This is a genomic window from Achromobacter sp. 46006 (assembly GCF_059761975.1).
Map to the genome: position 1 here is coordinate 1 of NZ_JCBANN010000023.1, position 56,699 is coordinate 56,699.

Here is a 56,699-nt window from a genome sequence, read left to right on the forward strand (position 1 = left end):
GCGCGTGCCCCGCTTGTTTCGATGCACGATACCGGACCGCGCCGGGCTGAAGCCGCGGCGTCAGGTTGAATCCTCCGATCATGAACATCCCACAAGAAGTAGCGCGGCGCCGTACCTTCGCCATCATTTCCCACCCTGACGCGGGCAAGACCACGCTGACCGAAAAGCTGCTGCTGTTCGCAGGCGCGATCCAGATCGCCGGCAGCGTCAAGGCGCGCAAGGCCTCGCGCCACGCCTCGTCCGACTGGATGGAAATCGAAAAGCAGCGCGGCATTTCGGTGGCCTCGTCGGTGATGCAGATGGAATACCGCGACTGCGTCATCAACCTGCTCGACACCCCGGGCCACCAGGACTTCTCCGAAGACACCTACCGCGTGCTGACGGCGGTCGACGCCGCGCTCATGGTGATCGACGCCGCCAACGGCGTCGAGCCGCAGACCATCCGCCTGCTGCAGGTCTGCCGCGCGCGCAACACGCCCATCATCACGTTCATCAACAAGATGGACCGCGAAGTGCGCGAGCCGCTCGAACTACTGTCGGAAATCGAAGGCCACCTGGGCATGGATGCCGTGCCGTTCTCGTGGCCGGTGGGCATGGGCAAGGCCTTCGGCGGCGTGTTCGACATCCGCCGCGACCGCATGCGCGTGTTCCGCCCCGGCCAGGAGCGCCGTTCCGACAACGACGATTTCATCGAAGGTCTGACCAACCCCGAGATCGGCCGCCGCTTCGGCGCGGCCTTCGAACAGGCCAGCGGCGAGATCGAGCTGATCAACGAAGCCGCGCCCGCTTTCGACCGCGACCAGTTCCTGGCCGGCAAGCAGACCCCGGTGTTCTTCGGCTCGGCCATCAACAACTTCGGCGTGCAGGAAGTGCTGGACGCGCTGGTCGAGCAGGCCCCGCCCCCCGGCCCGCGCGTCGCGCTGCAGCGCGAAGTGCAGCCCGAGGAACCCAAGTTCACCGGCGTCGTGTTCAAGGTGCAGGCCAACATGGACCCGGCCCACCGCGACCGCGTCGCCTTCGTGCGCGTGAGCTCCGGCCGCTTCGAACGCGGCATGCGCCTGAAGGTCGCGCGCACCAACAAGGAAATGCGCCCCAACAACGTGGTGTCGTTCCTGTCGCAACGCCGCGAGCTGCTGGACGAGGCCTATGCCGGCGACGTGATCGGCATTCCCAACCACGGCGTGCTGCAACTGGGCGACGTGCTGACCGAAGGCGAAACGCTGCAGTTCACCGGCCTGCCGTTCTTCGCGCCGGAACTGTTCCAGGCCGTCGAAGTGAAGGACCCGCTGCGCACCAAGCAGTTGCGTACCGGCCTGACGCAGCTCGGCGAAGAGGGCGCCATCCAGGTGTTCCGCCCCGAGGCCGCCGGCGGCTCGCTGCTGCTCGGCGCGGTCGGCCAACTGCAGTTCGAAGTGGTGGCGCACCGCCTCAAAACCGAGTACGGCGTGGATGCGCGCATGATGCCGTCGCGCTACACAATGGCACGTTGGATTACTTCCGATAACCCCAAGGCGCTGCGCAAGTTCATGGATGCCAATGCCGCCCATATCGCCTATGATGTGGTCGATGCGGCGGCGTTTTTGATCGGTTCGCCCGCGCAGTTGCGCGTGGCCGAGGAACTGTATCCGGATGTGAAATTCCACGCCATGCGCGAGCATGGCGGCAAGGTCTTCGGAGACAAGGCGTAGACCCGTTCGGGTACCGCACGGCAGATTGAGGTTAGCAATGTCTTGGCGTTTATTATTAGCAACGCTCCTGCTGGCGCTTGGCGCGTCGGCGTGGGGCGGTATTCAACTGGGTGACTGGCTGGTGGCGCATGCGCCGCAGGCCGCGCCTGCGCCCGGTCAGGATGCGGCCGCGTCGCAGCAACCCGTGCTCGATGCCAACGGGCGTCCCTATGTGGCGCAGCCGCCGCAACCGCGCATCGACGGCACGCTCGGCGTGCCCGACAAGCCGGCCGACCACGAATGGACCATCAACACCGTCTCGCTGTTCGACACCGTCAGCGATCCGGCCGTGAAGATCTCGCGCGAACGCATCAGCCAGGAGCAGGCGCGCGAGATCGCCGCCGCCTCGCAAGTGCCGCTGCCGCAAGGCTCCTCCGACGTCAGCACGCTCGACCTGCAGGCACCGGGCACCGGCACCGCCATCAACGGCGGCCAGGCCACGACGCAACAGGCCGCCGGTTACGGCAACACGCCCATGGTGCAGGCGCCGCCTCCGCCGAACTCCTCGCCCGCGCCGGGCGCGCCCGGCTGGCAGGACGCGCTCAAGCGCGAACTGGCACACTGTGCCACGCAGGGCTTCTTCGAACGTCCCTCGTGCTCGTGGGCGGCCCGCAACAAGTACTGCGGTCCCAACCGGGCCTGGGGCACTATGGCCGAATGCCCGGCCCGCCCGCAATAGGCCACATCCTCCAAACCGCGCCGCGCGCGATCCGCCAAAAGAAATGGCGCCCCGAGGGGCGCCATTTTCATGCCAGGCAACCGGCTCAGTCGGGCACCGACATCTGGCTTTGCAGGTAGTTCTGCAGGCCGACCTTGTCGATCAGGTCGATCTGGGTTTCCAGATAGTCGATGTGCTCTTCGGTGTCGTCCAGGATGTCCTGGAACAGGTCGCGCGAAACGTAGTCGCGCACCGATTCGCAGTGGGCCATCGCTTCCTTCACCGTAGCCTGGGCACCCTGCTCGAGCTTGAGGTCACAGGCCAGCAATTCCGGCACGTCTTCACCGATCAGCAGCTTGTGCAGGTCCTGCAGGTTGGGCAGGCCGTCGAGCATGAAGATGCGCGCGATCAGGCGGTCGGCATGCTTCATTTCGCCGATGGATTCTTCGTACTCGTGCTTGCCGAGCTTGTCGAAACCCCAGTGGTTCAGCATGCGCGCATGCAGGAAATACTGGTTGATCGCCGTCAGCTCGTTGGTCAGCTGCTTGTTCAAAAACTGGATGACGGTTTTATCGCCTTTCATGATGGACTCCTTGCAGTCATGCGCGACGCGCACTGCATCGCGACAAGAAGCGCACGATGCCGCGAGTACGCAACCCCGGCAGACTAACATCGGCCGCGGGCCCGCGCCTAGCCTTGGTGCGCATCTGGTAAACCGCTTTACGAGCGCAACCGGAAAGCGACACATAAATGAGAATGAGTATGCGTGCTTGATGATTTGCATCGGAAAGCGAGGCATATTGCGGGCTGCGCGGGCACGCATCAGGTCAATCAGCGGACATTCCGAGGCTCGCGCGGGGACGCAACGAGCGCATCGGGACGCCGAATTTCTCGGACCACTGCCCAAGCGCGCCACGTTGTGCACGAACAACCCGCCGCCCCAGGGCATATCCACGCGATAACAAGCCTTACAGGCCCTAGGATGCGCGCCGCGTCGCCAGCCAGATGCCGAGCGCGATCGGCACAATGCCCAGCAGGTCGAGCCACGATACCGGCTCGCGCAGCACCACCCAACCGAACAACAGGCCCAGCGGCGGCATCAGGAAGTGCAGCGCGCTGGCGGCCGTGGCGCTGGCCCGCCCCAGGATCATGAACCACAGGTAATAGCCGCCGATCGACACCGCGACGATCATGTACGCCATGCTCCAGAACAGGCTGGCCGTCAGACGCGCATCGCCAATACTTTCGTGCAGCAGCGCCACCGGCAACAGCGCCGCCGCGCCGGCCAGCGACTGGATGCCCGTCGCCATCCACAGGCCCGCAGCCGGCTTGAGGCGCTTGTAGAGCAGCGTGCCGGCAACCAGCGCCACCAGCCCGCCGGTCACAAGCAGCGTGCCGTGCGCATCTTCCTGCATGCCGTGCAGGCGCGAACGCAGCACCAGCGCCACGCCCGCCAATCCCAGGCACAACCCGAACATCTTGCGCCAACCCAAGCGCTCGCCCAAAACCGGCCCGGCCAGCACGCCGATCAGCAGGGGGTTGGTGCTGATCAGCACCGCCGTGAACGCCGATGACACCGTGGTCATGCCGCTCCAGCTCAGGCCCAGGTACGCGGCGTTGTTCAACACGCCCAGCAGGATCAAGGCGGCCAGGTCGCGGGCGCCCGGCCGCGACCAACGCCCGCTAGCCGCGGCCACGCCCAGCATCAGGGCGCCGGCGATGAGGAAGCGAATGGTCAGCAGGGTCAGGGGCGGGCAATCGCGCACCGCGATCTTGGCCGCCGCGAAGGCCGAACTCCACAGAAAGCAGAAGGCCGCGATAGGCGCCCAGGTCACGCCCATCGGCGCGTCGGTGGGCAGGGCGGCTACGGGCAGGGTTGATGACACCTTCATGGCACATCCGATCCAGGCAGGACAAAGAGGAGCCCATTCTGGGCGCCGCCCTATCCATTGACAAACGCTTTATTTGGATCAAGAGTATTTGAAAAACCAATGCAAAGGCCGTTCGCATGCTCGATCTCGATCTATTGCACAGCTTCGTGTCCGTCGTCGATGCGGGCGGTTTCACCCGCGCCGGCGAGCGGGTGCACCGCAGCCAGTCCACCGTCAGCCAGCAGATCCGCAAGCTGGAGGACACCCTCGAATGCACGCTGTTCGTGCGCGAAGGCCGCCAGGTCCACTTGACCGAGGATGGCGAGCGCCTGCTCGGCTATGCGCGTCGCATGCTGGCGCTGTCGACCGAGGTGCGCGAAGCGGTCAGCGGCCGCAAGCGCGTGGAGATGATCCGGCTTGGCGTGCCGGACGATTTTGCCGCCGACACGCTGACGGCAATCGTGGCGCGGTTCGCACGCGCCCGGCCGGCAGTGCGGCTGTCGGTGCGGTGCGACCTGACCGTTGCCCTGACACGCGGGCTGGAACGGGGCGACCTGGATCTGGCGTTGCTCAAGCGCGAGCCGGGCGCCGGGCCGGCCCTGGCCGCCTGGTCCGAACGGCTGCACTGGATTGCAGGCCGCCACGAACTGCCGGCCAGCAGCGAGCCAGTGCCACTGGTGGCCTTCCCACAGGGGTGTATCTATCGGAACCGTGCCATTCACGCACTGGAGCGGGCCGGCCGTCGTTGGCGCATCGCCTACGAGAGTCCCAACCTGATGGGGCTGCAGGCGGCCTTGGCAGGGGGATTGGGGGTCGCATTGCTGGAGCGTCGCTGCATCGCCCCGGGCCACCGCCTGGTGGACGAGGCACTGCCGGCGGTGCCACCGACCGAATTGGCGCTATGCCTGTCGGAACCCGCGCGCGAGCCGACGCGCCAATTGGCGTCGATGCTCAGGGATTTCTGTGAAACGGAAATGGAACGGCCTGCAGGGCTGGGCCTGCAAGCCGTGGCAGGTGGCGGCGCCGCTCAGGCGACGGCGACCTGGATGACCGGATAGCTGCTGTTCGCCGCGGCCGCACCGGCTTCAGCCACAGCGGCCGGCGGATTGACCGGAACGGCGATCGAGCGCACATCGCACACGCTGGAGCAACGTCCGCCCGGCAGGTATTCGGCGGCGGTGGCCGCGCAGCAGCCGCAGCACGTGGCCACGCCCAGCTCGAACTGCAGGTCGGAAAGCGACGTCGCGCCCGCGTCCACGCTGGCGCGGACTTGGCGTTCGGTGATGGCATTACATACGCAAATGTACATGAGAATAATTATCGGGATTTATTCCTGCAATGGCAAGTACTCAGCGTAAATAATTTGCAACCACGCCGCCGCCTAACCTATTGAAATAAGGGACGTTTTATTGCGGCAACGCCATACGAGCGCCCCGACCGCGGGCCCGGCGCGGCACCCGCGGCCACGCCGTTCCAGGCGGGTTCAGCGCGCTGCGGCCTGCGCCTTGCGCAGCGCGGCGGGCGCGATCCGCAGCGCCTCGCGATACTTGGCGACCGTACGGCGAGCGATGACGATGCCCTGGTCCGCCAGCTTTTCCATGATCTGGCTGTCCGACAGCGGCTTGGCGCGGTTCTCTTCGGCCACCATCTGGCGGATGAAGGTCTGCACGGCGGTGGCCGAGGTGGCATCGCCGCCATCGGTCGACACCCCCGCCCCGAAGAAACGCTTGAGCTCCAGCGTGCCAAATGGAGTGAGCATGTACTTCTGTGTGGTAGCGCGTGAAATGGTCGACTCATGCAAGCCGAGTTCCCCGGCAATGTCCTTCAGGATGAGCGGCCGCATGGCCGCCGGCCCCTGGCTGAAAAAGGCGGTCTGGCGATCGACGATGGCCTGTGCCACGCGCAGGATGGTGTCGAAGCGCTGCTCGACATTGCGGATCATCCATTTGGCCTGTTGCAACTGCGACTGCAGGCCGGCGTGGGCGGATTCCTTCTGGTTAGCCAGCATCTGCGCATACAGGCCGTTGATCTGCAGGCGCGGCACGGCGGCGCTGTTGAGCGTCACCTGCCAGCCGCGGCGCGTCTTGCGCACGATGACGTCGGGCACCGCGTAGTCCGCCGCCGGCACCGTCCAGGCCCGGCCCGGGCGCGGCTCCAGCCGCAGGATCAGCGCGTGGGCGGCGCGCAGCGTGGCATCGTCGCAGCCGATCGCCGCGCACAGCTTGGCGCTGTTGCCGGTGGCCAACAGCGCCAGGTGCTGGGCGCAGATCTGGCGGGCGCAGGCCAGCGCCTTGGGGTCGGCGGCCTCGGGCAGGCGCGTCAGGTCCGGCTGGCGCAGTTGCAACAGCAGGCACTCGGACATGTCGTGCGCGCCGATGCCTGCCGGATCGAACGATTGCAGCAACGACAGCGCGGCGCGTAGCTCGTCCAGGTCCGGTTCCATCTCGGCCGGCAGCCAGCCCAGGATTTCCTCCAGCGGCGAGCCCAGGTAGCCGTTCTCGTCCAGCTCGTCGATCAGCAACGCCACCAACGCGGCATCGCGCGGCGCGGCGCGCGTCAGCACCAATTGCCCCAGCAGATGCTCGCGCAGGGTATCCGGACGCGCCGCCTCGGGCAGGCTGGAATCGTCGTCGGGATAGACACCGCCGGAGCCGGGCATTTCCTCCACGGGTGCGTCGCGTTCGGGCGCGGGCTCGTCGTCCTGTACCGATGATTCGCGCTCGGATTCCGCCTGAGTCTCGACCGAAGCGGGTTCATCGTCGCGTTCCAGCAACGGATTGTCGGCGAGCACTTGCGAGATCTCCGCCTCGAGCTCGAGCGTGGACAGTTGCAGCAACCGGATCGATTGCTGCAATTGAGGGGTCAGCGTCAGGTGCTGGCCGGGCCGCAGTTCTAAAATAGGACGGGTCATAGGTACAATATTTTGCATGATGAATCAGACTTCGCCCGCACGCGTTCGCCAGGATTGCCGACTTATCGGCCAGACCCTGCTCAAACTGGCGCTTCCCAGGCTTCTCGTGCGCGCGATCGTGATCGCCGTGGCCGTGATCGTCTGGTATCTCGCCGCTTCCTGGATCCTGGCTTTCGGCAAGCGCGTCAACTATGACTTCCTGCATTCGCTGGGCCAACCCACCATGGACATGGTGCAGAAGGTCAACCCCTACCTCTGGTGGGTCGTGGCCGGCATCTGGACCCTGATCGCGTTCTTCATCGTGCGCGCCTGGCTATCGGCCAGCCTCGCTTCCGGCCGCGCCACGCCGGTTCGCACCGAGGTGCTGGCCGACCTGGCGCCGCAGTTGTCCGAGGAATCGGTTGGCGTGCTGCGCTGGGCCTGGGGCAGCCGCGAAGAACCGTTCACCGTCGGCGACCTGTACCGCTCGCTGTCGGAAATCCGCCACAACCGCATCGGCAAGATCGCCATGGTGGCCGAGCAAGCCGAAATCCTCGACGGCACGGCCGCCCGGCCATCGGGCGACGGGCGCGACGACCGCCGCCGCGATGCCCGCGAACAGCGCTACATCGAACCGCGCATCGGCGACCCGGCGCGCTGAGCCGCGGTTGCTTCACCCGTTACCAGGCCGCCGCAAGGCGGCCTGGGCATTTCAGTCCCGTGCCAGCCGGGCTCCCCTATACTGGCCCTCCAGGCTCGCGTAACCGCGGCCGCGCACCCGACACTGAAACATAAACCGGCAGCCGAGACCTGCCGGACGCGTGGCCAGCCCCTGGAGTTTGCTTTACATGTTCCGCACCCCTGTCCGGTATGCCGCCGGCCTCCTGCTGGCCTGCTCGGCCGCCTTCGCCGCCACCCCGGCCAGCGCCGCCTGGCCCGACAGACCCATCACCTTCGTCGCGCCCTTCAGCGCGGGCGGCGCCAACGACCTGGTCGCGCGCATCATCGCCAAGGCGGTGGGCAAGACCCTGGACCAGCCCGTGATCGTCGAAAACCGCCCCGGCGCCGGTGGCGTGGTCGGCGCCGCGCACGTGGCCCGCAGCGCCGCCGATGGCTATACCTACCTGGTGGGCAGCAATGGCACCGTCACCAATAGCCTGATCCGCTCGGACCAACCTTACAAAGACGAAGAACTGACCCCGGTGGCATTGCTATCGATCACCCCGTCGGTGATCGTCGCCAACCCGTCCAACCCGGCCAAGGACCTTAAGGACTTCGTCGCCCGCGCCAAAGAGGCCAAGACCGACCGTATCACGTTCTCGACGGCGGGCAACGGCAGCACGCCGCATTTCGTCGCCGAGATGGTCAAGGAAGCCACCGGTCTGCCGATCGAACCCATCGCCTACAAGAGCGGTTCGGAAGGCGTGACCGCGGTGATCGGCAACCAGGTCGTCGCCACCTCGGAAGCCAGCATCGTCACGCTGCCGCTGATCCGCAGCGGCAAGCTCAAGGCGCTGGCCACGACCTGGGACAAGCGCATGGCCAGCGCGCCGGATATTCCCACCACCGCCGAAGCGGGCTTCCCGAGCGTGCGTATCGGCCACTGGGCCGGCCTGTTCGCTCCCGCCGGCACGCCCGCGGATGTGCTCGACAAGATGAACGCGGCAATCGAGAAGTGCCTGCAGACCAAGGAAGTGCAGGACGCGCTGCGCCAAAGCAGCATCGAGCCGGGCGGCGGCTCGCGCGCCAGTTTCGTCGCCTTCACCAAGAGTGAGCGCGAGCGCTTGGGCAAGGTGGTCCAGAGCGGCCACATGCAGGCGCAATAAGGTCGGCCACACAGCCGGCCGAGGCCGGGGACGGATCCGTCCCCGGCTTTTTTACTGCCTTTCCGATTGCGCTTGCCGCAAAAGTATGTTTGACTAGCAACCTATGGCCGCTTACCGCACCTCCCTCGCGATCGCCACCGGACGCTCCGCCGCTCCGGTTGCCGGCCTGCGCGCTCGTACCGCTTTCGTCGCGCTATCGCTATACCTACCGATCGGTTGCCGGGCCTAGTGTCCCCGTGGTAGCTCGGCAGCCACGCTTGCCACACGCGATTTTCCCTTTTCAAAACTGAATCTTGCGCCGCGCGAACGCGGCCAAACCTGGCACCAGGCCGCCATCCGGCCGCATGCCGGCCGAGGAAACCGATCCCGGGATTCACAAGAAACCGATCGAGGTGTAGTGATGATGCTTGCCAACCCCGCCACCAAATACGTCCCCTTCGCGCCCTTCGCCCGCGACTTTTCCGAGCGCACCTGGCCCAGCCGCCGCATCACGCAGCCGCCGATCTGGATGAGCACCGACCTGCGCGACGGCAACCAGGCCCTGATCGAGCCGATGAGCGTCGAGCGCAAGCTCCGCTTCTTCGAGCAGTTGGTCAAGATCGGCTTCAAGGAAATTGAAGTGGGCTTCCCGTCCGCGTCGCAGACCGACTTCGATTTCGTGCGCAAGCTGATCGACGAAAAGCGCATCCCCGACGACGTCACCATCATCGTCCTGACCCAGTCGCGCGAAGACCTGATCAGCCGCACGGTGGAATCGGCCGCCGGCGCCAAGCAGGCCATCGTCCACCTGTACAACGCCTGCGCCCCGGCGTTCCGCAAGGTCGTGTTCAACATGACCAAGGACGAAATCAAGAACATCGCCACGACCGGCACGCGCCTGGTCAAGCAGTACATGGCCAAGCACCCGGAAACCAAGTGGCGCTACCAGTATTCGCCCGAAGTCTTCAGCACCACCGAACCCGAATTCGCGCTGGAAGTCTCGAACGCCGTGGCCGACGTATGGGAGCCCACGCCGGACTGCAAGATGGTGCTGAACCTGCCCGCCACTATCGAAGCCACCACGCCCAACCTGTACGCCGACCAGATCGAGTGGATGCACAAGAACCTGGCGCGACGCGACAGCATCGTGCTGAGCGTGCACCCGCACAATGACCGCGGCACCGCCGTGGCCGCCGCCGAATTCGCCGTGATGGCCGGCGCCGACCGCATCGAAGGCTGCCTGTTCGGCAGCGGCGAGCGCACAGGCAACGTCGACCTCGTCACGCTGGCCCTGAACCTCTACACGCAGGGCGTGCATCCGGGGCTGGACTTCTCCGACATCGACGAAGTGCGCCGCTGCGCCGAGTACTGCAACCAATTGCCCGTGCACCCGCGCCATCCGTACGCCGGCGACCTGGTCTTCACGGCCTTCTCCGGTTCGCACCAGGACGCCATCAAGAAGGGCTTCGCACAACAGCAGCCCGACGCCGTCTGGGAAGTGCCGTACCTGCCGATCGACCCGGCCGACCTCGGCCGCAGCTACGACGCCGTGATCCGCGTCAACAGCCAGTCGGGCAAGGGCGGCGTGTCGTACCTGCTCGAACAGGAACACGGCCTGGTATTGCCGCGCCGCCTGCAGATCGAATTCAGCCGCGCCATCCAGCGCGTCACCGACGAGACCGGCCGCGAAGTCACCGCCGACGACGTGCACACCATCTTCAACCGCGAGTACCTGGAACAGAAGGCGCCGTGGAAGCTGGTGCGTCATCGCATCGACGGCAACCCGGCGGCCGGCGAAGGCCAGCACTTCAGCATCGAGGCCGAGCTCGAATTCAACGGCGAACGCCGCGTCGTGACCGGCAAGGGCGACGGCGCCATCTCGGCCTTCGTGGCCGCGCTGGACGTGCCCGTGCGCATCATGGACTACCACGAGCACGCCATCGGCACCGGCACCGACACCCGCGCCGCATCCTATGTGGAACTGCGCGTCGGCGATTCGGGCACGGGCTTTGGGGTGGGCATCGACCGCGACATCGTGACCGCGTCGTTCCAGGCCGTATTGAGCGCCGTGAACCGCCACATCAATGCCGGTGCCATCGCAACCGAACAGGAAGCCGCCGAGGCCGCGTGATCCGCGCCCAGGCCGCAGGCGCGGGGGTTACCGCCTCCGCCGCCGATGCCCGCTTCTTACGGTGAAGCAGCCCTGCACGAAAAATGCCCGCCTATCCGGCGGGCTTTGTTTTGCGGCAACGGTTTCGCTCCGGGCGCGCCGCGCCGGCTCAGCCTCTCGGCCATATGTCGGAGGCGCCGATGTCGGGCGCGCGCGCGGCCAGCAGCCGCTCGTGCACCCAGGCGGCGATCGCCAGCGTGCGATGGTCGTCGTGGCGCTTGCCGATCAGTTGCAGGCCGACCGGGAGGCCCTGCGGGCCGGTGGCGAAGGGCAGGCTCAGGCAGGGCAGGCCGAACAGGGTCCAGGCGCGCGAGAACTGCGGGTCGCCCGTGCCCAGGTCGGCGAAGGGCGCCTCGCCGCTGGCGGCAGGCGCCAGCAGCACGTCGTATTTGTCGAACCAGCCATCCACCCGCGCCCGCGATTCCGCGGCGCGCGCCAGGTTGGCGATGTGTTCCTCGGCGCAGATCCGCGCGCCGGCCTCCAGGATCGCCTGGATCTTGGGGCTGAGCTGCGCGGCGTGTTCCAGCCGTTCGTAGGCCAGCGCCTGCGAAGACTCGAACGCCATGATGTCCGCATGCAGTTGCACCAGCACGCAATGCTCGGGCGGCAGCGGCACTTCCTCGACATGGGCGCCAGCCCGCGACAGCGTGGCCGCGGCCTGGGCGAAAGCTTCCTTGGTCTCGGACTGGGCATGGCGCCATTGCAGGCTGCGATACATGCCGATGCGCGGCTTGGCGTCATAGGCGAGGTTCAGCAGGCGCGGATCGCGCATCAGCACCGAGGCGAACAAGGCCACGTCCGGCACCGAGCGGGCGAAGCCGCCGACCGTGTCGAGCGATTCGGCCAGGCTCTTCACGCCGGCGCGCGAGATGGCGCCGAAGGTCGGCTTGTAGCCGACGATGCCGCAGTACGAAGCGGGCCGGATGATGGAGCCCGCGGTTTGAGAGCCCAGCGCGAACGGCACCATGTCGTCGGCGACCGCCGCGGCCGAGCCGCTGGAAGAGCCGCCCGGCGTGTAGGCCTCGTTGCGCGGGTTGCGCGTGGGGCCCGCCTGGTAAGTGGCGAACTCGGTGGTGACGGTCTTGCCGATCACGATGGCGCCGGCATGGCGGCACAGCGCCACGGCGGCAGCATCGAGCCCGGGGCGGTGGCGTTCGTAGATGGGTGAACCGTAACGCGTGGGCAGGTCGATGGTATCGAAGAGGTCCTTGACGCCGATCGGCAGGCCATGCAGCGGGCCGCGCAAGGCGCCTTGGTCGAGGGTTTGCGCGTGGTCCAGGGCGGCCTGCTTTTGCAGCGCCGTCCAGGCATGGATGGTGTTTTCGCGTTGCTCGATGCGGGCAAAGCAGGCCCGCACCAATTGCACTGCGGTCAATTCGCGCCGTTGCAGCTTGCGCGCCGCGTCAAGCGCGCCAAGTCTGTTCAAGGCAGTAGACATGATCCTTTCCTCTATCCCGGTGCCGCGCGAGATGCACGGTACTGACTTCCGCACCCGGTCCCCTTGACCTGGGGTTTATCCTGATCCGGCGCGATCCATGATGCACGCCGGCCATGACAGACCCAGCCTTCGTGCGCGCCGCGTCAATTAGGAAAACCACTGAAAAAACGCGTTTTCGCAGGGGGTTTCGTGTCGCGTCGCGCCATGGCCTTGTGTTGTTGCGTTGTTGTCAGCATAGCGCAAACGGGTGCAACACAAAGGTCATAATTGTCTTGTAAGATGAAAACGTTTTCAGCAAATCCACAGCAATCCAGCCATGGCGTCGCGCGCATCGCCCCGATTCTCCATCATCGAAGTGGCCCGCAAGGCGGGAGTCTCTCCCGCCACGGTGTCGCGCGCGTTCAACCAGCCCGAAATCGTCCATCCGGAAACGCTGGCGCATATTCGCGCCATCGCCAAACGCGCGGGCTTCCGGCCCAATCGCGTCGGCCGCAGCCTGCGCTCCGGCAGCACCCGCACCATCGGGCTGATCCTGCCGACGCTGTCCAATCCGGTGTTCGCCGAGTGCTTCGAGGGAGCCGAACGGCGTGCCCGCGAGTCCGGCTACAGCGTGATGCTGACCGCCACCGGTTATGACCCGGCAGTGGAATCGGCCGCGGTCCAGGGCCTGATCGACCACCAGGTCGACGGCCTGATCCTGACCGTGGCGGACGCGGCCCGCAGCACCACGCTGGACGACCTGGACAGCGCCGGCATGCCATACGTGCTGGTCTACAACGAGTCTTCCGACCACCCCTACGCCTCGGTCGACAACCGCGCCGCCGCCGTCGACATGGTCGCGCACCTGGCCGCGCTGGGACACCGGCGCATCGCCATCGTGACCGGCCCGCTGACCGCTTCGGACCGTGCCCGCCGCCGCCTGTCCGGCGCGCGCGCCTGCGCCAAGAAGCTGGGCCTGGCGCCGCTCCAGCATATTTCCATGAGCTCGCATACCGGCAGCGACGCCGACGCCCTCAAGGCCGCGCTGCGCGGCAAGCAGGCGCCCACCGCGCTGTTCTGCTCGAACGACCTGCTGGCCACGGCGGTCATCGCCGATCTGGTGGCGCTGGGGCTGTCGGTACCCGCCGATATCTCGGTATGCGGATTCGACGGCATGCGCTTCGGCGCCCTGCTGACACCGCCGCTGACCACCGTGGCGCAACCCAGCGACGGCATCGGCCAGGCCGCCTGTTCCAACCTGCTGGCGCAGATCCACGGCCAACCGCCGCAATCGAGCCGCCTGCCGCATTGCATCGTGGTTGGCGGCACCGCTGCCCCCGTGCGCCGCTGAAATTTCCAGAATAGATAAAGATCGAGACACGCTTCATGCTCATCGCACAGATTACCGACCTGCACATGCGCAATCCGGGCGACAAGGCCTACGGCATCATCGACCCGGCTGCCTTCCTCGGGCCGGCGGTGCGCGCGCTCAACGCGCTGGCGCCGCGCCCCGACTGCGTGCTGATCACGGGCGACCTGACCGACCTGGGCCGGCCGCACGAGTACCAGGCGCTGCGCGAGCAATTGCAGGCGCTTGAAATTCCGTATTTCCTGCTGCCCGGCAATCACGACGACAGGGCGCAGTTGCGCGCCGCCTTTCCGGAACATGGCTATCTGCAGGGGCAAGGGTCGTTCATCCAGTACGCGGTCGAAACCTGGCCGCTGCGCCTGCTGGCGCTGGACACCGTGGTGCCGATGAAGAGCCACGGCGAATTGTGCGACGAACGCCTGGGCTGGCTGGCCGCGCGCCTGGCCGAGCAGGCGGACCGGCCAACGCTGGTGCTGATGCATCACCCGCCGTTCCTGACCGGCATCGAGCACATGGACGACATCGGCCTGCTGGCTGGCGCGCCCGAACTGGAGCGCATCGTGGCGCGCTATCCCAACGTCGAACGGGTGCTGTGCGGACACCTGCATCGCACCATCTTCCGCCGCTTCGGCGGCACCATCGCCTCGACCTGCCCCGGCACCGCGCACCAGTTGGCGCTGGAACTGGGGCCGCGTCCGGCCCTGCAATACATCATGGAGCCGCCGGGCTACCAGTTGCACTGGTGGCACGACGGCGCCCTGGTCACCCACCACGCCGTGATTGGGGAATACCCCGGGCCATATCCCTTCGCCTGAGCGCCAATCTCGATTACAAACACTATGCCCTGCCATATCTCCGTCATGTTTGCGCTGCACAATGAAAAGGTTTTCATCGCACGCGCCACAGACGGATCAGAAAACTAGATCCAAGAGACAGCATGTCATCCATCGTTCTGGATAACCTCACCAAGCAATACGGCGGCGCGGCCGCGATCCACGGCGTCAGCTTCACCGTGCCAGCGGGTAGTTTCACCGTGTTGCTGGGCCCCTCGGGCTGCGGCAAGTCGACCACCCTGCGCATGATCGCCGGGCTCGACACGCCCACGTCCGGCACCATCCGCATCGGCGACCGCGACGTCACCCAATTGCCACCGGCCAAGCGCCGCATTTCCATGGTGTTCCAGTCGTACGCGCTGTTCCCGCACCTGTCGGTGCGCGAGAACATCCTGTTCGGCCTGAAGGTGCGCAAGGAGCCGGCGCGCGACTACGACCGCCGCCTGCAACGCGTGGCTTCGCTGCTGGGCCTGGGCCATCTGCTGGACCGCAAGCCGTCGCAACTGTCGGGCGGCCAGCAGCAGCGCGTGGCGCTGGGCCGCGCGGTGATATCGGAAGCGCCGGTGTGCCTGATGGACGAGCCGCTGTCCAACCTGGACGCCCAGCTACGCCATGAAATGCGCCGCGAGATCCGCGCCCTGCAGCAGGACCTGGGCATCACCATGGTGTACGTCACGCATGACCAGACCGAGGCCATGAGCATGGCCGACCAGGTGGTGCTGCTGCGCGGCGGCCAGATCGAACAGCACGACACGCCCGACGGCCTGTATGCCCGTCCGGCCAGCGAATTCGCGGCGCGCTTCATCGGCACGCCGCCCATGAACCTGATCAAGCTGATGCCGCTGCAGGGCGCCACCGTGATCGCCGGCACCCACGGTCCGGCCATCGCCGGCGCGCCGGAAGGCGCGGCCAAGCTGGGCGTGCGCCCCGAGCACATCCGCATCGACGGCGACGGCATCGCCGCCACGGTGGAAAGCGTGGAGTACTTCGGCGCCGATTCCATCGTGGTCTGCCGTATCGGCGACAGCGGCGGCGTGGCGGTGCGCGTGGGCGGCCATCTGCGCGCCAGCGCCGGCGAATCGCTGCGCCTGTCGTGGCTGGCCGAGCAACAGCATTTCTTTGCCGCCGATTCGGCGGTCATCAACACCGTCGGGCGCTGAAGACGCCCAATCCACAGGAAAGGAAACGCAACCATGCGACGCATCGTACTCAAGACCCTGGCCGCCAGCCTCGCCGCCGCCTGCCTGTCGCTGCCCGCGCAGGCGCAGCAAAAGCCCGTCGAAGTGGAGTTCTACTACCCGGTCGCCGTGGGCGGCCCGATCACCAAGATCGTCGATGACATGGTGACGGACTTCGAGAAGGAAAATCCCAACATCAAGATCAAGCCGATCTATGCCGGTTCCTACCAGGACTCGATCGCCAAGGCGCTGACCGCGCTCAAGGGCGGCACGCCGCCGCAACTGGCCGTGCTGCTGTCCACCGACATGTTCACGCTGATCGACGAAGACGCCATCGTGCCGATCGACACGCTGGCCAAGAGCGACGCCGACAAGAAGTGGCTCGGCGGCTTCTACGACGCCTTCATGCAGAACAGCCGCACCGGCGGCCACACCTGGGGCGTGCCGTTCCAGCGTTCGACCATCGTGATGTACTACAACAAGGATCTGTTCAAGGCCGCCGGCCTGGATCCGGAACGCGCGCCGGCCACCTGGGCCGAGCTGGTCGAGTACGGCAAGAAGCTGACCAAGCAGGACGCCAACGGCAACACCACCCAGTGGGGCATCGAGATCCCGTCGGGCGGCGCCTTCGCCTACTGGCTGTTCCAGGCCCTGACCACGCCCAACGGCGCCATCCTGATGAATGAGGCCGGTAACGAGGTCTACCTGGACAAGCCCGCCGTGGTCGAGGCCGCGCAGTTCTGGCGCGACCTGTCGGCCAAGCACAAGATCATGCCCACCGGCACGATCGACTGGGGCACCACGCCCAAGGACTTCCTGGAAAAGAAGGCCGCCATGGTCTGGACCACCACCGGCAACCTGACCAACATCCGCAAGAACGCCGACTTCCCGTTCGGCGTGGCGATGATGCCGCAGCAAAAGCGCGGCGGCAGCCCGACCGGCGGCGGCAACTTCTACATCTTCAAGAGCGGCACGCCGGAACAGCAACAGGCCGCGCTCAAGTTCGCGCAATGGGCCACCACGCCCGAGCGCGCCGCCGACTGGAGCATCGCCACCGGCTACGTGGCCGTGACCCCGGCCGCCTGGCAGACCGAGAAGATGAAGAAGTACGCGCAGGAAGTGCCGGCCGCGACCGTGGCGCGCGACCAGTTGCAGGTGAGCGTGGCGGAATTCTCGACCCACGAAAACCAGCGCGTCACCAAGACGCTGAACGATGCCCTGCAGGCAGCGCTGACGGGCTCCAAGACCCCGCAGCAGGCGCTGACCGACGCCCAGCGCGAAGCCGACCGCATACTGCGTTCCTACAAGTGATCCCGCAAGCACGATGAGCCGCTCTTTGAATGCGCTTTATGGCTGGCTGCTGTTGCTGCCAGCCATCGTGCTGCTCGCCGCGTTCACGCATTACCCGGCGCTGGCGACGCTTTGGCACAGTTTCTTTTCCACGCCCAAGGGCGCGCGCCCGGCCCGCTTCGTCGGGCTGGAAAACTACGCCGTCATGCGTGACGACCCGGTGTTCTGGCAATCGCTCTGGAACAACCTGTGGTTCGCCCTGGGCACCATCCCGACCTCGATCGGCATCGCGCTGGTCATGGCGCTGTGGGTCAACCGCAACCTGCGCGGGCGCGGCTTCCTGCGCATGGCGTACTTCACGCCAACGGTGCTGCCGATGGTGGCGGTGGCCAACATCTGGCTGTTCTTCTACACCCCGCAGTACGGCCTGATCGCGCAGGTGATGCAGCTTTTCGGTTCGCCCGGCCCCAACTGGCTCGGCAACCGCGAGACGGCGCTGCCGGCGCTGATGCTGGTGACGGTGTGGAAGGAATCCGGCTTCTTCATGATCTTCTACCTGGCCGCGTTGCAGACGGTGTCGCCGTCGCTGCGCGAGGCGGCGATGCTGGAAGGAGCCTCGCGCTGGCAATATTTCCGGCGCGTGCTGTGGCCGCTGTTGATGCCGACCACGCTGTTCGTGCTGATCAATGCGCTGATCAACGCCTTCCGGCTGGTGGATCACGTGGTGGTCATGACTCGCGGCGGGCCCGACAACGCCAGCACGCTGCTGCTCTACTACATCTACCAGGTGGGCTTCAGCTTCTGGGACACCGCCTACGCCGCGACGCTGACCGTCGTGCTGCTGGTGGTGCTGGCGCTGACTGCGCTGATCAAGTTCCGCTGGCTGGACCGCAGGACGCACTACCAATGAAAGACAAGCTCGATACCCTGGGCGCGTGGACGCTGGGCCTGTTGTGGATCCTGCCGCTGGCGTATGCCGTGTGGGCCGCGTTCCATCCGCCGGCCTATGCCACCCGCTTCGACCTGTTCGCGCCGCTCACGCTCGACAACTTCGCGCGGGCCTGGCAGGCCGCGCCGTTCCCACGCTATTTCGCCAACACGTTCTTGCTGGTGACGATGGTGCTGGCGGCGCAACTGGTGCTGTCGACCCTGGCCGGCTACGCCTTCGCGCGCTTCGAGTTCCGCGGCCGCGACTTCGTCTTCATGCTGGTGCTGTTGCAACTCATGATCATGCCGGATGTGCTGCTGGTGGAAAACTACCGCTCAATGAGCCTGCTCGGTGTCCGCGACACCGTGTTCGCCATCGGCCTGCCGTATTTCGCCTCGGCCTTCGGCATCTTCCTGCTGCGCCAGACCTTCAAGACCGTGCCGCGCGAGCTGGAAGAGGCGGCGCGCATGGAAGGCGCCAACGCGCTGCAGGTGCTGTGGAAGGTGTACGTGCCGCTGGCCAAGCCGATCTACGTGGCCTATGGACTGGTGTCGGTCAGCCACCACTGGAACAACTTCCTGTGGCCGCTGATCATCACCAACTCGGTGGAATCGCGGCCGCTGACCGTGGGCCTGCAGGTGTTCTCGTCGACCGACCAGGGCATCGACTGGTCGGTCATCACCGCCGCCACGCTGATGTCGGCGGCGCCGCTGCTGATCGCCTTCCTGCTGTTCCAGCGCCAGTTCGTGCAGTCGTTCATGCGGGCCGGCATCCGCTGACCCGCCGCGCGCCCGGGCCGTTGCGCCCGGGCCAGGATCTCAGGCGCGCCCGGCCAGGAAAGCCGGATTCTGCCAGTCCCGCAGGTCGTGGATCTGCTGCTGGTCACCCGCGAGCAACGTGTTCTCGCGTTGCAGCGCGGCCAGCAGAGAAGACTGGTGCGCCTGCAACTGCTCGCGTGACCAGCCGGAGAAATCCGCCTGCCGTTCGCCGGCCTGTGCCGGGCTGTGCAGGGCCTGGTACATGGTCAGCAGCACACCATGCTCATTGGCCAGCGGTGTGAACACCGGCCGCGCGCGGTCGGCAACGAAGCGGATGCGCAACTCGGCGGCGCCGTGCGCGTCGAGCGCGGTTTCGAACTGCATGCCGCGCGCGCCGTCGGGAAAGCCGCGCCGGTAGTCATCCAGCGTGAGCCGGCCCGGCTCGCCCGATGACTCTCCCGCCATGGAGCCGGTGTAGACCGAGGGCGCGTGCATCAGGAAGCTGTACAGCTTGCGGTCCGGATCGGCCACCGACAGGCTGCCATCGGTATTGCGGGTGACGGCCGGTTCCTGGCCGTTGCCGCGCTCGGCCGCGTCGGCCGCGCCCGCGAAGTACCAGGCCATGGCGCGCGCCGTGGTCAGGTTGGCGGTGGCCGCGACCTGCTGCAGGCCGGTGCCCACCGCAATCGCGCCAAAGGCGGGCGAGGCGTTGTCGCGCAGGGCGTGCGTGAGGTTCTCGCCGATGTACATCTGGCGGCGTACCTCGTCCAGCCCCTGCGATATGCCGCCGGCGTCGGCGGCGCGCCGCAAGGTCCGCACATCGACGCCATCGCGCACGATGCCGCCTTCGCGCGGCGACGACAGGAGATTGAGCGCGGCGCGTCCCGCCCCCCGGGCATAGGCCAGTTCGCTCTTGCCCGCGGCGCGCTGCTCGAGCAGCCGGCCCGGCACATTGGGCAGGTCGGCCAGGAAGCGGCCGACGCTGGTCAGGCCGCGCGCGATCGAGCCGAAGAACGATTGGAATGCCGACTTGGCGCGTTGTGCCAGGCCCAGCGTCTGCGCGCGCTCCTGGCCATCGCCCAGGGCCACCGGATGGCGCGTGGCGGCGCCCTGCACCGGCGCCGACGGCGCGGTCTTGAGCGCTTCGCCGACCTGCGCCAATTCGCGTTGCAGCGCTTCCATGCGCGGGCCGCGCTCCAGCGACACCAGCATGGTGCGTTCGCTGGCGGTCTGGCGTGATTGCTCCTGCGCGATCAGGTTGTCCAGCTCGCTGAACTGCGGCTGCAGCGCCTGCAGGGTACTCTCGACCAGGCTGAGCGCGGCGCGGTTGCTCGCCAGCTCGGGAAAGTCGCGCAGCGCGGTCAGGCCCAGATAGGCGCCGCCGAGCGTGGCCGTGGCGTTGATGCCGATGCCGGTCGGGGTCCAGCCCAAGGGCGAGGTAATGACGCTGGTGGCCGTCGGGATGGCGACCGCGGCGGTGGTCCAGCCCAGCGTGGTCAGCCCGGCCGACATGGCGCCGCGCGCCTGGTGGTTCCAGCGCGACAGGGTATCCCAGGCAGACAACGTGGGGGTGTTCAGGCGTTCGCCATCGGGCACGCGCAACGCATCGCCGCCCATGCGCCGCAATTGCTCATTGAGCTTGGCCATTTCCGCGTCGATCTTGACCGCGACCTCGCCAGCGCGCGCCAGATTGCGCTCGGAGACAGTCTGGCCGGCGCTGACGCCCTCGCTCCCGGACACCGGCGCGCCGCGGCCCGGCAGATAGCTCGCAACCGTGTTAACCACATTCGACGCGGCACTGGTCACCGCTCCCAAGGCATTGCCGCCCATGGCCATCAGCCGGCCGACGATGCCGTCCTGCTGCTGTTGGGTCTGCTGCGCCACCACTTCGCGGACGGGGGTGGGGTCGGTCTCCACCCCCAGGACCTCCAGTTCGCCGATATCATCCAGCAAGGACGACAACGGCAGGACCGGCCCATCAACCAGGGACGCCGGGCCGGACGCGCCGCCCGGCATCGCCTGCCGCTCCAGTTGGCGGGCGTTGTAGGCGGCGACGCCATCGTCATCGCAGTCGAAGAATTCTTCTTCGTCGTCGTCCTCCACCTCGGTCAGCGTGGCGTCCTCGTCCGTGCGCAGGTCGTCACCGGCGTCGCCTTCGGCGCGCACCTCGGTGTCGTCGTCCATAGGGCCGCCATGCATGGCGAAGGTGAACGCCTCGGCCGCCTGCCAGAACGCCGACAGCGCGCCGCTGAACCACCCCTGGGCCTGCGCCGCGTCCTCGCGCAACGCGGCGGTGCCGCCTTCACCGACGGCCACCAGCGTGCCCTGCAACCCGCCGGTGCCAGGCTGGGGCGCCGTCGTGCCGACGGTTGTGGCGGCCGTGTGCTCCTGCGGGGGCAACTGCTCGCCGCCGACCACGCGGCCGGCATTGGGATTGATGAACATGGCGGCGCTCCCCGGTCAGGCCGCGCGTTGCGGCAATTCAGGGCTGACGCGGCCCTGCACCACCTCGCGCCACAACAATCCGACGTCGGCGAAGGCATCCAGCGCGGCGGCCAGCGCCGGCGCATCGCACAGGGCCAGTGGCGCCCGGGCGCACAGCAGTACCGCGCCGCTGCCGGCCTGCAGGCCCAGCGTGCAGCCACCGGTACCGACCCACAGCGCATTGGCCTCCAGCATCAGTTGCAGCAACTGCTCGCGCGCCACCTGCGGGGCCGGCCGGCCGAGCGAGGCAAAAAAGGCGATATCGCCGCGGTCGGCGTCGCCTTCGAGCGCCAGGCCGACCACGAGATCGGCGATCACCAGCTCCTGGCTGGCCAGGAAATCCTCGACCGGCGCCAGGCCGGCCAGGCGCGCGTAATCTTCGAGCAGCGTTTGATAGCGGGACATGGGAAGCTCCTGTCGCGTAGCGGATTCAGCGGGGGCCGGCGGGATCGCCCAGCCCTTGATCGATGGCGGCCGCCCAACCGGCCGCGACCTCGGCCAGATCGCGCCAGGCTTGCGCCAGGCGCTCGGACGGCAGGTCCAGCGGTTGGCGGCTGGCCAGCACCAGATGGCCCGACCGTTGCAGGCCGAGGGTGGCGCCGCGGGTGGCGGGGCCCAGCGTATTGGCTTGCAGCAACAGGGGCAGCAGACCGGCCGGCGGCTCGGCCGGCAAGGGCTGCGCGCCGACCCGGCAGGCGCCCTGCATGGCGCCGCCCAGGCCGTCGTCCACGTAGGCCAGGGCGATGGCGGCGCCGTCGATGACGAGTTCCTGGCGGGCGGCCAGCGCGGCCGCGTCTACGCCGATATGGACGGCGAGATCGGCCAGGGCGGTTTGATAGCGTGCTTCGGACATGGGGCAAGGCTCCGGCAGGGGCAGGCGCAGTCAGGCGCGCAGGTGCAGCATGCCGGCCTCGGCGCCGGCGGCGGATGGGGTGGCGCGGCGCGTCAATTGCGCGGCCCAGGTGCGGGCGTCGACGTGCAATTCGACCAACAGGGCATCGAGCGTGGCGGCGGTCAGTGAACCGACGCGGCGCGCGGCGCTCAGCATCACGGTGTCGTGGCCGCGCAGGCCCAGCGTGGCGCCGTGGGTGCCCGCCCACAGGTTGTTGGCCTGCAGCAGCAACCGGCAGACCGAATTGGGCAGGCCCGCCGGAAAGCGCGCCACATCGGCGCGGCACACCAGCAGGGCATCGTCGGCGGAGTCGGCCGGCGCGCACCACAGGCTGATGGCGTGCCCGTCGATGACGATCTGCTGCGTCCGCGCCACGTCGGCATGGGCCGGGCGGCGGCGCGCATAGGCGTTCAACAGGGCGAGATAACGATCCTGGCTCATGTCACGGGTTCCGCGCAAAGGGGATGATCGGCGGATGGCACCCCGGCCATCCTTGCCCATGAGTAACGCACGGGCCCGATTGGTTCCGTGGCGGCGGGCGGCACGACGCCGCCCCCGCCTGGCGGGGCAGGCGATGGCGGCGTAGCGGGGGGAGAGGACCGGTTCCGGCGGCGGATCCGGGTCAGGGACGGCGCGGCGGACGCCGCCCGGTCAATAGCCGACCGTCAGGCCGGGCAGATCCACGGTGATGCGCGGGCGCTCCAGCGCCAGCGCCAGGTTCTCGGCGAACTCGCGCGCTTCCTTTTCGTCGGTCGACAGGGTGTCGTAGCCGAGCGCGTCGGCCACGCCCAGCACCTTGTCCAGCAACAGCACCTTGCCGCTGGGGCGCAGGGGCTCGCAGCCCAGGGTCTCCCAGGCGCCATCGAACCAGTCGCGGGCCTGGCTCTGGCGCTGCGGGCTGGGCTCGACGTTGGCCGAGAGGTCCAGCGAGCGCCGGGGATCGAAAACGATGGTGATGTCGCTGCGCATGGGGCGGATTCCTTGAAGTGGCGTAGCCGCAAGGGTAGGCAAAAAACGCCGGGCAGATTGTCCGTCCGGCGACATTGACCTACCAGCCGCGCGACACCTCCCAGGTGACTTCGGCGCCGGCCGCCTGCGATTGGCGCATCATGTCCAGCAGCGGAAAGGCGCGTTCCTTCAGGCCTACCGTGCGCGCCATCGGCGCCACCGGCGCCTTGTCCTCGTCTTCGTCGTCCTCGTCGGGATGCCCCTGGGCCTCTTCGATGGCCCGTTCGATGCCCTGGATGGCCGGGCCGAGCTGGTCGACGGTGAACACGCCGCGCTCGGGGATCTTGTCGCCGAAGGATTTGCCCGCCGCTTGCAGCAGGGCGCCGGCATGGTCCGTGAGCATCAGGACCTCGGCCACGACCTTGGAGTGAAATGTAATCAGCATATTCCGGTCTCCTACGGATTGAATACCTTACATACACTACCGCAACGCCCTGGGGATGCCAACCGGCCCCCGGCGCGCAGCGCCTGGCGCCGGGCGGGCGGCCGGTGGCGGCCGCCAAATCAAGCTATGATTCAGGAGATTCCCGTGACGGCAGGATCCGCGGCGGCCCAGATTGCCGGCGTCCGCGCGGTGGCCGCGCTTCCCGAAGCGCGCCAGCCGGCCGATCCCGCCCGCCGGCACCACCGGTGGGCCGCCCGCGCGGGCCCGCGGCCCGGCCGCGCCCGCAGCCGCCCCCGTCACCCACCCAGACTTTCTCCAGACGCCCATGCTCCCCGAGCAACAGAAACAGCTTATCTCCCTGATCCAGGCCGCCATCGCGCAGAGCCTGCCCGACGCCCAGGCCGATACGGCCCGAGCCAACGTGCTGCTGGAGCGCCCCAAGGTCGCCGCCCACGGCGACGTCGCCACCAACGTGGCCATGCAACTGGCCAAGCCGGCCAAGCGCAACCCGCGTGAACTGGCCCAGGCCATCGTCGACGCGCTGCTGGCGCAGCCCGGCGCCCGCGACCTGGTGGAAAGCGCCGAAGTCGCCGGCCCCGGCTTCATCAACCTGCGCGTCACCGCCGCCGTCCGCCAGGCCGTCATCGCCGCCGTGGCCGAGCAGGGCGAGGCCTTCGGCCGGGCCGCCCGCAGCGGCGAGAAGATCCTGGTGGAATTCGTGTCCGCCAACCCCACCGGCCCGCTGCACGTCGGCCACGCCCGCCAGGCGGCCCTGGGCGATGCCCTGTGCCGCCTGTACGACGCCATCGGCTGGGACGTGACCCGCGAGTTCTATTACAACGACGCCGGCAACCAGATCGAGAACCTGGCCATCAGCGTGCAGGCGCGCGCCCGCGGCCTGACGACCGACTCGCCCGAGTGGCCCGCCGACGGCTACAAGGGCGACTACATCCTGGACATCGCCCGCGACTTCCAGGCCGGCAAGACCATCCAGGCCTCGGACGGCGAGCCCGTCACCGCCACCGGCAACATCGACAGCCTGGAAGACATCCGCGCCTTCGCCGTGGCCTACCTGCGCCGCGAGCAGGACCTGGACCTGCAGGCGTTCGGACTGAAGTTCGACAACTACTACCTGGAAAGCTCGCTGTACACCTCGGGCCGGGTCGAAGCCACGGTCAAGGCGCTAATCGCCGGCGGCCACACCTATGAAGAAGGCGGCGCGCTGTGGCTGCGCACCACCGAACTGGGCACGGGCGACGACAAAGACCGCGTCATGCGCAAGAGCGAGGGCGGCTACACCTATTTCGTGCCGGACGTGGCCTACCACAAGGCCAAGTGGGAACGCGGTTTCCACCGCGCCGTGAACATCCAGGGCAGCGATCACCACGGCACCGTGGCGCGCGTGCGCGCCGGCCTGCAGGCGCTGGAAGAGGGTATTCCCAAGGACTACCCGTCCTACGTGCTGCACAAGATGGTCAAGGTGATGCGCGGCGGCCAGGAGGTCAAGATCTCCAAGCGCGCCGGCAGCTACGTCACCATGCGCGACCTGATCGACTGGGTCGGCCGCGACGCCGTGCGCTACTTCCTGATCCAGCGCCGCGCCGACACCGAGTTCGTGTTCGACGTCGACCTGGCGCTGTCCAAGAGCGACGAGAACCCGGTCTATTACATCCAGTACGCCCACGCCCGCATCTGCTCGGTGATCAACAACGCCGGCATGCCGGCGGCCGACGTGGCCGCGGCCGATGCATCCCTGCTGACCGCCCCCAGCGAATTCGCGCTGATGCAGCGCCTGGCCGAATTTCCCCACGTGGTGGCGCTGGCCGCCCAGGAACTGGCCCCGCACCACATCGCCTTCTGGCTGCGCGACTGCGCCGCGGACTTCCACGGCTGGTACAACGCCGAGCGCGTGCTGGTCGACGACACCGCGCTCAAGCTGGCGCGCCTGCGCCTGGCCGCGACCACGCGCCAGGTGCTGGCCAATGGCCTGACGCTGTTGGGCGTGTCCGCCCCCGAGCGGATGTAACATCGGGACATGGCCACCAAGCGCAAAACCACCCGCCGGTCGGGCGAAAGCGGCAGCACCCTGTACGGGGCGCTGGCCGGTTTGCTCCTCGGCTTGATCGTCGCCGCCGTCGTGGCGTTCTACGTCACCAAGGCACCCGTGCCCTTCGTCGACCGCGCCTCCCGGCAAGGCGACGCGGGCAAGCTGCCCGATCCGCGCCAGGCGCCGGATCCCAACGCCGGCCTGTACGGCCGTGACGGCGCCGCGGGCTCCTCGCCCACTGGCCCCACCGCCACGGCCCCGGTGCCGCTGCCGGGCGCGGGTGGCGGCGCCGAGCCGTCGCGCAAGTCCGACGACCTGGGCGCGCTGATCGCCACCCTGCCAAGCACCAGCAACGCGCCCGCCGCGGCGCCGGCCGCCAGCGCGCCGCCCACGCCCATCGCCAAGGTGGCGCCGGCCCCCGCACCCAAGGCGCCGGCCGCCAGCGCCGCACCGACGGCCTCGGCCAATGGCACCTATTACCTGCAGGCCGGCGCCTTCCGCGGCCAGGATGATGCCGAATCGCTCAAGGCCCGCATCATCCTGCTGGGGCTGCCGGTCGCGGTCCAGAAGGCCGAAGTCAACGGCAAGCCGATCAACCGCGTCCGCGTCGGTCCGTTCGCCCGCCTGGACGACATGAACCGCGCCCGCGGCCGGCTGGGCGAGAACAAGATCGAAACGGCGGTGGTGCGCCAGTAACACGTCGTCCGCATCATGGTTTTTGATTGAACTAATCCGGGCCCGGCCCTGTCTGTAACCTCTTTGTTCAGGAACCTCATCCCATCATGCTGTCCCCCAAGCTCATCCGCATCCTGGCAGCCGCCGCGCTGACCGCCACCGCGTTCTTCAGCCCGGTCAGCCACGCCCAGGGCACCCAGGCCTACGTGCCGATCAATCCGCCGCTGCCGTCGGATACCCCGGGCAAGATCGAGGTCCTGGAATTCTTCGCCTACACCTGCCCGCACTGCGCCGCCATGGAACCCATGGTCGAGGACTGGGCCAAGACCAAGCCCGACGACGTCGTGCTCAAGCAGGTGCCGATCGCCTTCAACGCCGGCATGAAGCCGCTGCAGCAGCTCTACTACACCCTGATGGCCCTGGATCGCCCCGACCTGCACGCCAAGGTCTTCACCGCCATCCACGGCGAACACAAGCGCCTGATCGACAAGAAGGCCATGGGCGAATGGGCCGCCTCGCAGGGCGTGGACCGCGCCAAGTTCGACTCGGTGTTCGATTCGTTCAGCGTGCAGACCCAGGTGCAGCGCGCCAACCAATTGGCCGACGCCTACCGCATCGACGGCACGCCGTCGTTCGCCGTCGGTGGCAAGTTCATGACTTCGCCGGTGATGGCTGGCAACAGCTACGAAGGCGCCCTGAAGGAAGTGAACCAACTGATCCCGATGGCCCGCGGCAAGTAATCGCGCCCGGCCCAGCCCGGCGTCGCGCGCGACGCCGTACCGCACCCCGCAGTTTGGACACCGGTCCAGGCTCCGGGGTGTTTTCATAGGGTCATCCCCACCGCGCGCGTCCGCGGCAAAGCGGACGACGCGCGCTACACTTCCTCCAATAATTATTCGCCGCCACGCGCGGCTTACAAGGGGTGGAAGATGAGACAGCAATTCCTGCGCCGGATGGCACTGGGTGTGAGCCTGGCCCTGGCCGGCATGGGCGCGCATGCCAATGACGCCGACGGCGTCAAGATCGGCGTCCTGACCGACATGGCGGGTGTCACCGCCGACGCCACCGGGCGCGGCTCGGTCGAGGCCGCGCGCCTGGCGATCGAGGAGCTGGGCGGCAGCGTGCTCGGCAAACCGGTGTCGCTGGTGTCCGGCGACCACCAGCACCGGCCCGACATCGGCAGCGGCATGGTGCGCAAGTGGTACGACACCGACGGCGTCGACGTGGTGGTGGACGTGCCGAATTCATCGGTGGCGCTGGCGGTGCAGGGCATCGCGCGCGAAAAGAAAAAGCTGGTGCTGTTCTCCAGCCCCGGCACCACCGCGCTGACGCAGGCGCAGTGCTCGCCCTATGGCGTGCAATGGACCTACACCACCTATGCGCTGTCGCGCGGCACGGCCACCGCCGTGGTCAAGGAAGGCAACAAGCGCTGGTTCATCCTGGCGTCCGACTACGCCTTCGGCAAGCAACTGGCGGCCGACACCGAGACCGTGGTCAAAGCCAACGGCGGCCAGGTCGTGGGCACGGTGTTCCATCCGCTGAACGCGTCGGATTTCGCATCGTTCCTGCTGCAGGCGCAGGCCTCCAAGGCGCAGATCATCGCCGTCGCCAACGCCGGCGGCGATACCATCTCGGCGATCAAGCAAGCCGCCGAATTCGGCATCACCAGCGCCGGGCAGAAGCTGGCGGCGATGCTGCTGCTGCTGACCGACGTGCACAGCCTGGGATTACAGGCCGCGCAGCACACCTACCTGACGGTGCCGTCCTACTGGGACATGAACGACGGCACGCGCGCTTTCAGCAAGAAGTTCGAAGCCCGCCTGGGCCGCCCGCCCACCTTCCTGCAGGCCGGCGTGTACAGCTCGGTGCGCCACTACCTGCGCGCGGTGCAGGCGGCCGGCACTACCGATTCGGACGCGGTGATGGCGAAGATGAAGTCGATGCCGATCGACGACCCCTTCAGCCTGAACGCGCACATTCGCGAAGACGGCCTGGTAGTGCGCGACATGATGCTGGCGCAGGTCAAATCGCCCGACCAGTCCAAGGCGCCCTGGGATTACTACAACGTGGTGCGCACCATTCCCGGCGACTCGCTCGCCTGGCCCCTGTCGGAAAGCCAATGCCCGCTGGTCAAGAAGTAGGCCCCCTGGCGCTGGCCGATTTCGGCAGCTTCTACGCGGGCGGGCGGCAGGCGCATATCAGCGGCCGCCCGGTGCGCGAGATCGCGTTCACCAAGACCGCCTCGCTGACGTACGACCCCAACGGGCTGTACCACGTCGAGCAGGCGTACGTGCAGTACTTCATCCCGGCCGAGCGCCGCCATCCGCTGCCGCTGGTGCTGCTGCACGGCGGCGGCATGAGCGGCGCGATGTGGGAACAGACGCCCGACGGCCGGCACGGCTGGCTGCAGCATTTCGTGCGGCAGGGCCATGCGGTCTACGTGGTCGACAACGTCGAGCGCGGCCGCGCCGGCTGGACGCCGTTCGAAGAGATCTGGCCGGACGCGCCCATCGTACGCAACGCCGAGGAAAGCTGGTCGCTGTTCCGCTTCGGCCGCGCCGAGGACTACGCGCAGCGCCGCGCCTTCGACGGCCAGCGCTTTCCGCTGGCGGCCTTCGACAATTTCATCCGCCACGCCGTGCCGCGCTGGCTGGGCAACAACGATGCGGCGCTGGCGGGCTTTTGCGCCGCGCTGGAGCGCATCGGGCCGTGCCTGGTGCTGGCGCACAGCCATGGCGGCGAGGTAGCCTACCGCGCACTGCAGGCGCGGCCGGAACTGGTGCGCGGAGTCATCGGCATCGAGCCGTCGGGGTTCTCGCAAGAGATGGACCCGGCCACAGTGGCGGGCAAGCCCTTCCTGTTCGTCTATGGCGATTATCTGGACGCCACGCCGCTGTGGGCCAAGCTGGATGCGGCCGGGCAGGCCTACGCCGACCAGTTGGCGGCACGCGGCGGCCGCGTCACCCACTGGCGCCTGGCCGACATGGGCATCCGCGGCAATTCGCACATGCCCATGATGGACGACAACAGCGACGACATCGCCGCGCGCATCGGCGCGTGGACCCGCGCCAACGCCTGAAATACGGCGGCGCCTTGCCGCAAGGGCCTTCCAGCCGGGCTTCGCGGCAAGCGGGGATGGCGCGTCGGCCGGGCCCGCGACCGCGCCGGGATCAGCCCTTGACCGCCGCGGCCTTTTCCAGCGCCTGGGTCAGGTCGGCAATGATGTCCTGCGGCGATTCCAGCCCGATGTGCAGCCGCACCAGCGCGTTATCGCCCTCGCCCCAATAGCGGTGGTGCGACAGGTCCTTGGGCGACACCAGTTGCACCAGGCTTTCGTAGCCGCCCCACGAGAAACCGATGCCGAACAGTTCCAGTTCGTCGACGAACACGCGCGCCGCGGCCGGCGACAGGCGTAGCTCGACCGACAGCATGCCGTTCGAGCCGGTGCAGTCGCGCTGCCACAGCGCATGGCCCGGATCCTGCGGCCAGGCCGGGTGGAACAGGCGCACGGTCTCGGGGCGCTGCTTGAAGAATTCGCAGACCTGCAGCGCGTGGCGCGCGTGCTGCGCCATGCGGATCGGCATGGTGCGCACGCCGCGCAGCGCCAGCCAGGCGTCGTCGGCGCTGATGGAATAACCCATGGCGTACTGGGTGCGGTTCAGCTTCCTGGCAATCGCCTCGTCATTGGTGACCACCGCGCCCAGCATCAGGTCGGAATGGCCGCCCACGTACTTGGTGCCGGCGATGACCGACACCTGCGCGCCCAGCGTCAGCGGCCGGTAGATGTAGCCCGAACCCCAGGTGTTGTCGGTGGCCAGCACCAGGCCGTGGCGCTGCGCGATGGCCGCCATGGCGCCCATGTCAAGCATCTCGAACAGCAGCGAGCCGGGCGATTCCACGTACAGCAGCTTGGTATTGGGCTGCACCAGCGCGTCCAGGTCCTCGCCGGCGGCGAAGTAGGTGACGGCGATGTTCATGCGCTTGAGCACGGCATCGTCCAGCTCGCGCATCGGGCCGTAGACGCAATCGGAGATCAGCGCGTGGTCGCCGGCTGAGCACAGCGCCAGCATCACCATCGTCATGGCCGACAGGCCCGACGGCGCCAGATACGCGTGGGTGCCGCCTTCGAGCTGCGCGAAGACCTGCTCCAGCGCCGCGTGCGTGTCCATGCCCATGCGGCCGTAGGTGGTGGCGCGGCCGCCGGCGGCCTTGCTGCGCTGGGCCTTTTCCAGTGCGGCCAGGTTCTCGAAGCGCACCGTGCTGGCCCGCATCGGCGGCAGCGGCACCGGGGCCGTGCCGGTCTCGGGGTTGAACGGGGCGGTGCCCGCGTGCTGCAAAACCGTATCGATGTGTTTGGTGATAGCCATCTTCTGGAGCCAATGCTTGCGTATTGTCGGGAATCCGAACCCTAGCAGGAACGCACGGGAATGTCGCGCCCCCGCGGCCGGCGGTCAGTCGATCCAGCGCACCGCCGCGTCAAGCTCGGCGCGGCTGGTCCGGTAGCTGTTGGCCGGATGGGCCGTATCGGCGTAGCCGAACGAGATGGCGCAGACCACGCGGCGGTCGGAACCGATGCCGAGCTGTTCGCGCAGCACCTCGGGATACATCGCCAGCGAGGCCTGGGCCACCGTGGCCACGCCGTTGGCCTGCGCCGCCAGCAGGAAATTGGCGACATAGCCGCCGCAGTCGATGGCGCCGTACTCGCCCAGCGCCTCGTCGGTGGTGATGATGGCCACGTGCGGTGCGTCGAACAACTGGAAGTTGCGCAGCTCCTGGCGGCGATAGGCCTCGCGGTCGCCACGCGCCACGCCGACCGCGCCGTATAGCTGGAAGCCCGACTCGCGGCGCCGCGCCAGGTAGTCGCCCCGGTACTCGCGCGGGAACGGGAAGTCGGGCGTGAAGCCGGGCTGCCCGGCGCGTTCCACCAGGGCCCGGCTCAGGCGCCGCGCGGCGTCGCCCGAGGTCACCGTCACCTGCCACGGCTGGCAGTTGCACCAGGACGCGGTGCGCTGCGCCAGCGTCAGGATGCGCTCGATGGTGGCGCGCGGCACCGGCTCGGGCAGGAAGGCGCGGCAACTGTGGCGCGCGCGCAGCCAGTCTTCGAGCGCGGCGTCGGGGCGCGCGGCAGCGGATTCGGGTACGGCGGACATGGTGTCTCCTTGGTTTCCTCGTATGATGGCCACTTGATTGCCGGCGCGCAAGGCGCCGCCCGACCCTGGCGAGACCCCATGCTGCCCCTCGATTCCCTGATCGCGTTCTTCGGCATTGCCGTATTGCTGGCCCTCACGCCCGGGCCCGACAACCTGTTCGTGCTGATGCAATCGGCCATCTGGGGCCGCAAGGCCGGGCTGTTCGTGGTGCTGGGGCTGTGCACCGGGCTGCTGGGCCACACCGCCGCCGTGGCGCTGGGGCTGGCCGCCGTGTTCGCGGCCTCCCCTGTGGCCTTCACGGCGCTGAAACTGGCGGGCGCGGCGTATCTGGCCTACCTGGCGTGGCAGATCCTGCGGGCGCCGGTGCATGCCGAGGACGGCCAGCGGCCCGAGCCGATGAAGACCTCCGCGCTGTACCGGCGCGGCATCGTCATGAACCTGACCAATCCTAAGGTGCTGCTGTTCTTCTTCGCCTTCCTGCCGCAGTTCACCTCGCCCAAACTGGGTGCGGTGGGCTGGCAGACGGTGCAACTGGGCGCGGTGTTCATGCTGGCCACGCTGCTGGTGTTCGGCGCCATCGCCTTCTTCTCGGGCGCGTTCGGCGAACTGCTGCAACGCTCGGTCACGGCCAAGCGCTGGCTCAACCGCGTCGCGGCGCTGGTATTCGTGGGGCTGGCCGTGCGGCTGGCGACGGCCACGCGCTGAGGCCGCCGGCCGGCGCGAGCCTGGCGAGGGCCGCCCCAGCGAAGCCACGCGCGCCGGTTCGCGCCCGCGGGACGCCGCCGCGCAACGTGGCTGGGAGCGGCGTCAGGCCGCCTTGAAGCGCACGATGCCGTCCGCGCCTGTGCCGCGCGTCAGCTTGCCTTCGAAGTACAAGGCATGCAGGTGCGCCAGCGCCTCGCCCATGGCGAAGGTCAGCTGGTGCAGGTCGAGCTTGCGCTTGAACAGCACCGGCACGATGTCGGAGGTCGATTGCGGTCCGGCCTTACAGGCCTCCAATACTTCGGCCAGACGGTCGCGGTGATGCTCGTGCTGCTGCGCGATGCGCTCGTGCAGGCCCTTGAACGGCCGGCCATGCGACGGCAGCACCAGCGTGTCGCGCGGCACGTCGGCGTAGCCGTCGAGCGAGCGCAGGTACAGCGGCAGCGGGTTGGCGTCGGGCTCGTAGTCGAACACACTGACATTGGTGGAGATGCGCGGCAGCACCATGTCGCCGGAAATCAGCACGCCCAGGTCGGGCGAGTGCAGCGAGGCGTGCTCGGGCGCGTGGCCGTAGCCGACGATGACGCGCCAGTCGTGCGCGCCGATGCGCACCGCATCGCCATGCATGATGCGGGTGTAGCGCGGCGGCACCGCCGGCACCAGGTTGGGAAAGTAGTTGGCGCGCTGGCGGATCTGTTCCTGCGCGTCCGGATCGGTCAGGCCGTGGCGGGCGAAGTGGTCGACGGCCGACTGGCCGCCAGGCCCGGCGCCGGCGTCATTGCGGCGCGACGACCACAGCGACGCGACCATGAAGTCGGTCATGGTCATCCACAGCCGCGCGTCCCAGCGTTCACAGAGCCAGTAGGCCAGGCCGATGTGGTCGGGGTGCATGTGGGTGACGATGACGCGCAGCACCGGCAGGCCTTCCAGTTCGTTCTCGAACACCTGTTCCCACAGCGTCTTGACCTCGTCGCGCGAGATGCCGCAGTCGACGATGGTCCAGCCTTCGCGGCCGTCGATGCGATCGCGCAGCAGCCAGAGATTGATATGATCCAGCGCGAACGGCAGCGGCATGCGGATCCACTTGACGCCCTCGGCCACCACATGGGCCCGGCCGGCTTCGGGCTGGAAATCACCGAAGGGATACTGCAGCTTCTGTTCGTTGGGGTTCATTGCCTCGCTCTCCACGCTTGACGATCGCGCCAAGTCATCATAATTTACGTTTACGTAAACTGCCACACGTCGCATGTCCCCGTCAACCTGGACCATCTCCGAGCTCGCCCGCGAGTTCGACGTCACGCCCCGCACGATCCGCTTCTATGAAGACCAGGGGATCGTCAGCCCGGCGCGCGAGGGCCGCAACCGCATCTTCGGGCCGCGCGACCGCACGCGCCTGAAGCTGGCCCTGCGCGGCAAGCGCCTGGGCCTGCAGTTGTCGGAGATCCTGACGCTGATCGACATGTATGACGGTCCCGGCGACACCGAGGTGCAGTTGCGCCAGTACCTGGCGGTGCTGGCCCAGCACCGCGCCACGCTGGAACAGCAGCGCCGCGACATCGAGGATACGCTGCAGGAGATCGCGGTGCAGGAACGCCAGTGCCGCGAGCTGCTGGCGCAGCAACAATCCTGAAGCGCCTGCCATGGCGATGCTGCAAACCTTCGTGCTGTTCGTCCTGACCGCGCTGGCCGAGATCATCGGCTGCTACCTGCCTTACCTGTGGTTGCGCCGCGGCCATTCCATCTGGCTGCTGGCGCCGGCCGCCGTCAGCCTGGCGCTGTTCGCCTGGCTGTTGACGCTGCACCCGACCGCGTCGGGGCGCGTGTATGCGGCCTATGGCGGCGTGTACATCGGCATGGCGCTGCTGTGGCTGTGGGCGGTCGATGGCGTGCGGCCCAACGTCAGCGATTACGTCGGCGTGGGGCTGTGCCTGGCGGGGATGCTGGTGATCATGTTCGGGCCCAAGACGGCCTGACCGATTGCCGCGAAGGCCCGTTGGCGCATGACGTGCCAGCGTGCGCCAGCGCATCCGACTCACGCGGCGCGACGCCGGCCCGCCTCCCTGAGAAAAAAAACGCGCTCCCCGTGGAGCGCGCTTTGCATTGCTCGCGCCGCGTCCCGTTGGGGACGCGCGCCCCGGCGTCATTCCGCCTTGATGTTGCCTTCCTTGATGATGCGCGCGTTGTTGGCGAACTCGGCCTGCACCTGCTTGGCGAAGGCGTCGCCGGACGCGGTGCCCGGCTGCAGGTAGGACTTGGTCAGCAGGTCCTTGAACTCGGCGCTGGCCACGGCCTTGGCCAGCGCGGCCTGCAGCGGACCCGACACCGCCGGCGGCAGGTTGGCCGGGGCGAAGATGCCGAAGTTCGAGTAGTACTGCGCCTGCGGCAGCTTCAGTTCGGCCAGGGTGGGCACGTCGGGCCAGGCGGCCAGGCGCTCGGGCGCCATCACCGCCAGCGGCTTGAGCGCGCCGCTGGCCACGTGCGGCAGCACCACGTCGGTGTTGACCACCAGCAGCTCGACCACGCCGCCCAGGCCGTCGGTCAGGGCCTGGCTGTTGCCGCGGTAGGGCACGTGCAGCATCCTGGTGCCGGTCTGCGTGGTCAGCGCCGCCATGCCGATGTGGGCCACGGTGCCCTGGCCCGGCGTGCCGTAGCGCACGCCATCCGGGTGCGACTTGGCGTAATCGATCAGGCCAGCGAAGTCCTTCACCGGCAGGGTCTTGGTGGCGACGATCGCCACGGGCGCCACGGCCACGCTGGCCACCGGCGTCAGGTCCTTCATCGGGTCGTAGTTGGTCTTGGCCAGGTGCGGGAAGATGGTCAGCGGGCTGGTGGAAGCCAGCAGCAGGGTGGCGCCGTCCGGCTGCGCGCGCGCCACGAAGTCGGTGCCGACCGAGGCGCCCGCGCCGGGCTTGTTTTCGACGATGACGGTGGCGTTGGTCTCCTTGCGCAGCACGTCGCCCAGGCGGCGCCCGATCGCGTCGGCGCTGCCGCCGGCGGTGTAGGGCACGACCAGGGTGATGGGCTTGGCGGGCCAGCTTTGCGCCAGCGCGGCGCCGCCCGTCATGATTGCCAGGGCCGCCCCCGCGGCCGTGAACAGCATCTTCTTTTTCATGGCTTCCTTGTTGTGTTGCGTAGCACTGCGTGAGGTAATGCGTGAAACGGGTAAGGCAAAAGGAAAACTTGTGGTGGCGACAAAGGCAGTGACCGCGAAGGCGACACGCGCGTCGCGACGGCCGCGCGTGAATCAGCCAGCCAGGTAGCGCTGCGTCAGCCGCACCCAGTAGCTCGCGCCCGGCGCGATCAGGGCGTCGTTGAAGTCGTAGCTGGTGTTGTGCAGCATGCACGGGCCCAGGCCGTGGCCGGCCATGCGGTGGTCGCCGTCGCCGTTGCCCAGGAACACGTAGCAGCCGGGCTTGGCCTGCAGCAGGAAGGCGAAGTCCTCCGAGGCCATCACCGGCTCGATCACGCGGGCGTGGTCGGCGCCGGCCACCTCGCGCATGACCTGCATGCAGAACTCGGTTTCGGCGGGCGTGTTGATCAGCGCCGGATAGCGGCGCTCGAAGTAGACCTCGGCCTCGCAGCCATGGGCGGCGGCGATGCTGCCGGCGATCTCGTGCATGCGCCGCTCGATCAGGTCGACCACGTCGGTGCTGTAAGCGCGCACCGAGCCGCCCAGCCAGGCGCTGCCCGGGATCACGTTGATGACGCTGCCGCCGGCCTGCACCTGGGTGATGGACAGCACGGCGGCGTCCAGCGGGCGCTTGCTGCGGGTCAGGATGGTCTGCAGCGACTGGCCGATGGCGAACAGCGCCGGCACCGGGTCGGCGCAATCGTGCGGCGCGGCGGCGTGGCCGCCCTTGCCCCGCACGGTGATCTTGAAGCCGTTGGCGGAAGCCATCATCGGGCCGGCGCAGACGCCGAACGAGCCGGCCTCCAGGCCGGGCCAGTTGTGCATGCCGAACACGGCCTCGCAGGGGAAGCGGTCGAACAGGCCGTCCTGGATCATGGCGCGGCCGCCGGCGCCGCCTTCCTCGGCCGGCTGGAAGCAGAAATAGACCGTGCCGTCGAAACCGCCTTCCTGTTGCAGGTGGCGCGCGGCCGCCAGCAGCATGGCGGTGTGGCCATCGTGGCCGCAGCCATGCATCTTGCCATCGTGGCGCGAACGGTGCTCGAACTGGTTCTCTTCCTGCATCGGCAGGGCGTCCATGTCGGCGCGCAACATGATGGCGCGATCGGAAGCGCCGCGCTTGATGACGCCGACCACGCCGGTCTTGGCGATGCCGGTGTGGGTCTCGATGCCCCAGCCGCGCAGGGCGTCGGCCACCACCTTGGCGGTGCGATGCTCTTCGTAGCAGAGCTCGGGATGGGCGTGCAGATCGCGCCGCAGCGCCACAATATCGTCGAGATTGGCCAGGTCGGACACCGCTGACTCCGTAACAAAATTTCAAGTTTCAAGGACCCGGGGAATAGTACCCAGGGCGCTTGCCCGGGACGCAAACATTTGCCTAGGGAAAACCCGACTCTTATTTACGTTTACGTAAACGTAATATTTGCGCTGCATCATTGCGTAGCCAGCGTCGATCAGCGCATCATGGGGCCACGCGGCGAGATCCGGCGCGATCGCAGGCGCCCATAAAAATGTAAGTACCCACTATCACGGAGACAGCGATGAACCTTCCTGGCCTGAACTTCGACCTGGGCGAAGACCTGGACATGCTGCGCGACGCCGTGCGCACTTTCGCGCAGGCCGAGATCGCGCCGCGCGCCGCCGAAGTCGACCGCAGCGACCAGTTCCCCATGGACCTCTGGCGCAAGTTCGGCGACCTGGGCGTGCTGGGCATGACGGCCAGCGAGGAATACGGCGGCGCTAACATGGGCTACCTGGCCCACATGGTGGCGATGGAGGAAATCTCCCGCGCCAGCGCCTCGATCGGCCTGTCCTATGGCGCCCACTCCAACCTGTGCGTCAACCAGATCAACCGCAACGGCACCCCGGCGCAGAAGGCCAAATACCTGCCCAAGCTGATTTCCGGCGAACACATCGGCGCGCTGGCCATGAGCGAACCGGGCGCCGGCTCGGATGTGGTCAGCATGAAGCTGCGCGCCGATAAGAAGGGCGACCGCTACGTCCTCAACGGCACCAAGATGTGGATCACCAACGGCCCCGACGCCGACACCCTGGTGGTCTACGCCAAGACCGACCCCGAGGCGCACCAGCGCGGCATCACCGCGTTCCTGGTGGAAAAGGGCTTCAAGGGCTTCTCGGTGGCGCAGAAGCTGGACAAGCTCGGCATGCGCGGCAGCCACACCGGCGAACTGGTGTTCCAGGACTGCGAGATCCCCGAGGAAAACGTGCTGGGCCAGGTCAACGGCGGCGTCAAGGTGCTGATGAGCGGCCTGGACTACGAGCGCGCCGTGCTGTCGGGCGGCCCGGTCGGCATCATGCAGGCCGTGATGGACGTGGTGGTGCCGTACATCCACGACCGCAAGCAGTTCGGCCAGGCCATCGGCGAATTCCAGCTGATCCAGGGCAAGGTGGCGGACCTGTACACCACGCTGCAAGCCAGCCGCGCCTTCTGCTACCAGGTCGGCAAGAACCTCGACCGCCTCGGCGCCGAGCACGTGCGCCAGGTGCGCAAGGATTGCGCCGCGCTGATCCTGTACACCGCCGAAAAGGCCACCTGGATGGCCGGCGAGGGCGTGCAGATCCTGGGCGGCAACGGCTACATCAACGAATACCCGGTGGGCCGCCTGTGGCGCGACGCCAAGCTGTACGAAATCGGCGCCGGCACCAGCGAGATCCGCCGCATGCTGATCGGCCGCGAATTGTTCGCCGAGACCCTCTGAGCGGCCTTGCCATGATCCGCACGTCCGACGTCCAGCACATCGAGCAGGCGCCCGCCCAGGGCCCCTCGCCGCTGGACGTCGCGCGGCGCATCCTGGCCGGCTTCGACCGCCATTACGCGCTGTTCCGCTACAGCGCGCAGCGCGCCAAGGCGCTGTTCGAATCGGGCGACTGGCACGGCATCCAGCTCCTGTCGCGCGAGCGCATCGAGTACTACGACATGCGCGTGCGCGAATGCGCCAGCCAGCTCGAAGGCGTGCTGCGCGGCCGGCCCGAGGGCGCCGTCGGCGCCCATGCCCCCAACGGCGCGAACGGCGCCGCGGGCACCGCGCTGACGGATGCGCAGACCGCCTACTGGCAGCAGATCAAGCAGGAATTCGTGGGCCTGCTGGGCGAGCACCGCCAGCCCGAATGCGCCGAGACCTTCTTCAACTCGGTGTCATGCCGGCTGCTGCACCGCGACTATTTCCACAACGATTTCCTGTTCGTGCGGCCGGCCGTGGCCACCGACTACCTGGACAGCCGCATGCCGTCGTACCGGGTCTACTACCCGGTGACCGAGGGCCTGCACAAAAGCCTCATCCGCATGGTGGCCGACTTCGGCCTGGCGCTGCCGTTCGAGGACCTGCCGCGCGACACCCGCCTGCTGGCGCGCGCCGCCATCGGCCAACTGCGCCGGCAGTTGCCGCGCCACGTCGGCCGTCGCATCGCCAGCGACTGCCAGGTGCATGCGCTGGGTTCGCTGTTCTTTCGCAACAAGGGCGCCTACATCGTCGGCCGCCTGATCAACCAGGGCACAGTCTACCCCTTCGCCGTGGCGCTGATGCGCAATCCGGCCGGGCAGGTGCGGCTGGATGCATTGCTGCTGGGCGCCGATGACCTGAGCACGCTGTTCAGCTTCACGCGGGCCTATTTCCTGGTGGACATGGAAACCCCGGCCGCGGTGGTCAACTTCCTGGCCAGCCTGCTGCCGCGCAAGCCCAAGGCCGAGCTGTACACCATGATCGGCCTGCAGAAGCAGGGCAAGACGCTGTTCTACCGCGACTTCCTGCACCACCTGGCGCACTCGCGCGACGCCTTCGACATCGCGCCCGGCATCAAGGGCATGGTGATGTGCGTGTTCACGCTGCCGTCCTATCCCTATGTGTTCAAGCTGATCAAGGACCATATCGACAAGGACGGCATGGATCACGCCACGGTGCGGCGCAAGTACCAGATGGTCAAGCTGCACGACCGCGTCGGCCGCATGGCCGACACCTGGGAATACTCGCAGGTGGCGCTGCCGCGCGCGCGCTTCGCGCCGCGGCTGCTGGACGAACTGCGGCGCCTGGTGCCCAGCCTGATCGAGGAAACCGGGGACACGGTGGTCATCCGCCACGTCTACATCGAACGGCGCATGACACCGCTGAACCTGTACCTGAGCCAGGCGTCCGACGCGCTGCTGGAGCCGGCGGTGCGCGAATACGGCGACGCCATCCGTCAACTGGCCACGGCCAATATCTTTCCGGGTGACATGCTCTACAAGAACTTCGGCGTGACGCGGCTGGGGCGGGTCGTGTTCTACGACTACGACGAAATCCAGCGCATGACCGAAATGAATTTCAGACGGATCCCGCCAGCCCCCAATGAAGAAGCGGAAATGGCGTCGGAACCCTGGTACGCCGTCGGACCGAACGACGTCTTCCCCGAGGAGTTCGGCCGTTTCCTGCTGGGCGATGCGCGCGTGCGCGACGCCTTCCTGCGCCACCATGCCGACCTGCTGGAACCGGAATGGTGGCAGGCCTGCCGCGCCCACGTGGCGCAAGGCCGAATCGAAGAATTTTTCCCTTACGATACAGACAGGCGCCTGCGCCCGGCCATTGCCGCCGCGGCCACGTAAAAGACGCTGTCCCGATCCTCACAGGAGCTAGTCATGTCAGATCCCATCGTTATCGTTTCCGTCGCCCGCACCCCCATGGGCGGCATGCTCGGCAGCCTGTCCGGCCTGGCCGCGCACGAGCTGGGCTCGGTCGCCATCAAGGCGGCCGTCGAACGCGCGGGCGTCAAGCCGGAGCAGATCGAAGAAGTCATCATGGGCAACGTGCTGCAGGCCGGCCAGGGCCAGGCCCCGGCGCGCCAGGCCGCGCTGGGCGCGGGCCTGCCGCTGGGCGTGGCGTGCACCACCATCCACAAGGTGTGCGGCTCGGGCCTGAAGGCCGCCATGTTCGGCCACGACCTGCTGGCCGCGGGTTCGGCCAACATCGTCGTCGCCGGCGGCCAGGAAAGCATGAGCAACGCGCCCTACCTGATGCTCAAGGGCCGCCAGGGCTACCGCTACGGCCACAGCACCATCTATGACCACATGGCCCTGGACGGCCTGGAAGACGCCTACGACAAGGGCAAGGCCATGGGCGTGTTCGCCGAGGATTGCGCCGCCAAGTATTCGTTCACGCGCGAACAGCAGGACGCCTTCTCGCTGGAATCGCTGCGCCGCGCCCGCGCCGCCACCGAAGACGGCAGCTTCAAGTGGGAAATCACGCCGGTGACGGTGGCCGGCCGCAAGGGCGACACCGTGGTCGACACCGACGAGGCCCCCACCAAGGCCATGCCGGAAAAGATTCCGACGCTCAAGCCCGCGTTCAAGAAGGACGGCACCGTCACCGCCGCCAACTCGTCGTCGATCTCCGACGGCGCCGCCGCCATGGTGCTGATGCGCGCCTCCACCGCCGAGAAGCTCGGTATCAAGCCGCTGGCCCGCATCGTGGCGCACAGCCAGCACTCGCAGGAACCGAACTGGTTCACCACCGCCCCGGTCGGCGCGTTGAAGAACCTGTTCGCCAAGACCGGCTGGAAGGCCGAGGACGTGGACCTGTACGAGATCAACGAAGCGTTCGCGGTGGTCACCATGGCCGCCATGACCGACTTCAAGCTGCCGCATGAAAAGGTCAACATCCACGGCGGCGCCACCGCCCTGGGCCACCCCATCGGCGCCTCCGGCGCGCGCCTGATGACCACGCTGATCGGCGCGCTGCGCAAGACCGGCGGCAAGCGCGGCGTGGCCACGCTGTGCATCGGCGGCGGCGAAGCCGTGGCGATGGCAATCGAAATGGTCTAAAGCGGTACTTCTCCCGAGGCGCACTTTTTCCCTGGATGTCCGTGGGAAAAAGCGCCGCCTCGGAGGGCCGCAAGCCCGCGTAGCGGGCACACTGATGGGCATCATTTCGCTGCGCCTTTTCCGCAAGGCGAAGTCCGCGACGGGTCGGTCGCGGGCCGTGCGGGAGAGGCGCAACGAAATGCAGCTGAGTTAATCCATGACAAGAATGCCCGGCTCAGCGGGCAGCGAGACAAACCGCTCGACCCCGAGCGCCTTCAACATCCCATTAAGCAGGACGGGTGGTACCCCATGCCCATCATCGAATCCCGCATCAATCCGCGGTCGCAGGACTACACCGACAACGCGCGCGCCATGCAGGCGCAGCTGGACGACCTGAGCCGGCAACTGGCGCAGACCGCGCTGGGCGGCAGCGAATCGTCGCGCGCCAAGCACGTGGCGCGCGGCAAGCTGCTGCCGCGCGACCGAGTCGAGCAACTGATTGATCCGGGGTCGCCGTTCCTGGAACTGTCGCCGATGGCGGCGCACGGCATGTACGACGGCGACGCGCCGGGCGCGGGGGTCATCACCGGCATCGGCCGCATCGCCGGCACCGAATGCGTGATCGTCTGCAACGACGCCACCGTCAAGGGCGGCACCTACTACCCGATGACGGTCAAGAAACACCTGCGCGCGCAGGAGATCGCCGCGCAGAACCGGCTGCCGTGCGTGTACCTGGTCGATTCCGGCGGCGCCAACCTGCCGCAGCAGGACGAGGTCTTTCCCGACCGCGAACACTTCGGCCGCATCTTCTACAACCAGGCGCAGATGTCGGCGCAGGGCATCGCGCAGATCGCGGTGGTGATGGGCTCGTGCACCGCCGGCGGCGCCTACGTGCCCGCCATGAGCGACGAGTCCATCATCGTCAAGAACCAGGGCACCATCTTCCTGGGCGGCCCGCCACTGGTGAAGGCTGCCACCGGCGAGGAAGTCAGCGCCGAGGACCTGGGCGGCGGCGACGTGCACACGCGCCTGTCGGGCGTGGCCGACCACCTGGCCGCCAACGACATGCACGCGCTGCAACTGGCGCGCGGCGCGGTGGCGCGCCTGAACCGCAAGAAGCCGGCGCCGCTGGCCACCGTGCCGGTGCGCGAACCGCGCTACGACCCGGCCGAACTGAACGGCATCATCCCCGCCGACACCCGCAAGCCGTATGACGTGCGCGAGGTCATCGCGCGCATCGTCGACGGTTCCGAGTTCGACGAATTCAAGGCGCGCTTCGGCCCCACGCTGGTGACGGGCTTTGCCCACATCCACGGCATGCCGGTGGGCATCGTCGCCAACAACGGCATCCTGTTCTCGGAATCGGCGCAGAAGGGCGCGCACTTCATCGAGCTGTGCGCGCAGCGCAAGATCCCGCTGGTGTTCCTGCAGAACATCACCGGCTTCATGGTCGGCCGCAAGTACGAAAACGAAGGCATCGCGCGCCACGGCGCCAAGATGGTCACCGCCGTGGCCACCGCCAACGTGCCCAAGTTCACCGTGCTGATCGGCGGCTCGTTCGGCGCCGGCAACTACGGCATGTGCGGCCGCGCCTACTCGCCGCGCCTCTTGTTCATGTGGCCCAACGCGCGCATCTCGGTCATGGGCGGCGAGCAGGCCGCCAGCGTGCTGGCCACGGTCAAGCGCGACGGCATCGAGGCGCGCGGCGGCCAGTGGTCGGCGACCGAGGAAGACGCCTTCAAGGCGCCGATCCGCGAGCAATACGAACGCGAGGGCCATCCGTACTACGCCACCGCGCGGCTGTGGGACGACGGCATCATCGCGCCGGCCGACACGCGCCGCGTGCTGGGGCTGGCGCTGTCGGCGGCGCTGAACGCGCCGATCGAAGACACGCGCTTCGGCGTCTTCCGGATGTAGAAGAAAGCCCACCCCCTACGCGCTGCGCGCGCCCCCTCAAGGGGGCGACACCGGCGGACCGGCGAAGCCGGATCCGCGGTGTCCCCGATAAGGTCGGCGTAATGCGGCGTGTGCGGGTTTTGGATGCATTGCGCTCGTCGCTGCAACGTAGTCAACGAATGATTCCAGTCTGGATAACGCCATGTTCGATACCCTGCTGATTGCCAACCGCGGCGAAATCGCCTGCCGCGTCGCCGCCACCGCCCGCCGCCTGGGCATCCGCACCGTCGCCGTCTATTCCGACGCCGACGCCAACGCCCGCCACGTCGCCGCCTGCGACATCGCGGTGCACATCGGCGGCCCCGAGCCGCGCGCCAGCTACCTGCGCGCCGACGCCATCCTGCAGGCCGCGCGCGATACCGGCGCCCAAGCCATCCACCCCGGCTACGGCTTCCTGTCGGAAAACGAAGCCTTCGCCGAAGCCGCCGAACAGGCCGGCATCGCCTTCGTCGGCCCGCCGGCCTCGGCCATCGCCGCCATGGGCAGCAAGTCCGCCGCCAAGTCGCTGATGGAAAAGGCCGGCGTGCCGCTGGTGCCCGGCTACCACGGCGACAACCAGGACCCGCAATTCCTCAAGGAACAGGCCGACGCCATCGGCTACCCGGTGCTGATCAAGGCCAGCGCCGGCGGCGGCGGCAAGGGCATGCGCGTGGTCGAATCGTCCGGCGCGTTCCTGGACGCCCTGGCCTCGTGCCAGCGCGAGGCCGCCTCCAGCTTCGGCGACGACCGCGTGCTGATCGAACGCTACCTGCAGAAGCCGCGCCACATCGAGATCCAGGTATTCGCCGACACCCACGGCAACTGCGTCTACCTGTTCGAGCGCGACTGCTCGGTGCAGCGCCGCCACCAGAAGGTGATCGAGGAAGCGCCCGCGCCCGGCATGACCGAGGAACGCCGCCGCGCCATGGGCGAGGCCGCCGTGGCCGCCGCGCGCGCGGTGGGCTACGTCGGCGCCGGCACGGTGGAATTCATCGCCGAGCCCGACGGCCGCTTCTACTTCATGGAAATGAACACGCGCCTGCAGGTCGAGCACCCCGTCACCGAGATGATCACCGGCCACGACCTGGTCGAATGGCAGTTGCGCGTGGCCGCCGGCCAGCCGCTGCCGGCGCGCCAGGAAGACCTGCGCATCCACGGCCACGCCATCGAGGCCCGCATCTACGCCGAGAACCCCGAGAAAGGCTTCCTGCCGTCGATCGGCACGCTGGCCTACCTGGGCCTGCCGGCCCACGTCGCCTTCGCCAACGGCGACATCCGCGTCGATGGCGGGGTGCGCACCGGCGACACCATCACGCCGTTCTACGACCCCATGATCGCCAAGCTGATCGTGCACGGCGCCGACCGCGACCAGGCCCGCGCCCGCATGCTGCAGGCACTGGCGCAGACCCAGGCGGTGGGGGTGCAGACCAACGTCGCCTTCCTGTCGCGCCTGATGCGCGACAGCGCCTTCGCCGCCGCCGACCTCGACACCGGCCTGATCGAACGCCAGCGCGCCACGCTGCTGCCCGAGCCCACGCCGGCCGACGCCGCCACGCTGGCGCTGGCCTCGGCCGCCGTGCTGGCCAGCCAGGGGCAGGCGCAATCGGCGCCACATGGCGCCGCCCCGGCCGACCCGTGGGACACGCGCGACGGCTGGCGCCTGGGCGGCCGCTACCAGCGCCAACTGCAATGGATCGACAACGGCGAAACGCGCCACGTCACCGTCGCGCGCCAGGGCGCCGACTGGACGCTGGACAGCGGCGACGGCGCCCGGCCCTTCGCCTGGCGCGCCGAGGGCAACGACGGCCCGGCCCGCGTGCTGCGCATCACCCTGGACGGCCGCGAACGCGCCGGCACCGTGGTGCTGCACGCCGACAAGGCCCACGTCTTCGGCGATGGCGGCGCGCGCGTGCTGGACCTGTACGACCCGCTGGCGCATGCCCAGGACACCCACGGCGACCATGGCGGCGGCCTGACCGCCCCCATGCCGGGCAAGATCATCTCCATCGCCGTCAAGGCCGGCGACAGCGTCGCCAAGGGCCAGCCGCTGCTGGTAATGGAGGCCATGAAGATGGAGCACACCATCTCGGCGCCGGCCGACGGCAAGGTCGAGGAACTGTTCTACGCCGTGGGCGACCAGGTGACGGAAGGCGCGGAACTGGTGTCGATCGGCGCGTGAATTCATCGACCTGGCGGGCGAATCGCCGCAGGCCTGGGCGCGGCGTCAGAACAGGTAACAAATATTCAAGACCCGGTGCGCTCATCGGTTCATCATGAAGGCTCCCCCTTCCCCAGGAGCTTGCCGATGAACCCGATGCCTGTTGAACCGCCCCGCCTGTTTCCCACGCTGCGCTGCCAGGACCCGGACGCCATGATGCGCTGGCTGGCCGCCATGCTGGGCTTCACGGAACTGGCCGTCTACCGCGACGGCGCCGTCGTGCAGCACGCCGAGATGGCCTGTGGCAGTTCCATCCTGATGCTGGGACAGCATCGCGACGACGACTACGGCAAACAGGTCGGCGATCCGCAAGGCCGCCGCACCGACGCGCTGTATCTGGCGGTGGACGATCCCGACGCCCTGCACGCCAGGCTGAAAGCCGGCGGCACGACCATCGTGGCCGAACCCTATGACTCGCCGCACGGCAGCCGCGACTTCGCCTGCCGCGACCCCGAGGGCAATCTCTGGTATTTCGGCACCTACTGGCCCAAGGCGTAGCGCTCGCCCATCCCGCGCATGGGCCGCGTCTTCCGCCTCGATGCGCGGCCCGACCTACCCGGCCATGCGCCGCGCCTGCCCGGGGGTATAGCCGAAACGCCGCTTGAACAGTCGCGAGAAATGCGACTGATCCGAGAACCCCCATTGCTGCGCCACCCCGGCCACCGACACCGGCCGCGCCGGGCCGCGCAGCGCCTGCTCCGCGCGGTCAAGCCGCTGCTCATGCAGCCATTGCATGAAGGTCTGGCCCACGTCGCGGTACAGCGCGTGCAGATAGCGCACGGAAATGCCACAGGCCCGCGCCACTCGCTCCGGCCCCAGGTCGCAGTCGGCCAGGTGGCGCCGCGCATAGGCTTCGATGCGGCACAGGTGAGCCGCCCGCACGGCGGAGTCTCCCGGGTCCAGCGCCCGCGCATCCTGCTGCACGGAACAGACCAGCAGGTCCACCAGCTGCTGCGCCAGCAGTTCGCGCATCGTGTCTTCGCCACGGCCAAGCTGGCGGCCGATCAGGTCGACGTAGGACGCGAACAGCCAGCCCGGCCCCTGCGTCGCGTCGAACGACAGCGCACAATAGCGGCCAGGTTCGCGCAGGTGCCCGCGCATCATCGCGCCCGGCACCTTGAGGACCCACAAGGCGTTGTCGCGCCCGTACGAGAATTCATACGGGCTATGGCCATGCTCGAGCAGGAACGCGCCCGGATGGCAAAGCGTCTCGCGTCCGGCCTGCAGGAAGCGGATGTCGCTCTGGCGCGGCACGGTAATCAGATAGTGTTCGTCGGAGCCATCCCGCAGATGCGTCGCCAACCGGCGATAGCACAGCGGCGAGGAGGCCAGCCGCGACAGCGAAAGCTCGCCCAGGTTCCACGAATGCAGCGCCCCGTCGAAACGCCCTTCATCCTGGAATTGCAGTTGCAGGCTGAAATAGGTGCGGCCAACCGCGGTGTTCCAGTAGCGGGCGCGGTCGACAGCAGCCAGGGCAGCGGTATCGTAGCGGGCATCCACGGTGCTATTCCTCGTACAGAGCCTGGCGCTCCCTGTGCCAGGCTCTCTGGTCTCAACAGGCCCTAATCTGGATCAGCCGCCATCGCGGGTCAATAAGTAAGTACCCGAGCCGTGCAGGACGGCGTTCCAGCCAGGACGCACCACGATGGTCGTCGTGGGCTCCTCGATCACGGCGGGCCCCTCGATCCGGTCATCCGCCAGCAGGCGCGACCCGTCGTACACCGGCGTGTCGACCCAGGCGCCATCGGCCTCGAACAACATCTCGCGCCTGCTGTCCAGCGCGGCCTCGGGATGGCCGTTGCCGGACGCCAGGCTCGGCAGCGCGGGCTTGTCCACCTCGCCCACCGCCATGACTTCCAGGTTCACCAACTCCACCAGGTTATGCGGCTCGGCGTAGGTGTAGAGCTGCTCGTGGCGCGCATGGAAATCCGCGAGCACGGTCTGCAGGGTATCGCGAGTGAAGGCGCCCGCGGGCACATCGACCTGGCACTCGTGGATCTGGCCCTGATAGCGCATCTCCACCTTGCGGGACAGGGAGATCCGCGATGGCGCGAAGCCATCGGCCGCGAGCAATTCATGACCGCGCCGCTCCATGTCGCGGAACAATCCATCCAGCCGCGCAATGTCGGCGTGCTCGTCCAGCCGCATCACGGCACTGGCCAGGAAATGGTATTTGACGTCGGAGATCACCTGGCCGAAAGCGCACAGGCATGAGGCGATCTTGGGCACGAGGACGGTACGGCTGCCGATCTCCTCGGCCAGGGCGACGATGTGCATGCCGGCCGCGCCACCCGCGCAGACCAGCGCGAAGTCGCGCGGATCGTAGCCGTTCTCGATCGAGATGCCGCGAATGCCGTGCGCCATGTTCAGGTTCACCAGCGTGCCGATGCCATGGGCCGCGTGCGCCAGGCTCAAGCCGAGCGGTTCAGCCACATGCCGACGCACGGCCTCGCGGGCCAGTTCGCGATTCAGGCGGATGGCGCCGCCCAGCACCGCATCCGGGCGCAGATAGCCCAACACCATGTTGGCATCGGTGACGGTGGGCGCTTCACCGCCCAGGCCATAGCAGGCCGGCCCGGGCATCGAGCCGGCGCTCTGCGGCCCCACTTCCAGCATGCCGAAGGCGTTCAGGTGGGCGATGGATCCCCCGCCCGCGCCCAGGGTTTCCACATGGATCATCGGCACGCCGATGCGATGGCGCAGGAAGTCGATATTGCGGTTGAGATTGGTCTGGCCCGCGCGGGCCATGGTGATGTCGAAGGACGTGCCGCCCATGTCCACCGTGATGATGTTGTCGATGCCGAACGGCGCCGCCACGTACAGGCCGGCCTGGGGCGCCGACGCCGGGCCCGAATTGATGGCGTTGACCGCCCGCCGCCGCATGATGTCACCCACCGCCAGGCCGCCGTTGGACTGGAAATAGCGCACCGCGCCACGCGCCCCGAGGCCCCGGAAATAATCATCGATGCGCGCCACGTAGCGCCCCATTACCGGGCTCAGATAGGCATTGACGATGGTGGTGGAGGTGCGCGTGTACTCCCGCACCTGCGGATAGACCTCATGGCCGGCGCAGACAAATACATCCGGCATGGCGGCCGCCACCATGTCGCGCGCGCGCCGTTCGTGATCGGCATTGGCCGGGGCCCAGACGAACGACACCGCCACCGCCTGCACGCCTTCGCGCTTGAAGACCTCGATCGCCGCGCGCACGTCGTCCTCGTTCAATGGCGCGTGCACCGAGCCGTCGGCCAGCACCCGTTCACGCACCGGCCTGCGCAGGTGGCGCGGCACCAGTTGCGGGGCGGGGGGATAGTCGGCGTCGTAGCGATAGCCTTCCTCCTTGTGGCCCAGGCGGATTTCGATGCTGTCCTCGTGGCCCGCGGTGCACAGCAGGCCGACCTTGACGCCCTTCAATTCGATCAACGCGTTCAGCGCCACGGTGGTGCCGTTGATGCACAGATCGCAGTCGCGCACGATCTCTTCGACCGGTCTGCCGAGCGCCTCCGACATCTGCGCCAGGCCGGCGGCGATGGCCTTGGTGCCATCCTGCGGCGTCGATGCGCTCTTGAAAAGGCGGATCGCGCCGTCGCGTCCGGCCAGGACGAAATCGGTGAAGGTGCCGCCGGCGTCTACGCCGAGGCGATATTGTCCTTGCATGGTGTGCTCCTCAGCGGGGATCGCGGATGCGTTGCGTGCGGGTCGCGGCGAAGTCGACATTGCCGTCGTTCCCGACCACCACGCCGTACTCGGCGCAGGCTGCCTCGGGCGAGACCAGCCCGTTGCGGATGTCGCGCGCCACTTCCTCCGGCGCGCGGCAATACGGGTCGCCGTAACCGCCGCCGCCCGGATTGACGTTGCGGGCCCGTTCCCCGGGCTGCAACGTCAGGATGGTGTTCTTGCGGTGCACGGTGACCTGGCCGTCGGCGTGATGCTGTTCCAGCCGTCCCAGCTTGCGCTCGGGTAGCGTGTTGTACGCGCCCGCCGCGCCGCCGGTCGGGATCTGGCGTCCCTCGCCAAACGCGACCACCGTCATTTCGTGGCCGATGGGTTCCACTTCCCACACCGTGCCGCTGCCGCCGCGGCGCTGCCCGGCGCCGCCGCTGTCTTCCTGCAGGCCATAGCGATGGATGATGATGGGATAGGCGTATTCCAGCAATTCGATGTCGCCCGAGCTGAGCGCGCCGAAACAGCAAAGCGGACCGCAGGCGTGCCAGCCGTCCATCTGGCGCGTGGCGCCCGCGCCCGAGATGATGGAAGCCAGCACCATGGTCACGTACTGCTCCCCCGTCCTGGGATTGACGCCCGCAATGTTGACGCCGCTGGCGTGCCCCCAGGAGGCGGTCACGCGTTCCGGCGCCGCCGCCTCGAAGGCCTGGCGCACCGCGTCGGTCAGCGTCTCCATGGGTGTCGTGGTGCAGTTGACGTGCGGCGCCGGCTCGCGCGCATTGCAGAGCGTGCCCTGCGGGCCCAGGTCCACGGTGACGCAGCGGTACAGCCCCGCGTTGTAGGGCGGCGGCACCTGCGCGAACATCATCAGGCCCAGATAGATGCCCGACAGCGAATTGCCGGCATAGGAATTGATGAAGTAGGGCACCTGGGGCGGGCTGTCGATGCGGATGTGGACCTGGTCGCCCGTCACCTGCACGCTGGCCGTGATGGTCATGTCGCCATGGCCATGGCCGGCATCCTCCAGGCGCGCCCGGCCTTCATAGCGCCCGTCGGGAATCGAGGCGATCAGTGATCGCATGTGCCGGTCCGCCATGTCCTTGAGCTCGGCGATGGCTGCCTGCACGGTGGCCAGGCCGTACTTGGCGAGCAGGGCGCGCAGATGGCGCTCGCCGACCCGGCAGGCGCCGAACTGGGCGTTGAGGTCGCCTTCCTGATCGCGGCGCGATCGCATGTTGCATAGCAGCAGATTGACGACGTCGTCGCGCCGCACGCCCCGGTCCCAGAGCTTCACCGGCGGAATCCGCAGGCCTTCTGCGTAGAGATCGCGCGCGTCCGGGTTGTAGCCCGCCGGCACCGGCCCGCCGATGTCGGTCAGATGGCCCTTGCACACCGCCCAGAAGACCAGCTCGCCATCATGGAATACCGGCTTGTACATGCAACAGTCCAGAATATGGCTGCCCTGGTAGACCGGATCGTTGTGATAGATGATGTCGCCTTCGTGGATATCGTCGCCGAAGAAGTCGGCCACGGCCTTCATGGCGGGGATCAGCGATCCGAGATGGATGGGTATGTCCTGGCCCTGCAGGATCATTTCCGGATAGTGGTCGAACAGCGCGTTGCTGTAGTCGTGGGCCAGGTTGAAGACACTGGAGCGGCCCGTTTTCTCCAGGGTCAGTGTCATCTCGCGCTGCGCGGTCTCGAGCGCGCCGCGCACCACGGCCAGCGTGATCGGGTCTACCTGCCCGGCGGCGGCAAATGGCTTGCCCATCATGTTCCCCTTGTATGGTCGCCACCTTCCGGATGGCTGCGGGGACAACGTTAATCAGCGCCACGGCGGCTGGCTTGTACCAGAGCGCACGAAAACTTGCCTGTGAAAGCACAACGACCCGGTGCTTTCCCGCATGCTCTTAGTTTCCCGTCAGCCGGTTTTCCCTAGAATGCGGGATTCCGATCCCCGCCCGCGCATGCGCCGCGCGTCCCGCCCCGATGCCCGCCCCTGACTCTCCCAGTCCGCTTTACCGTCCCGCTTTCCTGCATTTCCTGTTCGCGCGCATCGGCGCCTCGCTGGCCTTCCAGATCGTCTCGGTGGCGGTGGGCTGGCAGATCTATGCGCTGTCGGGCAGCGCGCTCGACCTGGGCCTGATCGGGCTGGCGCAGTTCCTGCCGATGGCGGCGCTGACGCTGGTGGTGGGCCACGTGGCCGACCGCTACGACCGCCGCAAGATCGTGGCCGTGTGCATGGCGGTCGAGGCGCTGGCCACGCTGCTGCTGGCGCTGGCCGCGCTGCACGGCATCGGCGGCAAGACGCTGATCTACGCCACCCTCATCATCATGAGTTCGGCGCGCGCCTTCGAGGCGCCCACGCTGACCACGCTGATCCCGGCCATCGTGCCGCGCGAATGGCTGCCGCGCGCCACCGCGCTGTCGTCCTCCGGCGGCCAGATCGCGCAGATCGCCGGGCCGGCGCTGGGCGGCATCGGCTACGGCCTGGGGGCAGGGTGGATCTACTGCGTGGCGGCGGCGCTGTACCTGGGCGGCTTCGCCTGCATCGCCAGCATGTCGATCGACCGCGCCCCGCCGCGCAGGGAACCCACCACCTGGCGCACCCTGTTCGCCGGCATCACCTTCATCTTCCAGCGCCGCATCCTGCTGGGCACGCTGTCGCTGGACCTGTTCGCGGTGCTGCTGGGCGGCGCCACCGCGCTGCTGCCGATCTTCGCCAAGGACATTCTCGATGCCGGCCCCTGGGCGCTGGGCGCGCTGCGCGCGGCGCCGGCCTGTGGCGCCATGCTGATGTCGCTGACGCTGGCGCGCCTGAGCCTGGGCACGCACGTCGGCCGCCTGCTGTTCGGCGCGCTGATCCTGTTCGGCCTGGCCACCACCGTGTTCGGCCTGTCGACCTCGATCCCGCTGTCGGTGGGCGCGCTGGTGGTGCTGGGCGCGGCCGACGCCATCAGCGTGGTGGTGCGCTCGTCGCTGGTGCAGTTGAACACGCCCGATCACATGCTGGGCCGCGTCAGCGCGGTCAACACGCTGTTCGTCGGCGCCTCCAACCAGCTTGGCGAATTCGAGTCCGGCGTGATGGCGGCGCTGCTGGGCGCGGTGCCGGCGGTGGTGGTGGGCGGGCTGGGCACCATCGCGGTGGCGGGGCTGTGGATGCACTGGTTCCCGGAGCTGCGCAGGCTGCGTTCGCTGCATCCGGAAGCCGAACCGGCCTGACCCCGGCCGCATTGCCGGCAAAACCGCGATTGTTGCTGGGCGAAAATTTGTTGCGACGCAACTTTACCCACTTCGCGGGCCTGCCTATCTTGTGACCATGTTCAGCCATCGGGTCATGCCGCTGCCATGTCTTCACCAGATGCAACCCTGGTTTCCGCCACGAAAAAGGTCTGTCGCGTCCTCGCCAGCCTGTCGAACCGGCGCGTCCAGCGCCTGACCGACATCGCCCAGGCGGCGCAGTTGGACGTGTCCACGGCGCTGCGCATCCTGAAGGACCTGGAAGCCGAGAGTTTCGTGGAGCGAGACCCGGAAACCAAGCACTACATGCTGGGGCCGCAGGTCTACGCCATGCACCACGCCATGGTCGACGGCCTTGATCTGCGGGCGCTGGCGCGGCCCGCGCTGATCCGCCTGGCGCGCAGGTTCGGCGACACCGTCATCCTGTCGCTGCCGACCGGCTGGGAGTCGGTCTGCCTGGACCTGTGCTTCGGCGACTATCCGATCCGCGCCAACTACCTGGAGGTCGGCAGCCGCCGACCGCTCGGCATCGGCGCCGGCAGCCTGGCGCTGCTGGCGGCCATGGACGAGAACGAAGCCCAGGCGGTGCTGCCGCCGGTGCACCAGCGGTTGCAGGAACGCTACCCGCGCTATCCGGTGCGGCTGCTGGAACAGATGACGGCGCGCGCCCGCAAGCTCGGCCACGCCATGCTACTGGACGTGGTGGTGGAAAAGATGGGCGGCCTGGGCGTGGCCGTGCGCGGCCCCAGCGGCCGCGCCATCGCCGCGCTGAGCGTGGCGGCCTTGAGCGAGCGCATCGAATCGCGCGAACACGAACTGGCCCAGGCCCTGGCCGCCGAAGCCCGCGCCATCGAACGCGCCTGGATGCCCCATGCCTGACCTCCGCCACGCCTACCTGCTGGCCGCGGCCACCACACGCTTCGGCCGCCACGAAGGCCGCTCGGCCCTGGACCTGATGGCCGAGGCCGCCAACGCCGCGCTGGCGCAATCCGGCCTGCGCCGCGGCGATATCGACGGCGTGCTGTGCGGCTACGCCACCACCTTCCCGCATCTGATGCTGGCCACCCTGCTCAGCGAAAAGCTGGGCCTGGACCCGCACTACGCCCACGGCATGCAGATGGGCGGCGCCACCGGCGCGGCCATGGCGATGCTGGCGCGCGAACTGGTGCGGGCGGGCCGCTGCCGCCGCGTGCTGGTGCTGGCGGGCGAGAACCGCCTGACCGGCCAGGCCGTCGATGCCTCCATCCAGACGCTGGCGCAGGTCGGCGAAGCCGATACCGAGGTGCCCAACGGCGCGTCGGTGCCGGCCTATTACGCGCTGCTGGCTTCAGCCTACATGCACCGGACCGGCACCCGGCGCGAAGACCTGGCCGAGCTGGCCGCGCTGATGCGGCGCCATGCCGCCAGCCACCCCCATGCACACCAGAACGAGCCTGTCAGCGTCGAGCAGGTGCTCGCGTCGCGGCCTATCGCCACCCCGCTGCACCTGCTGGACTGCTGCCCGATTTCCGACGGCGCGGTGGCGCTGGTGGTGGGCGCGGACGCTGGGCCGGTGCGCATCAGCGGCGCCGGGCAGGCCCATCGCCACCAGCACCTGTCGGCGCTGCGCGACATCCTCGACACGGGCGCGGCGCGGTCGCTCCGGCACGCCTACGCCGATGCCGGCATCGCGCAAGACCAGGTCGACTACCTGGGCATCTACGATTCCTTCACCATCACGCTGGCCATGTTGCTGGAAGAACTGGGTTTCGCGCCCCGTGGCGGCGCCGCGGATCGGGCGCGGCGCGGCGATTTCGACGCCGCCGGGCCGTTGCCGCTCAACACCCACGGGGGGCTGCTGTCGTTCGGGCATTCCGGCGTGGCCGGCGGCATGGCGCACGTCGCCGAAGCCTGGACACAATTGGCCGGCCGGGCCGGATCGCGGCAGGCGGGCGCGCCGCGCTGCGCCCTGGTGCATGCGGACGGCGGTGTGCTGTCGGCCCACGTCAGCCTGATATTGCAGGCGGAGGACAAGCGATGAGCACGCGCGATCCCCTGGTTCTGCAGCGCTGCGAAGACTGCGGCGCGTGGTGGGCCCTGCGTCCCTATGCCTGCGCCCATTGCGGCGGCACCAATCTGCCATGGCGGCGCAGCAGCGGCGCGGGCCAAGTGCTGGCGCGCACCGAGATCCACCGCGCGCCCGATGCCTTCTGGCGCGCGCACGTGCCCTACGTGCTGGTGCTGGTGCGCCTGGAAGAGGGCGCGGTGCTGATGGGCCATGCCGACGCCGGCATCTCGCTCGGCCAGCAGGTCCAGGGCCGCGCGATCACGATCGATGGCCGCGCATTGCTCGGTTTCGAGGCGCGCCGGCCGCCTTGAAGCGCCGCCGGCAACACCATCCCCAAGCAGAACAACCTATCCGCACGACGGAGGAGACAATCATGCGCGCAATCGCAGCATGCCGCACGGCCCTGGCCGCGCTTTCCCTGGTGGCAGCCGCCGCCTCGGCCGCCCAGGACTGGCCCGCCAAACCCATCACCCTGGTGGTGCCCTACCCGCCGGGCGGCCCCACCGACATCGTGGCCCGCGTGGTCGCCCAGGGCCTGGGCGACGAACTGAAGCAGACCATCATCGTCGACAACCGCTCGGGCGCGGGCGGCAACATCGGCGCCGACATGGTGGCCAAGGCCGCGCCCGACGGCTACACGCTGCTGCTGGCGACTACCGCCCACGCCATCAACATGTCGCTGTTCAAGAACTTGAACTACGACACCCGCAAGAGCTTTGCCCCGGTATCGCTACTGACCGCCGGCCCGCTGGTGATCGTTGCCCGGCCGGACCTGCCCGCTTCCAACGTGGCCGAACTGATCGCGCTGGCCAAATCGACGCCGGGCAAGCTGACCTTCGCCTCGTCGGGCAACGGCCAGTCCACGCACCTGGCGGCGGAACTGTTCGACGCCATGGCCGGCGTGCGCATGGTGCATGTGCCCTATCGCGGCAGCGCGCCGGCACTGACCGATGTCATGGGCGGACAGGCCGACATCATGTTCGACACCATGCTGTCGTCGATGCCCTACGTCAAGGGCGGCAAGCTCAAGGCGCTTGCCGTTACCGGCGCCCGCCGTTCGCCGGCCGCGCCCGATGTGCCCACCGTGGCCGAAGCCGGGCTGCCCGGCTACCAGGCCACCGCCTGGAACGGGCTGCTGGCCCCCGCCGGCACGCCGGCCCCGGTGGTGCAGCGTCTGAACGGCGCCCTGCAAAAGGTGCTGGGCCGCCCCGACATCCAGCAGAAATTCGCGGCCCAGGGCTTCGCCTCGGAATGGAAGACGCCCGCCGACACGGCGCGCTTCCTCGATGCCGAGATCAAGAAATGGGCCGGCGTGGTCAAGACTTCCGGCGCCACGGTCAACTGACCCCGCGCCCGCCTTCATCCTACCTTGGGGAGTTTCATGGCTTCTGTACCCACCGCCGACATCGGCCTCGCGCGCCTGCTCGATCCGGCCTCGATCGCCATCGTCGGCGCCTCCGACAATCCGGACAAGATCGGCGGCCGGCCCATCCACTACATGCGGCGCCACGGCTATGCGGGCACGCTGTACCCGATCAATCCGCAACGCGCCGAGGTCCAGGGCGAACGCGCCTGGCCCAGCCTGGCGGCCTTGCCCGTGGCCCCGGACCTGGCGATCGTGGCGGTGGCGGGCGAACAGGCGGTGCGGGCCGTGGATGACTGCGCCGCGCTGGGCGTTGCGGCGGCCATCGTCATCTCGGCCGGCTTCTCGGAAACCGGCGAAGCCGGCCGCGCCCTGCAGGATGCGATGACGGCGCGCGCCCGCGCCGCCGGCATGCGCATCGTCGGCCCCAACTCGCAGGGCCTGGCCAACTTCGGCAACGGCGCCATCGCCAGCTTCTCCACCATGTTCCTGGAGGTGGCGCCGGGCGACGGGCCGGTGGCGGTCATCAGCCAGAGCGGCGGCATGTGCGCCATGGTCTACGGCCTGCTGCGCCAGCGCGGCATCGGCGTGCGCCACGTGCACGCCACCGGCAACGAGGCCGACGTGTCGGTCGCCGAACTGGCCTGCGCGACGCTGCGCGATCCGGAAGTCGGCTGCGTGCTGCTGTACCTGGAATCGCTGCGCGAGGCCGGCCCCCTGGCCGAGGCGGCGGCGCTGGCGCGGGCGCGCGGCGTGCCGCTGATCGTGGTCAAGTCGGGCCGCTCCGAGGCCGGCGCGCGCGCCGCGGCCTCGCATACCGGCGCGCTGGCCAACGAGGACCGCGCGGTGGATGCTTTCTTCGAGCACCACGGCATCCTGCGGGCGCGCGATCCGCAGGAACTGGTGCGCTACGCCGAGCTGGCCCTGCGCTGCCCCTTGCCGCAAGGCCCGCGCGTGGTGGTGGTCAGCAACTCCGGCGCCAGTTGCGTGCTGGCCTCGGACGCAGCCGCCGAACGCGGCCTGGAGATCGCGCCGCTGGCCGACGCCACCCAACAGGCGCTGGCCGAGCGCCTGC

At 68.3% G+C, this 56,699-nt stretch carries 51 protein-coding genes (1 of these 51 running past the window's edge); 32 read left to right on the top strand and 19 right to left on the bottom strand.

Going from position 1 to position 56,699, the window contains the following annotated elements:
* Positions 1-80 precede the first annotated feature (80 nt).
* Both AC6LKG_RS13260 and AC6LKG_RS13265 read left to right on the top strand, forming a co-directional pair.
* Positions 81-1,688, top strand: coding sequence for a peptide chain release factor 3 (locus tag AC6LKG_RS13260; RefSeq protein ID WP_498165007.1), 1,608 nt, complete (start codon positions 81-83; stop codon positions 1,686-1,688).
* A gap of 37 nt (positions 1,689-1,725) precedes the next feature.
* Positions 1,726-2,406, top strand: coding sequence for a hypothetical protein (locus AC6LKG_RS13265; protein ID WP_498165008.1), 681 nt, complete (start codon positions 1,726-1,728; stop codon positions 2,404-2,406).
* A gap of 85 nt (positions 2,407-2,491) precedes the next feature.
* Here AC6LKG_RS13265 and bfr read toward each other — a convergent pair whose 3' ends face one another.
* On the bottom strand, positions 2,492-2,968 hold the full coding sequence (bfr, locus tag AC6LKG_RS13270; RefSeq protein WP_498165010.1) for a bacterioferritin: 477 nt from the start codon (positions 2,966-2,968) through the stop codon (positions 2,492-2,494).
* A gap of 394 nt (positions 2,969-3,362) precedes the next feature.
* A complete protein-coding gene (locus AC6LKG_RS13275) occupies positions 3,363-4,277 on the bottom strand; it encodes a DMT family transporter (RefSeq protein WP_498165011.1) in 915 nt (304 codons plus the stop codon).
* A 116-nt stretch (positions 4,278-4,393) separates the two neighbouring features.
* Here AC6LKG_RS13275 and AC6LKG_RS13280 point away from each other — a divergent pair, with 116 nt between their 5' ends.
* Positions 4,394-5,314: a LysR substrate-binding domain-containing protein gene (locus AC6LKG_RS13280; protein ID WP_498165012.1), complete on the top strand. Its 921-nt coding sequence runs from the start codon at positions 4,394-4,396 to the stop codon at positions 5,312-5,314.
* On the opposite strand, the gene AC6LKG_RS13285 is transcribed toward AC6LKG_RS13280, so the two are convergent.
* Both AC6LKG_RS13285 and rpoN read right to left on the bottom strand, forming a co-directional pair.
* On the bottom strand, positions 5,284-5,565 hold the full coding sequence (locus AC6LKG_RS13285) for a (2Fe-2S)-binding protein (RefSeq protein WP_498165014.1): 282 nt from the start codon (positions 5,563-5,565) through the stop codon (positions 5,284-5,286). The genes AC6LKG_RS13280 and AC6LKG_RS13285 overlap by 31 nt on opposite strands.
* A 174-nt stretch (positions 5,566-5,739) precedes the next feature.
* Entirely contained in the window at positions 5,740-7,167 is a 1,428-nt protein-coding gene (rpoN, locus tag AC6LKG_RS13290) for an RNA polymerase factor sigma-54 (protein ID WP_498165016.1), read from the bottom strand.
* A gap of 16 nt (positions 7,168-7,183) precedes the next feature.
* On the opposite strand from rpoN, the gene AC6LKG_RS13295 reads away from it, so the two are divergent.
* The 3 genes from AC6LKG_RS13295 to leuA all read left to right on the top strand — a co-directional run bounded on the left by AC6LKG_RS13295 (position 7,184) and on the right by leuA (position 11,082).
* Positions 7,184-7,807 carry a hypothetical protein gene (locus tag AC6LKG_RS13295; RefSeq protein ID WP_498165018.1) on the top strand — a complete coding sequence of 208 codons (624 nt, stop codon included), beginning with the start codon at positions 7,184-7,186 and terminating at the stop codon, positions 7,805-7,807.
* 187 nt (positions 7,808-7,994) lie between these two features.
* Positions 7,995-8,972 carry a tripartite tricarboxylate transporter substrate binding protein gene (locus AC6LKG_RS13300; protein WP_498165020.1) on the top strand — a complete coding sequence of 326 codons (978 nt, stop codon included), beginning with the start codon at positions 7,995-7,997 and terminating at the stop codon, positions 8,970-8,972.
* Positions 8,973-9,372: 400 nt separating this feature from the next.
* Positions 9,373-11,082, top strand: coding sequence for a 2-isopropylmalate synthase (leuA, locus tag AC6LKG_RS13305; RefSeq protein WP_498165022.1), 1,710 nt, complete (start codon positions 9,373-9,375; stop codon positions 11,080-11,082).
* Positions 11,083-11,230: 148 nt separating this feature from the next.
* Here the strand turns inward: leuA and AC6LKG_RS13310 are convergent, their stop codons facing one another.
* Positions 11,231-12,559, bottom strand: coding sequence for an amidase (locus AC6LKG_RS13310; RefSeq protein WP_498165024.1), 1,329 nt, complete (start codon positions 12,557-12,559; stop codon positions 11,231-11,233).
* A gap of 316 nt (positions 12,560-12,875) precedes the next feature.
* Here AC6LKG_RS13310 and AC6LKG_RS13315 point away from each other — a divergent pair, with 316 nt between their 5' ends.
* The 6 genes from AC6LKG_RS13315 to AC6LKG_RS13340 all read left to right on the top strand — a co-directional run bounded on the left by AC6LKG_RS13315 (position 12,876) and on the right by AC6LKG_RS13340 (position 18,915).
* Entirely contained in the window at positions 12,876-13,889 is a 1,014-nt protein-coding gene (locus AC6LKG_RS13315; protein WP_498165026.1) for a LacI family DNA-binding transcriptional regulator, read from the top strand.
* A gap of 35 nt (positions 13,890-13,924) precedes the next feature.
* Complete coding sequence (locus AC6LKG_RS13320; RefSeq protein WP_498165028.1) at positions 13,925-14,722, top strand: phosphodiesterase; 798 nt, start codon at positions 13,925-13,927, stop codon at positions 14,720-14,722.
* A 122-nt stretch (positions 14,723-14,844) separates the two neighbouring features.
* Entirely contained in the window at positions 14,845-15,900 is a 1,056-nt protein-coding gene (locus AC6LKG_RS13325; protein WP_498165029.1) for an ABC transporter ATP-binding protein, read from the top strand.
* 33 nt (positions 15,901-15,933) lie between these two features.
* Entirely contained in the window at positions 15,934-17,229 is a 1,296-nt protein-coding gene (locus AC6LKG_RS13330) for an ABC transporter substrate-binding protein (protein WP_498165030.1), read from the top strand.
* A gap of 13 nt (positions 17,230-17,242) precedes the next feature.
* Positions 17,243-18,118 carry a carbohydrate ABC transporter permease gene (locus tag AC6LKG_RS13335; RefSeq protein ID WP_498165031.1) on the top strand — a complete coding sequence of 292 codons (876 nt, stop codon included), beginning with the start codon at positions 17,243-17,245 and terminating at the stop codon, positions 18,116-18,118.
* The gene (locus AC6LKG_RS13340; RefSeq protein ID WP_498165032.1) at positions 18,115-18,915 is read left to right on the top strand and encodes a carbohydrate ABC transporter permease; all 801 of its coding nucleotides are present in this window, start codon (positions 18,115-18,117) and stop codon (positions 18,913-18,915) included. The genes AC6LKG_RS13335 and AC6LKG_RS13340 overlap by 4 nt, the downstream gene beginning before the upstream one ends.
* Positions 18,916-18,954: 39 nt before the next feature.
* Here AC6LKG_RS13340 and AC6LKG_RS13345 read toward each other — a convergent pair whose 3' ends face one another.
* From AC6LKG_RS13345 to AC6LKG_RS13370, 6 genes are all read right to left on the bottom strand, one after another.
* Positions 18,955-21,339 (bottom strand): hypothetical protein, encoded by a 2,385-nt coding sequence (locus AC6LKG_RS13345; protein ID WP_498165034.1) that lies wholly within the window; start codon positions 21,337-21,339, stop codon positions 18,955-18,957.
* 15 nt (positions 21,340-21,354) lie between these two features.
* Positions 21,355-21,783 (bottom strand): type III secretion system chaperone, encoded by a 429-nt coding sequence (locus tag AC6LKG_RS13350; RefSeq protein WP_498165035.1) that lies wholly within the window; start codon positions 21,781-21,783, stop codon positions 21,355-21,357.
* A gap of 25 nt (positions 21,784-21,808) precedes the next feature.
* The gene (locus tag AC6LKG_RS13355) at positions 21,809-22,231 is read right to left on the bottom strand and encodes a type III secretion system chaperone (RefSeq protein ID WP_498165036.1); all 423 of its coding nucleotides are present in this window, start codon (positions 22,229-22,231) and stop codon (positions 21,809-21,811) included.
* 30 nt (positions 22,232-22,261) lie between these two features.
* Positions 22,262-22,711 carry a type III secretion system chaperone gene (locus AC6LKG_RS13360; RefSeq protein ID WP_498165037.1) on the bottom strand — a complete coding sequence of 150 codons (450 nt, stop codon included), beginning with the start codon at positions 22,709-22,711 and terminating at the stop codon, positions 22,262-22,264.
* Between the two features lie 210 nt (positions 22,712-22,921).
* Positions 22,922-23,239 (bottom strand): hypothetical protein, encoded by a 318-nt coding sequence (locus AC6LKG_RS13365; protein ID WP_498165038.1) that lies wholly within the window; start codon positions 23,237-23,239, stop codon positions 22,922-22,924.
* A gap of 79 nt (positions 23,240-23,318) precedes the next feature.
* Positions 23,319-23,663 carry a DUF1840 domain-containing protein gene (locus AC6LKG_RS13370; protein WP_498165039.1) on the bottom strand — a complete coding sequence of 115 codons (345 nt, stop codon included), beginning with the start codon at positions 23,661-23,663 and terminating at the stop codon, positions 23,319-23,321.
* Between the two features lie 325 nt (positions 23,664-23,988).
* Between AC6LKG_RS13370 and argS the strand changes: the two genes are divergently transcribed.
* The 5 genes from argS to AC6LKG_RS13395 all read left to right on the top strand — a co-directional run bounded on the left by argS (position 23,989) and on the right by AC6LKG_RS13395 (position 29,464).
* Positions 23,989-25,689 carry an arginine--tRNA ligase gene (gene argS, locus AC6LKG_RS13375; protein WP_498165040.1) on the top strand — a complete coding sequence of 567 codons (1,701 nt, stop codon included), beginning with the start codon at positions 23,989-23,991 and terminating at the stop codon, positions 25,687-25,689.
* Between the two features lie 9 nt (positions 25,690-25,698).
* A complete protein-coding gene (locus AC6LKG_RS13380) occupies positions 25,699-26,406 on the top strand; it encodes an SPOR domain-containing protein (protein WP_498165042.1) in 708 nt (235 codons plus the stop codon).
* An 86-nt stretch (positions 26,407-26,492) separates the two neighbouring features.
* Positions 26,493-27,125 carry a thiol:disulfide interchange protein DsbA/DsbL gene (locus AC6LKG_RS13385; protein ID WP_498165043.1) on the top strand — a complete coding sequence of 211 codons (633 nt, stop codon included), beginning with the start codon at positions 26,493-26,495 and terminating at the stop codon, positions 27,123-27,125.
* Positions 27,126-27,314: 189 nt separating this feature from the next.
* Positions 27,315-28,526: an ABC transporter substrate-binding protein gene (locus AC6LKG_RS13390; RefSeq protein WP_498165044.1), complete on the top strand. Its 1,212-nt coding sequence runs from the start codon at positions 27,315-27,317 to the stop codon at positions 28,524-28,526.
* Entirely contained in the window at positions 28,505-29,464 is a 960-nt protein-coding gene (locus AC6LKG_RS13395; RefSeq protein WP_498165045.1) for an alpha/beta hydrolase, read from the top strand. Before AC6LKG_RS13390 ends, AC6LKG_RS13395 begins: the two co-directional genes overlap by 22 nt.
* A 91-nt stretch (positions 29,465-29,555) precedes the next feature.
* Here AC6LKG_RS13395 and metC read toward each other — a convergent pair whose 3' ends face one another.
* Positions 29,556-30,752, bottom strand: a complete 1,197-nt coding sequence (gene metC, locus AC6LKG_RS13400) for a cystathionine beta-lyase (RefSeq protein WP_498165046.1) — start codon at positions 30,750-30,752, stop codon at positions 29,556-29,558.
* 84 nt (positions 30,753-30,836) lie between these two features.
* A complete protein-coding gene (locus AC6LKG_RS13405) occupies positions 30,837-31,535 on the bottom strand; it encodes a nitroreductase (RefSeq protein WP_498165047.1) in 699 nt (232 codons plus the stop codon).
* 78 nt (positions 31,536-31,613) lie between these two features.
* Here AC6LKG_RS13405 and AC6LKG_RS13410 point away from each other — a divergent pair, with 78 nt between their 5' ends.
* Positions 31,614-32,240: a LysE family translocator gene (locus AC6LKG_RS13410; RefSeq protein ID WP_498165048.1), complete on the top strand. Its 627-nt coding sequence runs from the start codon at positions 31,614-31,616 to the stop codon at positions 32,238-32,240.
* Positions 32,241-32,342: 102 nt separating this feature from the next.
* Here AC6LKG_RS13410 and AC6LKG_RS13415 read toward each other — a convergent pair whose 3' ends face one another.
* Entirely contained in the window at positions 32,343-33,410 is a 1,068-nt protein-coding gene (locus tag AC6LKG_RS13415; RefSeq protein ID WP_498165049.1) for an MBL fold metallo-hydrolase, read from the bottom strand.
* Positions 33,411-33,483: 73 nt separating this feature from the next.
* Here AC6LKG_RS13415 and AC6LKG_RS13420 point away from each other — a divergent pair, with 73 nt between their 5' ends.
* Together AC6LKG_RS13420 and AC6LKG_RS13425 are read left to right on the top strand one after the other, a co-directional pair.
* Complete coding sequence (locus tag AC6LKG_RS13420) at positions 33,484-33,867, top strand: MerR family transcriptional regulator (RefSeq protein WP_427991477.1); 384 nt, start codon at positions 33,484-33,486, stop codon at positions 33,865-33,867.
* Positions 33,868-33,877: 10 nt separating this feature from the next.
* A complete protein-coding gene (locus AC6LKG_RS13425; RefSeq protein WP_498165050.1) occupies positions 33,878-34,210 on the top strand; it encodes a YnfA family protein in 333 nt (110 codons plus the stop codon).
* A 167-nt stretch (positions 34,211-34,377) separates the two neighbouring features.
* Here the strand turns inward: AC6LKG_RS13425 and AC6LKG_RS13430 are convergent, their stop codons facing one another.
* Both AC6LKG_RS13430 and AC6LKG_RS13435 read right to left on the bottom strand, forming a co-directional pair.
* Positions 34,378-35,349 carry a Bug family tripartite tricarboxylate transporter substrate binding protein gene (locus AC6LKG_RS13430; RefSeq protein ID WP_498165052.1) on the bottom strand — a complete coding sequence of 324 codons (972 nt, stop codon included), beginning with the start codon at positions 35,347-35,349 and terminating at the stop codon, positions 34,378-34,380.
* A gap of 132 nt (positions 35,350-35,481) precedes the next feature.
* Entirely contained in the window at positions 35,482-36,660 is a 1,179-nt protein-coding gene (locus tag AC6LKG_RS13435; protein WP_498165053.1) for a M20 aminoacylase family protein, read from the bottom strand.
* Between the two features lie 245 nt (positions 36,661-36,905).
* On the opposite strand from AC6LKG_RS13435, the gene AC6LKG_RS13440 reads away from it, so the two are divergent.
* From AC6LKG_RS13440 to AC6LKG_RS13465, 6 genes are all read left to right on the top strand, one after another.
* Complete coding sequence (locus AC6LKG_RS13440) at positions 36,906-38,084, top strand: isovaleryl-CoA dehydrogenase (protein WP_498165055.1); 1,179 nt, start codon at positions 36,906-36,908, stop codon at positions 38,082-38,084.
* A gap of 11 nt (positions 38,085-38,095) precedes the next feature.
* Positions 38,096-39,961 (top strand): bifunctional isocitrate dehydrogenase kinase/phosphatase, encoded by a 1,866-nt coding sequence (gene aceK, locus AC6LKG_RS13445; RefSeq protein WP_498165057.1) that lies wholly within the window; start codon positions 38,096-38,098, stop codon positions 39,959-39,961.
* Positions 39,962-39,994: 33 nt separating this feature from the next.
* A complete protein-coding gene (locus tag AC6LKG_RS13450; RefSeq protein ID WP_498165059.1) occupies positions 39,995-41,176 on the top strand; it encodes an acetyl-CoA C-acetyltransferase in 1,182 nt (393 codons plus the stop codon).
* 288 nt (positions 41,177-41,464) lie between these two features.
* Positions 41,465-43,072 (top strand): carboxyl transferase domain-containing protein, encoded by a 1,608-nt coding sequence (locus tag AC6LKG_RS13455; RefSeq protein ID WP_498165061.1) that lies wholly within the window; start codon positions 41,465-41,467, stop codon positions 43,070-43,072.
* A 181-nt stretch (positions 43,073-43,253) separates the two neighbouring features.
* Positions 43,254-45,269, top strand: a complete 2,016-nt coding sequence (locus tag AC6LKG_RS13460; protein ID WP_498165062.1) for an acetyl/propionyl/methylcrotonyl-CoA carboxylase subunit alpha — start codon at positions 43,254-43,256, stop codon at positions 45,267-45,269.
* Positions 45,270-45,395: 126 nt separating this feature from the next.
* Positions 45,396-45,806 carry a VOC family protein gene (locus tag AC6LKG_RS13465; protein ID WP_498165063.1) on the top strand — a complete coding sequence of 137 codons (411 nt, stop codon included), beginning with the start codon at positions 45,396-45,398 and terminating at the stop codon, positions 45,804-45,806.
* Between the two features lie 54 nt (positions 45,807-45,860).
* On the opposite strand, the gene AC6LKG_RS13470 is transcribed toward AC6LKG_RS13465, so the two are convergent.
* The 3 genes from AC6LKG_RS13470 to capB form a co-directional block, all read right to left on the bottom strand.
* A complete protein-coding gene (locus AC6LKG_RS13470; RefSeq protein WP_498165065.1) occupies positions 45,861-46,808 on the bottom strand; it encodes an AraC-like ligand-binding domain-containing protein in 948 nt (315 codons plus the stop codon).
* 72 nt (positions 46,809-46,880) lie between these two features.
* Positions 46,881-48,965 (bottom strand): caprolactamase subunit alpha, encoded by a 2,085-nt coding sequence (capA, locus tag AC6LKG_RS13475; protein ID WP_498165067.1) that lies wholly within the window; start codon positions 48,963-48,965, stop codon positions 46,881-46,883.
* Positions 48,966-48,975: 10 nt separating this feature from the next.
* Entirely contained in the window at positions 48,976-50,745 is a 1,770-nt protein-coding gene (gene capB / locus AC6LKG_RS13480; RefSeq protein WP_498165068.1) for a caprolactamase subunit beta, read from the bottom strand.
* Positions 50,746-50,963: 218 nt separating this feature from the next.
* On the opposite strand from capB, the gene AC6LKG_RS13485 reads away from it, so the two are divergent.
* The 6 genes from AC6LKG_RS13485 to AC6LKG_RS13510 all read left to right on the top strand — a co-directional run.
* Positions 50,964-52,196: an MFS transporter gene (locus AC6LKG_RS13485; protein ID WP_498165069.1), complete on the top strand. Its 1,233-nt coding sequence runs from the start codon at positions 50,964-50,966 to the stop codon at positions 52,194-52,196.
* 126 nt (positions 52,197-52,322) lie between these two features.
* Complete coding sequence (locus tag AC6LKG_RS13490; RefSeq protein ID WP_498165070.1) at positions 52,323-53,093, top strand: IclR family transcriptional regulator; 771 nt, start codon at positions 52,323-52,325, stop codon at positions 53,091-53,093.
* Positions 53,086-54,234 carry a thiolase family protein gene (locus AC6LKG_RS13495; protein WP_498165072.1) on the top strand — a complete coding sequence of 383 codons (1,149 nt, stop codon included), beginning with the start codon at positions 53,086-53,088 and terminating at the stop codon, positions 54,232-54,234. Before AC6LKG_RS13490 ends, AC6LKG_RS13495 begins: the two co-directional genes overlap by 8 nt.
* Entirely contained in the window at positions 54,231-54,572 is a 342-nt protein-coding gene (locus AC6LKG_RS13500; protein ID WP_498165073.1) for a Zn-ribbon domain-containing OB-fold protein, read from the top strand. The genes AC6LKG_RS13495 and AC6LKG_RS13500 overlap by 4 nt, the downstream gene beginning before the upstream one ends.
* A gap of 62 nt (positions 54,573-54,634) precedes the next feature.
* Positions 54,635-55,606, top strand: coding sequence for a tripartite tricarboxylate transporter substrate binding protein (locus tag AC6LKG_RS13505; RefSeq protein WP_498165074.1), 972 nt, complete (start codon positions 54,635-54,637; stop codon positions 55,604-55,606).
* 36 nt (positions 55,607-55,642) lie between these two features.
* Positions 55,643-56,699 carry the 5' portion of an acetate--CoA ligase family protein gene (locus AC6LKG_RS13510; protein WP_498165076.1) on the top strand. The gene runs 1,070 nt beyond the window's last position, so only the first 1,057 of its 2,127 coding nucleotides appear in the window; its start codon is at positions 55,643-55,645; the stop codon falls past the right edge of the window.

Coding starts and splice junctions, on each gene's coding strand:
- AC6LKG_RS13260 (WP_498165007.1), top strand. CDS start 81: ATGAACATCCCACAAGAAGTAGCGCGGCGCCGTACCTTCGCCATCATT.
- AC6LKG_RS13335 (WP_498165031.1), top strand. CDS start 17,243: ATGAGCCGCTCTTTGAATGCGCTTTATGGCTGGCTGCTGTTGCTGCCA.
- AC6LKG_RS13325 (WP_498165029.1), top strand. CDS start 14,845: ATGTCATCCATCGTTCTGGATAACCTCACCAAGCAATACGGCGGCGCG.
- AC6LKG_RS13485 (WP_498165069.1), top strand. CDS start 50,964: ATGCCCGCCCCTGACTCTCCCAGTCCGCTTTACCGTCCCGCTTTCCTG.
- AC6LKG_RS13385 (WP_498165043.1), top strand. CDS start 26,493: ATGCTGTCCCCCAAGCTCATCCGCATCCTGGCAGCCGCCGCGCTGACC.
- AC6LKG_RS13355 (WP_498165036.1), bottom strand. CDS start 22,231: ATGTCCGAAGCACGCTATCAAACCGCCCTGGCCGATCTCGCCGTCCAT.
- argS (WP_498165040.1), top strand. CDS start 23,989: ATGCTCCCCGAGCAACAGAAACAGCTTATCTCCCTGATCCAGGCCGCC.
- AC6LKG_RS13310 (WP_498165024.1), bottom strand. CDS start 12,559: ATGTCTACTGCCTTGAACAGACTTGGCGCGCTTGACGCGGCGCGCAAG.
- AC6LKG_RS13450 (WP_498165059.1), top strand. CDS start 39,995: ATGTCAGATCCCATCGTTATCGTTTCCGTCGCCCGCACCCCCATGGGC.
- AC6LKG_RS13430 (WP_498165052.1), bottom strand. CDS start 35,349: ATGAAAAAGAAGATGCTGTTCACGGCCGCGGGGGCGGCCCTGGCAATC.
- capB (WP_498165068.1), bottom strand. CDS start 50,745: ATGGGCAAGCCATTTGCCGCCGCCGGGCAGGTAGACCCGATCACGCTG.
- AC6LKG_RS13460 (WP_498165062.1), top strand. CDS start 43,254: ATGTTCGATACCCTGCTGATTGCCAACCGCGGCGAAATCGCCTGCCGC.
- AC6LKG_RS13420 (WP_427991477.1), top strand. CDS start 33,484: ATGTCCCCGTCAACCTGGACCATCTCCGAGCTCGCCCGCGAGTTCGAC.
- metC (WP_498165046.1), bottom strand. CDS start 30,752: ATGGCTATCACCAAACACATCGATACGGTTTTGCAGCACGCGGGCACC.
- leuA (WP_498165022.1), top strand. CDS start 9,373: ATGATGCTTGCCAACCCCGCCACCAAATACGTCCCCTTCGCGCCCTTC.
- aceK (WP_498165057.1), top strand. CDS start 38,096: ATGATCCGCACGTCCGACGTCCAGCACATCGAGCAGGCGCCCGCCCAG.
- AC6LKG_RS13465 (WP_498165063.1), top strand. CDS start 45,396: ATGAACCCGATGCCTGTTGAACCGCCCCGCCTGTTTCCCACGCTGCGC.
- AC6LKG_RS13440 (WP_498165055.1), top strand. CDS start 36,906: ATGAACCTTCCTGGCCTGAACTTCGACCTGGGCGAAGACCTGGACATG.
- rpoN (WP_498165016.1), bottom strand. CDS start 7,167: ATGACCCGTCCTATTTTAGAACTGCGGCCCGGCCAGCACCTGACGCTG.
- AC6LKG_RS13505 (WP_498165074.1), top strand. CDS start 54,635: ATGCGCGCAATCGCAGCATGCCGCACGGCCCTGGCCGCGCTTTCCCTG.
- AC6LKG_RS13495 (WP_498165072.1), top strand. CDS start 53,086: ATGCCTGACCTCCGCCACGCCTACCTGCTGGCCGCGGCCACCACACGC.
- bfr (WP_498165010.1), bottom strand. CDS start 2,968: ATGAAAGGCGATAAAACCGTCATCCAGTTTTTGAACAAGCAGCTGACC.
- AC6LKG_RS13320 (WP_498165028.1), top strand. CDS start 13,925: ATGCTCATCGCACAGATTACCGACCTGCACATGCGCAATCCGGGCGAC.
- AC6LKG_RS13275 (WP_498165011.1), bottom strand. CDS start 4,277: ATGAAGGTGTCATCAACCCTGCCCGTAGCCGCCCTGCCCACCGACGCG.
- AC6LKG_RS13405 (WP_498165047.1), bottom strand. CDS start 31,535: ATGTCCGCCGTACCCGAATCCGCTGCCGCGCGCCCCGACGCCGCGCTC.
- AC6LKG_RS13500 (WP_498165073.1), top strand. CDS start 54,231: ATGAGCACGCGCGATCCCCTGGTTCTGCAGCGCTGCGAAGACTGCGGC.
- AC6LKG_RS13425 (WP_498165050.1), top strand. CDS start 33,878: ATGGCGATGCTGCAAACCTTCGTGCTGTTCGTCCTGACCGCGCTGGCC.
- AC6LKG_RS13410 (WP_498165048.1), top strand. CDS start 31,614: ATGCTGCCCCTCGATTCCCTGATCGCGTTCTTCGGCATTGCCGTATTG.
- AC6LKG_RS13390 (WP_498165044.1), top strand. CDS start 27,315: ATGAGACAGCAATTCCTGCGCCGGATGGCACTGGGTGTGAGCCTGGCC.
- AC6LKG_RS13350 (WP_498165035.1), bottom strand. CDS start 21,783: ATGTCCCGCTATCAAACGCTGCTCGAAGATTACGCGCGCCTGGCCGGC.
- AC6LKG_RS13300 (WP_498165020.1), top strand. CDS start 7,995: ATGTTCCGCACCCCTGTCCGGTATGCCGCCGGCCTCCTGCTGGCCTGC.
- AC6LKG_RS13345 (WP_498165034.1), bottom strand. CDS start 21,339: ATGTTCATCAATCCCAATGCCGGCCGCGTGGTCGGCGGCGAGCAGTTG.
- capA (WP_498165067.1), bottom strand. CDS start 48,965: ATGCAAGGACAATATCGCCTCGGCGTAGACGCCGGCGGCACCTTCACC.
- AC6LKG_RS13395 (WP_498165045.1), top strand. CDS start 28,505: ATGCCCGCTGGTCAAGAAGTAGGCCCCCTGGCGCTGGCCGATTTCGGC.
- AC6LKG_RS13265 (WP_498165008.1), top strand. CDS start 1,726: ATGTCTTGGCGTTTATTATTAGCAACGCTCCTGCTGGCGCTTGGCGCG.
- AC6LKG_RS13340 (WP_498165032.1), top strand. CDS start 18,115: ATGAAAGACAAGCTCGATACCCTGGGCGCGTGGACGCTGGGCCTGTTG.
- AC6LKG_RS13285 (WP_498165014.1), bottom strand. CDS start 5,565: ATGTACATTTGCGTATGTAATGCCATCACCGAACGCCAAGTCCGCGCC.
- AC6LKG_RS13295 (WP_498165018.1), top strand. CDS start 7,184: ATGATGAATCAGACTTCGCCCGCACGCGTTCGCCAGGATTGCCGACTT.
- AC6LKG_RS13365 (WP_498165038.1), bottom strand. CDS start 23,239: ATGCGCAGCGACATCACCATCGTTTTCGATCCCCGGCGCTCGCTGGAC.
- AC6LKG_RS13455 (WP_498165061.1), top strand. CDS start 41,465: ATGCCCATCATCGAATCCCGCATCAATCCGCGGTCGCAGGACTACACC.
- AC6LKG_RS13380 (WP_498165042.1), top strand. CDS start 25,699: ATGGCCACCAAGCGCAAAACCACCCGCCGGTCGGGCGAAAGCGGCAGC.
- AC6LKG_RS13370 (WP_498165039.1), bottom strand. CDS start 23,663: ATGCTGATTACATTTCACTCCAAGGTCGTGGCCGAGGTCCTGATGCTC.
- AC6LKG_RS13490 (WP_498165070.1), top strand. CDS start 52,323: ATGTCTTCACCAGATGCAACCCTGGTTTCCGCCACGAAAAAGGTCTGT.
- AC6LKG_RS13315 (WP_498165026.1), top strand. CDS start 12,876: ATGGCGTCGCGCGCATCGCCCCGATTCTCCATCATCGAAGTGGCCCGC.
- AC6LKG_RS13360 (WP_498165037.1), bottom strand. CDS start 22,711: ATGAGCCAGGATCGTTATCTCGCCCTGTTGAACGCCTATGCGCGCCGC.
- AC6LKG_RS13415 (WP_498165049.1), bottom strand. CDS start 33,410: ATGAACCCCAACGAACAGAAGCTGCAGTATCCCTTCGGTGATTTCCAG.
- AC6LKG_RS13330 (WP_498165030.1), top strand. CDS start 15,934: ATGCGACGCATCGTACTCAAGACCCTGGCCGCCAGCCTCGCCGCCGCC.
- AC6LKG_RS13280 (WP_498165012.1), top strand. CDS start 4,394: ATGCTCGATCTCGATCTATTGCACAGCTTCGTGTCCGTCGTCGATGCG.